The organism is Streptomyces dioscori (assembly GCF_003024195.1).
In the GTDB taxonomy this organism is placed as follows: domain Bacteria; phylum Actinomycetota; class Actinomycetes; order Streptomycetales; family Streptomycetaceae; genus Streptomyces; species Streptomyces dioscori.
The window spans coordinates 1-57,671 of record NZ_KZ679059.1 but is presented as its reverse complement, the minus strand read 5'-3'; the positions used below and the strand labels follow the sequence as shown (position 1 = coordinate 57,671).

Here is a 57,671-nt window from a genome sequence, read left to right as displayed (position 1 = left end):
GGCGCCGAGCTGCGGCGGATCGGCCCGCAGGTGACGGGACAGCACAATCCCTCCCAGGTCGCGATCCTCCACGAGTGGCACGCCTGGTGGGCGGGCGAGCAGGACGGACGGCTCTCCCGCGAGGTCGGGTACCAGCAGGTCGTACGGGCCTGGCATCGCGCCCTGTGGGAGGCCCACATCACCACGGACTTCGCCCACCCCGAGCACGACCTGTCCGCGTACCGCCTCGTCGTCGTGCCGCAGCTCTACCTCCTCACCGACACGGCGATCGACAACCTCGTCGCGTACGTACGAGGAGGCGGCACCCTCGTCTGCGGCTTCCTGACCGGGATCGCGGACGAGGACGACCGGGTGCGGCCCGGCGGCATGGACGGGCGGCTGCGGGAGCTGTTCGGCATCCGCACCCTGCACGAGTGGTGGCCGCTCGGCCCCGGCGAGTACGCCGAGTGCGACGGCTTCCGGGGCACGCTGTGGTCCGAGGAGATCGACGCCGGGACCGAGGAGACCGAGGACGTCGTCGCGCTCTCCCGCTACAAGGGCGGCGAACTCGACGGACTGCCCGCCGTGCTGCGCAGGGGCCGCGCCTGGTACGTCTCCACGCTGCCCGAACCCGCCGCGCTGCGCGAGCTGCTGGAGGGCGTGGCCGCCGGCGCGGGGGTACGGCCGGTGCTCGACGGACTGCCCACACAGGTGGAGGCCGTACGGCGGGGCGATCTGCTCTTCGTCCTCAACCACGGGCGTGAGCCGGTCACGGTGGAGGTGCCGGGGGAGTACCGGGACCTGCTCGGTGAGCGACGGGTCACGGACACCCTCGCACTGGGCCGGTACGGAGTGGCGGTGCTGTCCCCATGACCACCGGTACGCAGGACCCGTCGTCCCCCTCGCCGCACGGCACCTGGGAGCCGACCCCGGCCGCCCGCTGGGAGGACGCCTTCCTGAGCGGCAACGGCCGCCACGGCACCCTTGTGTTCGGTGATCCGAACGACGACCGGGTGATCGTCACCCATCACACCCTTGTCCGGCCCAACGGCGGCGAACACGCCCGGCCTCCGGAACTCGCGGCCGAACTGCCCCCGTTGCAGGACCGGTTGCTCGCGGGAGACCTGACGGCGGCCGAGGAGTTCACGGACGGCCGCCCCCTGCAGTGGGTGCAGCCCTTCCACCCCGCCTTCCAGGTACGGCTGCGCAGGCCGTCCGACGACGGGGAGCGCGACTACCGCCGCTCGCTCGACTTCACCACGGGTGTCGCCGAATCGTCCTGCGCGGACTGGCGCAGCCGCGTCTTCGTCTCGCGGGCCGACGACGTGATCGTCCAGTACGTGACCGCCCCCGGGCCCGCCCTGGACATCACGCTGGACCACCGGCTCCCCGGTGCCCCCGACGGACTGGGCGTCAGCGACGGAGCGGTCCTCACCCCCGAGGGCGCCGTGCTCACCCTGAGCGCCCGCTATCCCGGCAGGGACCGCGCGTACACCGGCGTGACGCTCGCCGTGGTCACCGGCGGCCGTACGACGCTGACGGCGCCCGGTTTGCGCGTGTCGGGCGCCGAGTCGGTCCTGCTGCTGACCCGCGTGCAGCGGCACACCGGGGACCTGGACACGGTGGCGCGGACACAGGAGCTGCGCGCGCTGCTCCCGGACGGCGGCGAACCGGACGGCGGCGAACCGTACGACGTGCTCCTGAAGCGCCATCTGCGCCTCCACCGCACCGCGTACTCCCGCGTCTCGCTCGCCCTCGAAGCCGACGACAGCGAACGCGCCCTCCCCGGCTCCGAGTTGCTCAAGCGGCCAGGGAGCCCCGCCCTCCTCGAACGGCTCTTCGCGGCCGGCCGCCACCACCTGCTGTCCGCGAGCGGGATGCTCCCGCCGAGGCTCACCGGGCTGTGGACCGGCGACTGGGACACGGCCTGGTCCGGCGCCTTCACCACGGACGCCAACCTCAACCTGCAGACCGCCTCGGCCGTCGCGGGCGCCCTCCCCGAGGTCGTCGAAGCCCATGCCGCCCTCGTCCACGGGCAGGTGCCGCACTGGCGGGACAACGCCCGAGCCGTCTTCGGCGCCCGAGGCGTGGTCGCCCCGCCCCACACGGACGGCGAGTCCGGGCACACGTACCACTTCAGCCGTGAGTACCCCCTGCACCTGTGGACGGCGGGCGCCGACTGGCTGCTCAAGCCCCTCGTCGACCACGACGAGGCCCGTGGGGCGCGCGACCCGCGACTCGCGGCCGTTCTCGCCGAAGTCGCCCTGTTCTACGAGGACTTCCTCACCCGCACCGACGAGCACGGGCAGCTCGTCGTCGTCCCCTCCTACTCGCCCGAGAACCGTCCGGCGAACCCGGACGCGAGCTGGGGTGCGGTCAACGCCGCCATGGACCTCTCCGCGGCCCGCCACGCCCTGCTGACGGCCGCCGCGTACCACCCGGGCCCCGACGCCGACCGCTGGCGGGCCCTCGCCGGGCGGCTGCCCCCGCACCGCGTCAACGACGACGGGGCGCTGGCCGAGTGGGCGTGGCCCGGCCTCGACGACACCTACGACCACCGGCATCTCAGCCATCTGTACGGTGTGTGGCCGCTCGACGAGATCAATCCCTACGACACCCCGGAGCTCGCGGCAGCCGCGTACCGGGCGCTCGAACTACGCGGTGCCGAGAACGACTCCGCGCACGGCCATCTGCACCACGCCCTCGTCGCGGCCCGGCTGCGGGACGGTGAGCGGGTCGCGCACGCGCTCGGCCAGGTGCTGGCGGGCGACTTCTTCCACGCCTCCCTCATGAGCGCGCACTACCCGCACCGGGACGTCTACAACGCGGACGCCGCTCACACCCTGCCCGCGCTGATCATCGAGACGCTGATCCAGTCGACCCCCGACCGGCTGGTCCTGCTGCCCGCACTGCCCGCCGCCTTCCCGGCGGGCGGACTCCGGGGCGTACGGACACGGTTCGGTGCCGTGATCGACCTCGACTGGGGTCCGCGGGAGGTCCGGGCGGTGGTCCGGCCCACCCGCACCCACTCCGTCGACCTGAGAACTCCTTCCGGCGCGCGCCGGCTCTCCCTGCGCGCCGGGGAGGACCGCGTCCTCACCCTGGGGCCGCGGCAGACGCACAGCGAAGCCATCCCCCACATCCCCCCACCCATGGAAGGGACACCATGGCACCACGCACGCTGAACACGAGGACGAACAGGGCGAGCAGGACCGGGAACCGGATCGCCAAGGCGCTGCTGGCGCCCGCGCTCGCTCTCGGAGTGACCGTCGGGCTCGCCTCCGCCCCCGCCTCCGCCGCGATCTGGAACTCCTGCGACCAGTGGGGCAACACCAGCCTCAACGGCTACACGCTCTACAACAACATCTGGGGCTCCGGCGCGGGCAGCCAGTGCATCTGGGCCAACTCCGGCACCAACTGGGGAGTCTGGGCCAACCACCCCAACACCGGCGGCATCAAGTCGTACCCCAACTCCAAGAAGGTGATCAACAAGACGATCACCTCGCTCGGCTCGCTCTCCAGCAGCTACAACGTCACGGTCCCGTCGGCCGGCGCGTACAACACCTCGTACGACATCTGGGACACCGACTACGACTACGAGATCATGCTCTGGGTCAACTACAACGGGGCCGTCGGTCCGCTCGGCACCTCGCAGGGCAATGTCACCCTCGGCGGTCACACCTGGTCCGTCTACAAGGGCAGCAACGGCGCCAACGAGGTCTTCTCGTTCCTGCGCACCTCCGACTCGAACTCGGGCAGCGTCAGCATCCTGCCGATCCTCAAGTGGATCAAGGACACCAAGGGCTGGATGGGCAACGAGACCATCGGTGACGTCCAGTTCGGCTTCGAGGTCACGTCCTCGTCCGGCGGCCTGGACTTCGTCACCAACAACCTGACGGTCAGCAGCAGCTGACCGTCAGGTGCGGCGCGCGGCTACTCGGCGACGGGCAGCCGCGCGCCGTCGCGCAGGAACAGCGGGATGCGGTCCAGCGGGGCGTCGACGGTCACGGCCGCGCCGCCCCGGTACTCCTGGCCGGTCCACGCGTCCGTCCAGCGCGCGCCCGCCGGAAGATACGCCGTACGGACCGTCGCGCCCGCCGTGAGCACCGGCGCGACCAGCAGATCCCGGCCGAAGAGGTACGAGTCGTCCACGGACCAGGCAGCCTGGTCGTCCGGGAACTCCAGGAACAGCGGCCGCATCACCGGCAGCCCCTCCTCATGGGCCTCCCGCATGACATCGAGCACGTACGGCTTCAGACGCTCGCGCAGATGGAGGTACTTCTCCAGGATCGGCCGGGCCTGTTCGCCGTACGACCACACCTCGTTCGGGCCGCCGGTCATCTCCGGGCCGAGCGGGGTGCCCGGGTCACGGAAGCCGTGCAGCCGCATCAGCGGGGACAGCGCGCCGAACTGGAACCAGCGGATCATCACCTCGCGGTACGCCGGGTCGTCCGGGTCGCCGCCGTGGAAGCCGCCGATGTCGGTGTTCCACCAGGGGATGCCGGACAGCGAGGTGTTGAGGCCCGCCGCTATCTGGCGGCGCAGCGTCGCGAAGTCCGTGCCGATGTCACCGGACCACAGAGCGGCCCCGTAGCGCTGACTGCCCGCCCACGCCGAACGGTTGAGGGTGACGATCTCGCTCTCGCCGGCCGCCAGCATGCCCTCGTGGAAGGCGCGGGAGTTCTCGCGCGGATACATGTTGCCCACTTCGAGGCCGGGGCCCGCCCAGTAGCGCAGGTTCTCCTGGAAGCCGGGCTTCAGCTCGGGCTCGCAGGCGTCCAGCCAGAAGGACGTGATCCCGTACGGGGTCAGATAGTTGTCCCTGATCTTCGACCAGAGGAACTCGCGCGCCTCGGGGTTCGTCGCGTCGTAGAAGGCGACCTGGACCGTGGAGGCGACCTCCTTGTCCGGCCAGTCGGCGTGCGCCATCGGCCCGTACTGCGTGCCGACGAACCAGCCTCGCTGCTCCATGAGCCGGTGGTTCTCGGAGAGCGGTGAGACGGACGGCCACACGGACACGACGAGCTTGATGCCCAGCTCCGCCAGCTCCCGCTGCATCCCCGCCGGGTCGGGCCACTCGGCCGGGTCGAACTTCCAGTCGCCCAGGTGTGTCCAGTGGAAGAAGTCGCAGACGATGACGTCGATGGGCAGCCCGCGGCGCTTGTACTCCCGCGCTACGCTCAGGAGTTCGTCCTGGGTGCGGTAGCGCAGCTTGCACTGCCAGAAGCCCGCCGCCCACTCGGGCAGCATCGGCGTACGGCCTGTCACCGCGCTGTACCGGCGCTGCGCGTCGGCCGGATTCCCCGCCGTGATCCAGTAGTCGATCTGCCGGGCCGAGTCCGCCACCCAGCGCGTGCCGTTGCCCGCCAGCTCGACCCGGCCGATCGCCGGGCTGTTCCACAGCAGGGTGTAACCGCGGCTGGAGGTGAGGACCGGGATGGTCACCTCGGCGTTGCGCTGGACCAGGTCGAGGACGGCACCCTTCTGGTCGAGCAGCCCGTGCTGGTGCTGCCCCAGGCCGTACAGCTTCTCGCCCTCGTACGCGGCGAAGCGCTGCTCCAGGCGGTGGTAGCCGTTGCCCACGGGGGTGTAGAGCCGCGGTCCGGGCCACCAGAAGTGGGCGCGCTCCTCGGTGAGGAGTTCGGCCCCGTCGCCGGTCCGCACGAAGCGGATCAGTCCCTCCGCGTCGACCTCGACCGTCAGCGCGCCGACGGTCAGCAGGCCCCGGCCGCCCTCGATCTTGACGGTGGCCCCGGTGGGGGGCGCCTCGTCGAGCACGGCGGCGGGCAGGCCCTCCAGGACGGGACCGCCGAGCCTGGCCCGGACCCGTACGGCGTCGGGGCCCCACGGCTCGATGCGTACGGTCTCCTGCCGGCCGCTCCACTCCAGCGCGCCGTCGCGTTCACGGAACGTGCCGACGGTGGGGGAGGACTGGGCGAGACTCGCGGACCCCGAACCGGACTGTCCCGGCTGCCCGGACCGTTCCGGCCGGTTCTCGACATGCTGATTCATGCGGAGTGCTCCTGAAGGGAGGAGTGACGACAAGACCCGGTTACGCGGCTCCGGAGGACCAGGTCGGGGGGAGTTGAGCGGGAGCGAGAACGGGAGCGGGTGCGGGTGCGGGAACGGATGTGTGGCGGAGGTGGGGCGGGTCAGGAGGTGGCCGGGGCCGGGCCCGTACTCGCCCGGACCGTCAACTCGGGCGCGATGAGCACGACTTCGTCCTTGCCGCGCCCTTCCAGCTTGGCGATCAGACGCTCCACCGCGTTACGGCCCATCTCCTGGGCGGGGATGGCGACCGAGGTCAGCCGCACCGAGGCCTGGACGGCGACCTGGTCCGGGCAGATCGCGATCACCGAGACGTCCTCCGGCACGGCCCGGCCCTGCCGGCGCAGCAGCGCGAGCAGCGGCTCGACCGCCGACTCGTTCTGCACGACGAACCCCGTGGTGCCGGGGCGTTCGTCGAAGACCCTGGCCAAGGTCAGGGACATGGCGTCGAAGCCGCCCTCGCACGGGCGGTGCAGCACGCGCAGACCCAGCTCGCGCGAGCGGGACCTGAGCCCGTCGAGCGTGCGCTCGGCGAACCCCGTGTGCCGTTCGTACACCGCGGGCGCCTCACCGATGACAGCGATGTCACGGTGTCCGAGCATCGCGAGATGTTCGGCGCACAGCGCGCCCGTCGCACCGAAGTCGAGGTCCACGCAGGTCAGACCACTGGTGTCGGCGGGCAGCCCGATCAGGACGGACGGCTGCTCGGTGTCACGCAGCAGCGGCAGCCGCTCGTCGTCCAGCTCGACGTCCATCAGGATCATCGCGTCGGCGAGCCCGCTGCCGGTGATCCGGCGCACGGCGTCGGGGCCCTCCTCGCCGGTGAGCAGCAGCACGTCGTACCCGTGGGAGCGGGCCGAGGTCGTCACCGCGATGGCGATCTCCATCATCACGGGTACGTACATGTCCGTGCGGAGCGGGATCATCAGCGCGATGATGTTGGACCGGCTGCTTGCCAGCGCCCGGGCTCCCGCGTTGGGGTGGTAGCCGAGCACCTGGATGCTCTCCTCGACCCGCTGCCGGGTGCCCGCGGAGATGGACCGCTTGCCGCTGAGGACATAGCTCACCGTGCTCGCCGAGACTCCGGCGTGCTGGGCGACCTCGGCGAGGGTGACCATCCAGGTCTCCGGTTCTGTGTGAAGCGCTTCGACGGGGCGCTGCGCTGACAGGGGCGAGTGAAGGTGGCTTGACAGTAGCTTGATGGTGGGTGGGTGTCCATAGGTTGTCGAAGCGCTTCGACTCCGTCGGGGGTGGCGGGTGCCCACCGGGGTGGGGGCTCGGGTTTGTCGGCGGGTGCGGCCCGGTGGGGGCTTGTCGCGCAGTTCCCCGCGCCCCTGGAGGGCGGCCCTGCGGGCCTGCCCTCCAGGCCTCCGTATGCGCCCAATGATGCGCCAGGACTGGTGACGTGGGGCGTTATCGGGTACATACGAGCGAGTAGCACCGGTGAGTAACGTAACCGGACCAAGATCCCTATTCGCGGCGAGGTGAGCCTCTTGTCCGCAACACCCCACCAGCCCGCTGTCTCCGAACGTGAGGCCCGTCAGGTCGCCGAGGCCGCGCGGGAGCAGGACTGGCGCAAACCCAGCTTCGCCAAGGAGCTGTTCCTCGGCCGCTTCCGGCTCGACCTGATCCACCCCCACCCGATGCCGCCCGGTGAGGACGCCCGGCGCGGTGAGGAGTTCCTCGCCAAGCTGCACGACTTCTGCGAGACGAAGATCGACTCCGCGCTCATCGAGCGGGAGGCCCGTATCCCCGACGAGGTGATCAACGGGCTCAAGGAGCTCGGCGCCCTCGGGATGAAGATCGACACGAAGTACGGCGGGCTCGGTCTGACGCAGGTCTACTACAACAAGGCCCTCGCGCTGATCGGTTCGGCGAACCCGGCGCTCGGCGCCCTGTTCTCCGCGCATCAGTCGATCGGCGTACCGCAGCCGCTGAAGCTCTTCGGCACCCAGGAGCAGAAGGACGCCTTCCTGCCGCGCCTGGCCCGTACCGACATCTCCGCCTTCCTGCTCACCGAACCGGACGTGGGGTCCGACCCGGCGCGGCTGGCCACCAGTGCCGTGCCGGACGGGGAGGACTACGTCCTCGACGGGGTCAAGCTCTGGACGACCAACGGCGTGGTCGCGGACCTGCTCGTCGTCATGGCGCGCGTGCCGAAGTCCGAGGGCCACAAGGGCGGCATCACCGCCTTCGTCGTGGAGGCCGCCGCCGAGGGCGTCACCGTCGAGAACCGCAACGCGTTCATGGGGCTGCGCGGCCTGGAGAACGGCGTCACGCGCTTCCACCAGGTCCGGGTGCCCGCCGCGAACCGCATCGGCGCCGAGGGGGCCGGGCTCAAGATCGCCCTGACCACCCTCAACACCGGACGGCTCTCACTGCCCGCGATGTGCGTCGGCGCCGGCAAGTGGTGTCTGAAGATCGCCCGCGAGTGGTCGTCCGTACGGGAGCAGTGGGGCAAGCCGGTCGCCCACCACGAGGCGGTGGGCGCGAAGATCTCCTTCATCGCGGCGACCACGTTCGCCCTGGAGGCCGTCCTCGACCTGTCGTCCCAGATGGCCGACGAGGACCGCAACGACATCCGCATCGAGGCCGCCCTCGCCAAGCTGTTCGGCTCCGAGATGGCCTGGCTGATGGCCGACGAACTGGTCCAGATCCGCGGCGGCCGGGGCTTCGAGACCGCCGACTCGCTGGCCGCCCGCGGCGAACGGGCCGTCCCCGCCGAACAGGTGCTGCGCGACCTGCGCATCAACCGCATCTTCGAGGGCTCGACGGAGATCATGCACCTCCTGATCGCCCGCGAGGCCGTCGACGCCCACCTCTCCGTCGCCGGTGACCTCATCGACCCCGACAAGTCCCTGGCCGACAAGGCGAAGGCGGGCGCGAACGCCGGGGTCTTCTACGCCAAGTGGTTCCCGAAGCTGGTCGCGGGCGCCGGTCAGCTCCCGCGCGCGTACGGGGACTTCCACCCGGCCGGGCACGTCGACCTCTCCGGCCACCTGCGGTACGTGGAACGCTCGGCCCGCAAGCTCGCCCGCTCCACCTTCTACGCCATGTCGCGCTGGCAGGGCCGGATGGAGACCAAACAGGGGTTCCTCGGCCGGATCGTCGACATCGGCGCCGAACTGTTCGCGATGAGCGCCGTCTGCGTCCGCGCCGAACTCCTGCGCACCACCGAGGCGCACGGCCGCGAGGCGTACCAGCTCGCGGACGCCTTCTGCGGTCAGTCCCGCATTCGCGTCGAAGAACTCTTCGGCCGCCTGTGGTCCAACACCGACGACGTCGACCGCAAGGTCGTCAAGGGCGTCCTCGGCGGCGCCTACACCTGGCTGGAGAACGGAATCGTCGACCTCTCGGGCGACGGCCCCTGGATCGCCGACGCGACCCCCGGAACATCAGCAAAAGAAAACGTCCACCGCCCCATCCGCTGACCTTTCCCCCAGGAATGCACTGCTGCCCCCGCCGCCATTCTGCTGCTTGCCGCACAGAATTTCTGCGTCAACAATGAGCGGACCGGCGAGCGGGGGCAGCGCCCCTGAGGGGGCGCGGGGAACGGCGCAGTCTTTTCGCTTTTCAGGGGCGCGGGGCTGTGACATATGCGGCTCCGCCGCGTGGGCACGACCAGCCCCCACCGGCCGGCACCCGAAGAACGGGATCAGGTACATCCGTGTCAGGGGGTAATGCCAGTGCCGGTACTGGGTCTCGACAACATCACCGGCAGGATAATGCGCGCCGGCGAAGGCAGAATCCTCCGCAGACTCCAGCGCACCGCTGAACAGATCGGCTCCCTCGAAGCGGAATTCGAGCAGCTCACCGACGAAGAACTCCAATCCCTCACCCCCGAGTTCAAGGAACGGTACGAGGCCGGGGAAAGCCTCGACGACCTCCTGCCGGAGGCATTCGCCGCGATGCGGGAGGCCGCCCGCCGCACTCTCGGGATGCGCCACTTCGACGTACAGCTGATGGGCGGCGCGGCCCTCCACCTCGGCAACATCGCCGAGATGCAGACCGGCGAGGGCAAGACCCTGGTCGCCACCCTGCCCGTCTACCTGAACGCCCTGACCGGCAAGGGCGTCCACCTCGTCACCGTCAACGACTACCTCGCCCAGCGCGACGCCGACTGGATGGGCCGCGCCTACCGCTTCCTCGGGCTGACCGTCGGTGTCATCAAGACCCAGTCGACCCCGGCCGAGCGCCGCGCCCAGTACGCCTGCGACATCACCTACGGCACCAACACCGAGTTCGGCTTCGACTACCTGCGCGACAACATGGCCTGGTCGAGGGACGAACTCGTGCAGCGCGGCCACCACTTCGCCATCGTCGACGAGGCCGACTCGATCCTCATCGACGAGGCCAGGACCCCGCTGATCATCTCCGGCCCGGCCGACCAGCCCACGCACTGGTACGAGGCGTTCGCCAGGATGGTCACCCGGATGCGCGGAGTCGCCGTCCAGGACGAGAACTTCACCACCCCGTCCGACAAGGACCGCCTCGCCGGGCTGCGCGCCACGCACGACTACGAGTACGACCCGAAGAAACGCACGGTGGCGATCCTCGACCGCGGAGTGGAGTTCCTCCAGGACCAGCTCGGCATCGACAGCCTCTACGAGTCCGACCACACCTCCCTCATCGGCCATCTGAACAACGCGCTCAAGGCGAAGGAACACTTCAAGCGCGACAAGGACTACGTCGTCACGAACGGCGAGGTCCTCATCGTCGACGAGCACACCGGCCGCATCCTCGCCGGACGCCGGTACAACGAGGGCCTCCATCAGGCCATCGAGGCGAAGGAAGCGGTGACGGTCAAGGACGAGAACCAGACCCTCGCCACGATCACCCTGCAGAACTTCTTCCGGCTCTACGACAAGCTCGGCGGAATGACCGGCACCGCCATGACCGAGGCCGCCGAGTTCCACCAGATCTACAAACTGCACGTGGTGCCGATCCCCACCAACCGGCCGATGGCCCGCGCCGACGACCCCGACCAGATCTACCGGACCGTCGACGCCAAGTACACGGCGATCCTCGACGACATCGCCGACAAGCACGACAAGGGCCAGCCGGTCCTCGTCGGCACCACCTCCGTCGAGAAGTCCGAGACCCTCGCCGCCCGGCTGCGGCAGCGCGGCATACGGCACGAGGTGCTCAACGCGAAGAACCACCAGCGCGAGGCACAGATCGTGGCCCAGGCGGGCCGCAGGGGCGCGGTCACCGTGGCCACCAACATGGCGGGCCGCGGCACCGACATCATGCTCGGCGGCAACCCGGAGGCCATGGCGCTCGCGGAACTGGACCGGCGCGGCCTCAGTGCCGAGGAGAGCCCGGACGAGTACCGGGAGGAACACCGCAGGACCCTGGAGCGGATCAAGGAGTCGGTCGCCGCCGAGCACGACGAGGTGAAGGACCTCGGCGGGCTGTACGTGCTGGGCACCGAGCGCCACGAGTCGCGCCGCATCGACAACCAGCTGCGCGGCCGCTCCGGCCGCCAGGGCGACCCCGGCGCCTCCCGGTTCTACCTCTCCCTGGAGGACGACCTGATGCGGCTGTTCCGCGCCCAGGTCGTCGACCGCGTGATGGCCATGGCGAACGTCCCCGACGACGTCCCCATCGAGAACAAGATGGTCACGCGCGCCATCGCCTCCGCCCAGTCCCAGCTGGAGCAGCAGCACTTCGAGTCCCGCAAGGACGTCCTCAAGTTCGACGAGGTCCTCAACCGCCAGCGCACCCTCATCTACGCCGAACGCCGGCGCGTACTGGCCGGGGAGGACCTGCGGGAACAGATCCTCCACTTCATGGACGACACCATCCGCGCGTACGTCGCCGTGGAGACCGCCGACGGCTTCCCCGAGGAGTGGGACCTGGACCGGCTCTGGGTCGCCTTCGAACAGCTGTACCCGGTCGGGGTCACCGTGGACGACCTGGAGGAGGCCGCGGGCGACCGCTCCGACCTCACCGCGGACTCGATCGCCGACGCCGTCATCGAAGACGTCCACGCCCGCTACGAGGAGCGCGAGACCGAACTGGGCGCCGACGCCCTGCGCGATCTGGAACGCCTCGTGGTGCTGTCGGTCCTGGACCGCAAATGGCGCGAGCACCTGTACGAGATGGACTACCTGCGGGACGGGATCGGACTGCGGTGGACGCTCGGCCGGGAACCGATCATCGAGTACGAGCGTGAGGGCTACGACATGTTCGTCGCGATGAACGACGCGATCAAGGAGGAGTCCGTCGGGTACGTCTTCAATCTGGACGCGTCCGGTGAATCCGCCGGTCAGGAGAGCCTGGAGGCCGGCCGGCGGACCGATGGCCTGCATTTCAGTGCGCCCACGCTGGATACCGCGGAGGGGGTCGTCGAAGGGGACTTCTCACCGGAGCCTCCGGTGGAGGACGCGGCGGCCGGTGCGAGGCCTCGTCCGCGGCGTGCGGGGAAGTCGCGGAACCGGCGGAAGCGCAAGAGGTAGGGGATCCGCGGGATCGTCGGCGGGTGCGGCCCGGTGGGGGCTCGTCGCGCGGTTCCCCGCGCCCCTTACGGGGCTCCGCTGTCCCCGGTCGCCCGGCGTTGCGGCAACAATGGGGGGATGAGCGACAGTCCAGCCCCCCTCGCCGATCCGCATCTCGTCTTCGATCCTGTGGACGGGAGCCGGGACGTCGTGATCCTCGGCTCCACCGGCTCGATCGGTACGCAGGCCATCGACCTCGTGCTGCGCAACCCCGACCGGTTCCGGGTGACCGGGCTCTCCGCGGCGGGCGGGAGGGTGGAGCTGCTGGCGGAGCAGGCGCACCGGCTCCGCGTCACGACCGTCGCCGTGGCCCGCGAGGACGCCGTACCGGCCCTGCGTGAGGCACTTTCCGCGCGGTACGGGCCCGGGGAGCCCCTGCCGGAACTGCTCGCCGGAGCGGACGCGGCCACCCAGCTCGCCGCCTCCCCGGCGCACACCGTCCTGAACGGCATCACCGGCTCGATCGGCCTCGCCCCCACCCTCGCCGCCCTGGAGGCGGGCCGCACCCTCGCGCTCGCCAACAAGGAGTCGCTCATCGTCGGCGGCCCCCTGGTGAAGGCGCTGGCCGCGCCGGGCCAGATCATCCCCGTCGACTCCGAGCACGCGGCCCTGTTCCAAGCGCTCGCCTCGGGGACCAGGGCCGACGTACGCAAGCTCGTCGTCACCGCCTCCGGCGGCCCCTTCAGAGGACGTACGAAGGCCGAGCTGGCCGATGTCGCCCCCGAGGACGCCCTCGCGCACCCCACCTGGGCCATGGGCCCGGTCATCACCGTCAACTCCGCGACCCTCGTCAACAAGGGCCTCGAAGTGATCGAGGCGCACCTCCTCTACGACATTCCCTTCGACCGCATTGAGGTGGTCGTGCATCCGCAGTCGTATGTCCACTCGATGGTTGAGTTCACGGACGGCTCCACGATGGCCCAGGCGACGCCCCCCGACATGCGCGGGCCGATCGCCATCGGTCTGGGCTGGCCGCAGCGCGTCCCCGACGCGGCGCCCGCCTTCGACTGGTCGAAGGCGTCGAGCTGGGAGTTCTTCCCGCTCGACAACGACGCGTTTCCGTCGGTGGGGCTCGCCCGGCACGTCGGGGAGCTCGCGGGCACGGCCCCCGCGGTGTTCAATGCGGCCAACGAAGAATGCGTGGACGCGTTCCTGAACGGCACGCTGCCGTTCAACGGGATCATGGAGACCGTCACGGAGGTCGTCGCCGAGCACGGCACGCCCCGCGCGGGAACCCCGCTCACCGTGGCGGACGTCCTCGAAGCGGAGACCTGGGCCCGCGCCCGGGCCCGCGAACTGACAGCACAGACAGCGGCTCGGACGACAGCCAAGACAACGGCGGAGGCTCGTGCATGACGACCCTGATGATGATCCTCGGCATAGTCGTCTTCGCGGTCGGCCTGCTCTTCTCGATCGCCTGGCACGAGCTGGGGCATCTCTCCACGGCCAAGCTGTTCGGCATCCGCGTGCCGCAGTACATGGTCGGCTTCGGCCCGACGATCTTCTCGCGCAAGAAGGGCGACACGGAGTACGGGGTCAAGGCGATTCCGCTCGGCGGCTACATCCGCATGATCGGGATGTTCCCGCCCGGCCCCGACGGCCGTATCGAGGCCCGCTCGACCTCCCCGTGGCGCGGCATGATCGAGGACGCCAGGGCGCAGTCCTTCGAGGAACTGCAGCCGGGTGACGAGAGCCGGCTCTTCTACACGCGCAAGCCGTGGAAGCGCGTGATCGTGATGTTCGCCGGCCCCTTCATGAACCTGATCCTGGCCGTCGCGATCTTCCTCGGCGTGATGATGACCTTCGGCGTCCAGACCCAGACCACCACGGTGGGCAAGGTCTCCGACTGCGTCATCGAGCAGAGCGAGTCCCGCTCCGAGTGCCAGAAGAGCGACACGGCGGCGCCCGCCAAGGCCGCCGGGCTCAAGGGCGGTGACAAGATCCTCGCGTTCAACGGCGAGAAGGTCACCGACTGGTCCGCCCTCCAGGCCGACATCCGCGCCAACCCCGGCAAGGACGTCACCCTGACCGTCGAGCGCGACGGCAGGCAGCTCGACCTCTCCGCCCACCTCATCCGCAACCAGGTCAGCAAGACCGACGGCCAGGGCGGCTACGTCGAGGGCAAGTACGTGTACGCCGGGTTCCTCGGCTTCACACCCGCCTCCGGCATCGTCCAGCAGTCCTTCGGACAGTCCGTGGACCGCATGGGCGACATGATGCAGAACGGCGTCGAGTCCCTGCTCAACCTGCCGTCCAAGGTGCCCGCACTGTGGGACGCGGCCTTCGGCGACGGCCCGCGCGAGCCCGACTCCCCGATGGGCGTGGTCGGCGCGGCACGCGTCGGCGGCGAGGTCTTCACGCTGGACATCCCGCCGGAGAACCAGATCGCGATGATGCTGTTCCTCGTCGCGGGCTTCAACCTCTCCCTGTTCCTGTTCAACATGCTCCCGCTGCTGCCGCTCGACGGCGGGCACATCGCGGGCGCCCTGTGGGAGTCGCTGCGGCGCAACGGCGCGAAGGTGCTGCGCCGCCCGGACCCCGGCCCCTTCGACGTGGCGAAGCTGATGCCGGTCGCGTACGTGGTGGCCGGAATCTTCATCTGTTTCACGATCCTGGTCCTGATCGCGGACGTGGTCAACCCGGTCAGAATCTCGTAGCCACACGGAGTTTGCGGCGGCCGGACACCATGGGTGTCCGGCCGTCCTCCATCGGGTGGTCCTGTTCGGGGAATGTGCTTCCGGGTTCGAGGGTGCCGTAATCTCGATGACTGGAGCCCGTCAGCTTTCGGGACCGACCGAATCCTTACCTTGGGGTTGCACAGCAGATGACCGCGATTTCACTCGGCATGCCGGACGTTCCGACGAGGCTCGCCGAGCGCCGCAAGAGCCGGAAGATCCAGGTCGGAACCGTGGCGGTGGGTGGCGACGCACCCGTCTCGGTCCAGTCGATGACGACCACGCGTACGTCGGACATCGGAGCCACGCTTCAGCAGATCGCCGAGCTGACCGCGTCCGGCTGCCAGATCGTGCGGGTGGCGTGCCCCACGCAGGACGACGCCGACGCGCTCGCCACCATCGCCAAGAAGTCGCAGATCCCGGTCATCGCCGACATCCACTTCCAGCCGAAGTACGTGTTCGCCGCGATCGACGCCGGCTGCGCGGCGGTGCGCGTGAACCCCGGGAACATCAAGCAGTTCGACGACCAGGTCAAGGAGATCGCGCGGGCCGCCAAGGACCACGGCACCCCGATCCGCATCGGCGTGAACGCCGGCTCCCTCGACCGGCGGCTGCTCCAGAAGTACGGCAAGGCCACCCCCGAGGCGCTCGTCGAGTCCGCGCTCTGGGAGGCGTCCCTCTTCGAGGAGCACGACTTCCGGGACATCAAGATCTCGGTCAAGCACAACGACCCGGTGGTCATGGTCAACGCCTACCGCCAGCTCGCCGCCGCCTGCGACTACCCCCTCCACCTCGGCGTCACCGAGGCAGGCCCCGCCTTCCAGGGCACGATCAAGTCGGCGGTCGCCTTCGGGGCGCTGCTCAGCGAGGGCATCGGCGACACCATCCGCGTCTCCCTCTCGGCCCCGCCGGTCGAGGAGATCAAGGTCGGCATGCAGATCCTGGAGTCGCTGAACCTCAAGCAGCGCCGCCTGGAGATCGTCTCCTGCCCGTCCTGCGGGCGCGCGCAGGTCGACGTCTACAAGCTCGCCGAGGAGGTCACCGCAGGCCTGGAAGGCATGGAGGTGCCCCTCCGTGTCGCGGTCATGGGCTGCGTCGTGAACGGGCCCGGCGAGGCCCGCGAGGCCGACCTCGGCGTCGCCTCCGGCAACGGCAAGGGCCAGATCTTCGTCAAGGGCGAGGTCATCAAGACGGTCCCGGAGTCGAAGATCGTGGAGACGCTGATCGAAGAGGCGATGAAGATCGCCGAGCAGATGGAGGCCGACGGCATCCCCTCCGGGGAGCCTTCTGTGGCGATCGCCGGCTGAAACCGCCCTTTTTGCGCCCCCGCCGCCCCTACCCTTCCCGTCACTGTGTCCTCAAACGCCGGACGGGCTGAAAGACATCCGCCGGTCCGGGGACATCTCAGCCCGTCCGGCGTTTGAGGACCGGGGGTTCGGGGGCAGCGCCCCCGAGTCGTGGACGGGAACGGGTAGGGGCGGCGGGGGCGAGAAAAACCCCACCCACCCCATCGGTCGGCACGCCACATATTCGCCAGGTACAGTGCGGAGATCAGCAGACCTGATGGTGAAGGCCCCGCACGTGTTGACGCAGACGACCACCAGAGTCCTCGAACCGAGTGACCTGGACGCCGCGCTCGCCGTCCTCGACCGCGAGCCGGTGGCGAACGCCTTCGTGACCTCCCGTGTACAGGTCGCCGGCCTGGACCCCTGGCGCCTGGGCGGCGAGATGTGGGGCTGGTACGAGGACGGCATGCTCACGTCCCTCTGCTACGCGGGCGCCAACCTCGTCCCGATCTGCGCCACCCCCCGCGCCGTACGCGCCTTCGCGGACCGCGCCCGCAGGGCAGGCCGTCGCTGCTCCTCCATCGTCGGCCCCTCCGACGCCACGGCCCAGCTCTGGCGCCTCCTCGAACCGAACTGGGGCCCCGCCCGTGAGGTCAGGCCGCACCAGCCCCTGATGGTCGCCGACCGGCTCCCCGCCGACATCCCCCCGGACCCGTACGTCCGTCGCATCCGCAAGGACGAGATGGAGACGATCATGCCGGCGTGCGTGGCGATGTTCACGGAGGAGGTCGGCGTCTCCCCGCTCGCGGGCGACGGAGGCCTGCTCTACCAGGCGCGGGTCGCCGAACTCGTCGGCTCGGGGCGCTCGTTCGCCCGCGTCGACCGCGACGGCCGGGTCGTCTTCAAAGCGGAGATCGGCGCCGCGACCAACCAGGCCTGCCAGATCCAGGGCGTCTGGGTCGCCCCCGAGTACCGCGGCCAGGGATACGCGGCCCCCGGCATGGCGGCGGTCCTGCGCTACGCCCTCGCGGACGTGGCCCCCCTGGTGAGCCTCTACGTCAACGACTACAACACAGCGGCCCGAGCCACCTACCGCAGAACCGGCTTCCAGGAAATAGGCGCATTCATGAGCGTCCTGTTCTGAGCCCCTGGAGGGGCGCAGCCCCTTTCAGGGGCGCGAGGAACGGCGCGACCAGCCACATCCAGCCCGCACCCGACAAGACGACAGCCAGGGGCGGGCCCATACAGTGGAGACCCCCAGGTAGTCTCCGCACATGCTGCGCTTCCCCGGTCAGCCCGGTCAGCCCGGTCAGGGCCCCCTCACGCCCGACGACATCGTCATCGGCCCCCTGGACCTGGCCACCCGTGTCGACGAGGCGCTGAACGTCCAGGCCGTGGCCTTCGGGCTCGGCGCGGACGAGATCGCCGTACGACGCCAGATCGTGCTCCGCCACCTCACCTTCCCCGGCGCTCGCGCGCTCGGCGCGACCACCGTCGGCGGACGGCTCGCCGGGTTCGTCTACGGCATGCCCAACGACCGCGCGCACTGGTGGTCCACCGTCGTCGAGCCCTATCTGCGCGGGCGGGACCACGACGGCTGGCTGGACGACTCCTTCGTGATCACCGAACTGCACGTCCACCCGGACTTCCAGAACCGCGGGGTGGGCCGCGCCCTGATCACCACGATCACGGACAGTGCCGCCGAACCGCGCTCGATCCTCTCCGCGATCGACAAGGAGAGCCCGGCCCGCGGCCTGTACCGCTCGCTCGGTTACGAGGACCTGGTCGTCCGGGTCCTGTTCCCCAGCGCCCCGAAGCCGTACGTGGTGATGGGCGCCCCGCTGCCCCTCAGACGCCGCTGACGGACCCCGGGCCGGACCTCGCGCCGGAGCTTGGGCCGGGCCCTCACCGGACCCCCGTCCGCCACGGCTGCCGCCGAAACGGATTTCCGGCGACGGCAGGCACCCGGCTAACCTCCAAGCACCACCCTTACGCAGCAGGAGTCGAGAACCATGGCCCAGGTCCAGCGCATGTCCCGTTTGATGGTCAAGACACTGCGCGACGATCCGGCCGACGCCGAGGTGCTCAGCCACAAGCTCCTGGTGCGCGCCGGCTACGTCCGCAGGACCGCCGCCGGTCTGTGGTCCTGGCTGCCGCTCGGCAAGAAGGTGCTGGCCAACGTCGAACGGGTCGTCCGCGAGGAGATGGACGCCATCGGCGCCCAGGAGGTCACTCTCCCCGCCCTGCTGCCGAAGGAGCCCTACGAGGCGACCGGCCGCTGGGAGGAGTACGGCCCCGAGCTGTTCCGTCTCAACGACCGCAAGGGCGGCGACTACCTCCTCGGCCCGACCCACGAGGAGATCTTCACCCTCCTGGTCAAGGACCAGTGCACGTCCTACAAGGACCTGCCCGTCATCCTCTACCAGATCCAGAACAAGTACCGCGACGAGGCCCGCCCCCGCGCCGGCATCCTGCGCGGCCGCGAGTTCCTGATGAAGGACTCGTACTCCTTCGACACGGAGGACGAGGGCCTCGCCGAGTCGTACGCCCTGCACCGCGCCGCGTACCAGAAGATCTTCGCGCGTCTCGGTCTCGACTACCGCATCTGCGCCGCCACCGCGGGCGCCATGGGCGGCTCCAAGTCCGAGGAGTTCCTCGCCCCGGCCGCGGCCGGCGAGGACACCTTCGCCGACTGTCCGAACTGCGACTACGCCGCCAACACCGAGGCGGTCACGTACGCGCTGAAGCCGGTCGACGCGGCCGGGGTCCCCGCCCTGGAGGAGATCCCCACCCCCGAGACCCCGACCATCGAGACGCTCGCCGCGTACCTGGCGGTCCCCGCCTCCGCCACGCTGAAGAACCTCCTGGTCAAGGTGGCCGGCGAGATCGTGGCGGTCGGCGTTCCCGGTGACCGCGAGGTCGACCTGGACAAGGTGGAGGCGCACTTCGCCCCCGCCCCCGTCGAACTGGTCACGGCCGAGGACTTCACGGGCCGCGACGACCTCGTACGCGGCTATGTCGGCCCGCAGGGCCTGGAGAAGGTCCGCTACCTCGCCGACCCGCGCGTCGCCCCCGGCACCGCCTGGATCACCGGCGCCAACCAGGACGGCGTGCACGCGAAGAACGTCGTCGCGGGCCGTGACTTCGAGGTCGACGAGTACGTGGATGTGGTCGTCGTGCGCGAGGGCGACCCCTGCCCCGCCTGCGGCACCGGCCTCAAGCTGGACCGCGCCATCGAGATCGGCCACATCTTCCAGCTCGGCCGCAAGTACGCCGACGCCCTCCAGCTCGACGTGCTCGGCAAGCAGGGCAAGCCCGTCCGCGTCACCATGGGCTCGTACGGCATCGGTGTCTCGCGCGCGGTCGCGGCGCTCGCCGAGCAGCACGCCGACGAGCAGGGCCTGGTCTGGCCCGCCGAGATCGCCCCGGCCGACGTCCACGTCGTCGCGGCGGGCAAGGCCCTCCAGACCGAGCTGGCGCTGGACGTCTCGGAGAAGCTGAACGCGGTGGGTCTGCGCGTGCTCGTGGACGACCGCGCGGGTGTCTCGCCCGGTGTGAAGTTCACCGACGCCGAACTCATCGGCGTACCGAAGATCCTGGTGGCCGGCCGGCGTTCCGCCGAGGGCGTCCTGGAGCTGAAGGACCGCCGCACCGGCGAGCGCGAGGAACTGACCGTGGACGAGGCGATCGCCCGCCTCACGGCATAGCACGCGGAGTCCCGCGCCCCGCCCCTCAAGGGGCGCGGGGAACTGCGCGCTCAGCCCACGACAACGCGCGCACGACAGCCGACGACCACCCCACGTGGCACCACCCGGCCGCTCACAGCCACGCCGCGAACTCCAGCAGCAGCTCGGCGTCCCGCGGCCGGCCCACCCGCCGGGCCCGTACGCCCGACTCCACGGCCCGGAACAGGGTCCAGCCGCGCAGCCGTTCCTGGTCCAGGTCCAGGGACTCCGCGAGCCGCTTGATCCGCCGGCGGGTGGTGGAGCCGCCGGACGGCGAGGCGATCAGGTCCTCGACCCGGTCGCGGACCAGCCGGGCCAGGTCGAAGGCGCACTCGCCGACCACGGGGTCGGGGCCGACGGCCAGCCAGGGACTGCGTTCACCGGCCAGGACCTTGCTCTGGCGGAAGGTGCCGTGCAGCAGATGCGCCCGCGACGGCGACGCCAGCAGTTCCGCACGCACCGAGAGGGCCGCGTCGACCAGCGGCACAGCCTCCGCGTCGGCGCCCGCCCGCATCGCCTCCGCCTGCCGTCCGGTCCGCTCGGCCACCGTCTCGAACACATGGTCCGAAGGCGGCTCGACCCACAGCCGGCGCAGCGTCCCGGCCGCCTCCAGCATCGACTTGGCCTCCGGCAGCGACCGCACCGACACATCGGGATGCAGCCGTTCGAGCAGCAGTACGCCCTCGGTACCGGCCGGCTCCAGGAGGCGCACCGCGCCCAGGCCGTCCCAGTGCGCCAGCGCGGCCCGCTCGCTCTCCGGGCGGGCCCGGTCCGGCGCCAGCTTCAGTACGGCGGGGGTGCCGTCCGCCAGCCGGACCAGGATCACCAGGCTGCCGCGCCCGCCGGGAACCTGCACACGCTCCACGGTCGACCCGCGTAGCGCGACCGCCCGCTCGGCCGCCTCGGGCAGCTTCGCCAGCCAGTCGTCACCACCCGGTGCCGCCTCGCCGAGCGCCTTGACCAGACGCCGCGGCGGTTCGAAAGCCATGCGCGCGTAGTTCCCTTCCGTGTACGGCCCCCCTGTACGCGTCTCCGTGCGCGTTACGAGGTCGGTGTCGCCGACGCGGTGGCGGTGGCCGACCGCTCGGCGAGACCAGGGAAGGCTACGCTCTCGCCGCGCCAGCGCACCGCCCGCACCGCTGCGTCCCGCAAGGCCTGTGCCGCGGCCTGCCGCCGGTCGCCCTTGGCTGCCCGGACGAGGTCGGAGTACACCCCGGCCACGCGGTCCTCCAGCTCGGCGGCGAGCCGCAGGGCGGACTCCGCGTCCGGGACGGTGAAGGGCAGCTTGTAGGCCGCCGCCGCCGGTCCCGGCCTGCCGCCCAGGTCGCGCACCGTGCGGGCCAGCTCGTCACGGCGGGCGCGGTGCGCGTCGTAGGCGGCCCGCGCCTCGGTCCGCCGTGCCTCGTCGATACGGGCGCCCACGACCCCGTAGCCGTACACGGCGGCGTGCTCGGCGGCGAGCGCGGCCTGCGCGGCCGTCAGCTCCGCCGACGCCTTCGCGGCCGCCCTCGCTCGGGCCCCGCTCGCTCCAGTCCTGCCGGAACCGCTCACTTCTTGTCCTCCGTCAGCAGGAACGCGTGCCCCGCGCCGGCCGCCGCCACCGAGGCGAGCAGCCGGGCCAGCTCTCCCGGCACGTCCGGCAGGGCCTTCATCCGCCGGTTCGCCAACGCCCGCTCGGCCGCCGCGAGTTCGCCGCGGGCTCCCTTCTCGGTCGCCGGCACCTCGGGGGAGGCGGAGGCGGCAGGAGAAGGGGTGCTCGAAGCGCTCGCGGAAGCACCGGCGGAAGGTTTCGCCCGCTTGCCGCCGCCGAACGCCTCGGCGTGTCGCACGACCTCCGCGAGCAGCGGTGACAGCCGGGCGTCCAGCGCGGGATGCGCGGCGAGCACGGCCTCGTACCGCCGCGCGAGCTGTTCGCTGTCGCGGGCCGCACGCGCGCGTGCCCGCGCGGCGGCGGACGAACTCCCGCTGGTGGTCCCGGAGGCGGAGTCGGAGCCGGAGCAGCCGGCGAGCAGCGCGGAACCGGCGGCGGCTCCGGCGGCCCCGGCGAGCAGGCTCCTTCGGCGCGGCCCCGAGGGGGTGCGCGACGGCAGGGTGAACGGCACGGCAGACGTCCTCGTCAGGGCTCGTACGAACGAAGTGGGCGGCAGACCCTTGATCACGGTACCCGCGTACCGCCCCGGGGCCCACCAGCGGCGCCGCCCTGTCGCCGGGCGGGACACGGTGGACGGCAACACCCCTTGGGACCGGATACCCTTTGACCTGACACGCGACCTACCCACAACAGCACACGCGGCCGAGGAGTCACCCGGATGAGCACCACCCAGAGCGAGAGGCTGCGAGAGCTCCTGGAACCGCTCGTCAGCTCGCAGGGACTCGACCTCGAAGAGATCGAAGTGGACTCGGTGGGCCGTAAGCGTGTGCTGCGTGTCGTCGTCGACTCCGACGAAGGAGCCGACCTCGACGCCATCGCCGATGTGAGCCGCGCGCTCTCGGCGAAGCTCGACGAGACCGACGCCATGGGCCAGGGCGAGTACACCCTTGAGGTGGGAACCCCCGGCGCCGAGCGCGAGCTGAAGGAACACCGCCACTACGTACGTGCCACCGGGCGACTCGTGAAGTTCCAGCTGGGCGACAGTGACGAGCTGATCGCGCGGATCATCACGGTCGACGACGAGGGTGTGGACGTGGAGGTGCCCGGCGTGAAGGGGCGCAAGCCCACCGCCAGGCGGCTCGCCTTCGAGGACATCGCCAAGGCGCGCGTCCAGGTCGAGTTCAACCGCAAGGACAAGAAGGACGAGAAGGACATGGAAGAGGAGGAGGCGTAGCCGTGGACATCGACATGAGTGCCCTGCGGGGCCTGGTGCGGGAGAAGGAGATCTCCTTCGACCTGCTGGTCGAAGCGATCGAGTCGGCCCTCCTCATCGCCTACCACCGCACCGAGGGAAGCCGCCGTCACGCGCGCGTGAAGCTCGACCGGGAGACCGGCCATGTGACCGTGTGGGCGAAGGAGGACCCCGCCGACCTGGAGGAGGGGCAGGAGGCACGCGAGTTCGACGACACCCCGTCGGACTTCGGCCGGATCGCCGCCACCACCGCCAAGCAGGTCATCCTGCAGCGTCTGCGGGACGCGGAGGACGACGCGACGCTCGGCGAGTACGCGGGCCGGGAGGGCGACATCGTCACCGGTGTCGTCCAGCAGGGCCGCGACCCGAAGAACGTGCTCGTCGACATCGGCAAGCTGGAGGCCATCCTGCCGGTGCAGGAGCAGGTCCCCGGTGAGTCGTACCAGCACGGCATGCGGCTGCGGTCGTACGTCGTCCGGGTGGCGAAGGGTGTCCGCGGTCCGTCCGTGACGCTCTCCCGCACGCACCCGAACCTGGTCAAGAAGCTCTTCGCGCTGGAGGTGCCGGAGATCGCCGACGGGTCCGTCGAGATCGCCGCCATCGCCCGCGAGGCCGGCCACCGCACGAAGATCGCCGTCCGGTCCACCCGGTCGGGGCTCAACGCCAAGGGCGCCTGCATCGGCCCGATGGGCGGCCGGGTGCGCAACGTGATGGCCGAGCTGAACGGCGAGAAGATCGACATCGTCGACTGGTCGGACGACCCCGCGGACATGGTGGGCAACGCGCTCTCCCCGGCCCGGGTCTCCAAGGTCGAGGTCGTCGATCTCGCGGCCCGGTCCGCCCGGGTGACGGTCCCCGACTACCAGCTGTCGCTGGCGATCGGCAAGGAGGGCCAGAACGCCCGCCTCGCCGCCCGGCTGACCGGCTGGCGCATCGACATCCGCCCGGACACCGAGCAGACCGGTGAGGACGGCGGCGACGGGTCCGGCGAGCGGCGCGAGTACCGGCGTGACGACCGCCGTGACGAGCGCCGTGACGACCGGCGCGAGGGCCGGTCCGGGGAGTGACCCGGGAATAGACCCGAGCCGCGAGTGGTTTGGATCACGGCGGTTTCACGACAGTTTTATGCGCGGCAACTGTTCGATACTTGCCCCAAAGGGGTGAGGTCGGTGCAGGGAGGTAGACTTAAGCGTGTCTGACCGGACGCATGCCCGCGCATGCCCTGAACGCACCTGTGTGGGGTGTCGGGAGCGAGCGGTCAAGACCGATCTGCTGCGTGCTGTGGTGGTCGAGGGTGAATGTGTCCCCGATCCTCGCGGTACGCTGCCCGGCCGGGGTGCGTATGTACACCCCGCCCTGGTCTGTCTCGACCTGGCGGTCCGCCGCCGGGCGTTCCCACGGGCGCTGCGTGCCCCGGGTCAGCTCGACACAAAGGCGTTGCGCCTGTACGTCGAGCGGCAGACAGTTGCCGAGCAGGCAACACCGTAAGACGTGTCGCACGGATCCCCGTGCGGCCCTGGTACCCCGCGAGTTGGAAGTAGGTCGAGATTGCGATGAGCACTCGATGAGCACGCGATGAGTACGCCCATGAAGTAGCGACGGTCCGGACGCAACCCGGACCTAAAAGGAGCGAAGTGGCTAAGGTCCGGGTATACGAACTCGCCAAGGAGTTCGGGGTGGAGAGCAAGGTCGTCATGGCCAAGCTCCAAGAACTCGGTGAATTCGTCCGTTCGGCGTCCTCGACGATCGAGGCGCCCGTAGTACGCAAACTGACCGACGCCCTCCAGCAGGGCAACGGCGGCGGCAAGCCCGCCCCGCGCAAGGCCGCGCCCGCCAGGCCCGGCGCGCCTTCACCGGCGCAGGCCGCCCGTCCGGGTCCGGCCGCCCCGCGCCCGCCGGCCCCGAAGCCGGCCGCCGCGGAGAAGCCCGCGGACACCACGGCCCCGGCGGCTCCCGCCGCCCCGGCCTCCGGTACGCGTCCGACGCCGGGCCCCAAGCCCGCGCCGAAGCCCGTCCCGGCGTCCCCGGCTCCGGCCGCCCCCGAGTTCACCGCGCCGCCCGCGGCTCCGGTGACCCCCGCCCCGGCCGCGAACCCGCGTCCGAGCAGCGGTGCACGTCCCGGCGCCCCGAAGCCCGGTGTCCGTCCGGCAGGCCCCGCACAGGGCGGCCAGGGCGGTCCCGGTCAGGGCCGTGGCGAGCGTCCCGAGCGCAGCGACCGCGGTGACCGTCAGGGTGCCCCGCGTCCCGGCGGCCAGGGCACGCGTCCCGGTGGTCGTCCCGCGGGACCGCGTCCCGGCAACAACCCGTTCACGTCCGGTGGCTCCACCGGCATGGCACGTCCGCAGACGCCCCGTCCGGGCGGCGCACGTCCCGGCCCCGGCGGACCCGGTGGTTCCGGTGCTCCGGGCGGCGCTCCGCGTCCCCAGGGCGCGGGCCAGGACCGCGGTCCCCGTCCGCAGGGCGGCCCCGGCGGCGCCCCGCGTCCCGGCGGCGGTCCCGGTGGTGCCCGTCCCACTCCGGGCGGCATGCCCCGTCCGCAGGGTGGTCCCGGTGGCGCTCCGCGTCCCGGTGGCGGTCCCGGCGGAAACCGTCCCAACCCCGGCATGATGCCGCAGCGTCCGGCTGCCGGCCCGCGTCCCGGCGGCGGTGGCCCCGGTGGCCGCGGTCCCGGCGGCGGAGGTCGTCCCGGCGGCGGTGCCGGTGGCGGTCGTCCCGGTGGCGGCGGCTTCGCAGGCCGTCCCGGTGGTCCCGGTGGCGGCGGCGGTGGCTTCGCGGGTCGTCCCGGTGGTCCCGGTGGCGGTGGCGGCGGTTTCGCCGGCCGTCCGGGTGGTCCCGGTGGCGGCGGCGGTGGCCGTCCCGGCTTCGGCGGTCGTCCCGGTGGTCCCGGTGGCCGTGGAGGCACACAGGGCGCCTTCGGCCGTCCCGGTGGTCCCGCGCGTCGCGGTCGCAAGTCGAAGCGGCAGAGGCGCCAGGAGTACGAGGCCATGCAGGCCCCGTCGGTCGGCGGCGTCATGCTGCCTCGCGGCAACGGACAGTCCGTCCGCCTGTCGCGCGGTGCCTCGCTCACCGACTTCGCCGAGAAGATCGGCGCCAACCCGGCGTCGCTCGTCGGCGTGATGATGAACCTCGGCGAGATGGTCACTGCCACGCAGTCCGTCTCCGACGAGACGCTGAAGCTCCTCGCGGACGAGATGAACTTCGTCCTTGAGATCGTCAGCCCCGAGGAGGAGGACCGCGAGCTTCTGGAGTCCTTCGACATCGAGTTCGGCGAGGACGAGGGTGGCGAGGAGTTCCTCGTCGCGCGTCCGCCGGTCGTGACCGTCATGGGTCACGTCGACCACGGTAAGACCCGCCTTCTCGACACCATCCGCAAGACGAACGTCGTCGCGGGCGAGGCCGGTGGCATCACCCAGCACATCGGTGCCTACCAGGTCGCGACCCTCGTCAACGAGGAAGAGCGGCGCATCACCTTCATCGACACCCCGGGTCACGAGGCGTTCACCGCCATGCGTGCACGTGGTGCGAAGTCGACCGACATCGCGATCCTCGTGGTGGCGGCCAACGACGGTGTGATGCCCCAGACGATCGAGGCGCTGAACCACGCCAAGGCGGCCGGTGTGCCGATCGTGGTCGCGGTCAACAAGATCGACGTCGAGGGTGCCGACCCGACCAAGGTGCGCGGTCAGCTCACCGAGTTCGGTCTGGTGGCCGAGGAGTACGGCGGCGACACCATGTTCGTCGACATCTCCGCCAAGCAGGGCCTCAACATCGAGAGCCTGCTGGAGGCCGTGGTCCTCACCGCGGACGCCTCGCTCGACCTGCGGGCCAACCCGGAGCAGGACGCGCAGGGTATTGCGATCGAGTCCCACCTCGACCGCGGCCGTGGTGCCGTGGCGACCGTCCTGGTCCAGCGAGGCACCCTGCGGGTCGGCGACACCATGGTGGTCGGCGACGCATACGGCCGTGTCCGCGCGATGCTCGACGACAAGGGCGAGAACGTGGAAGAGGCGGGTCCCTCGACCCCGGTCCTCGTCCTCGGTCTCACCAACGTCCCGGGCGCCGGCGACAACTTCCTCGTCGTCGACGAGGACCGCACGGCACGCCAGATCGCCGAGAAGCGCGCGGCGCGCGAGCGCAACGCCAACTTCGCCCGGCGCGGAGTCCGGTTCTCCCTGGAGAACCTGGACGAGGCCCTCAAGGCCGGTCTGGTGCAGGAACTCAACCTCATCATCAAGGGCGACGCGTCCGGTTCGGTGGAGGCTCTTGAGTCCTCGCTGCTCCAGCTCGACGTCGGTGAAGAGGTCGACATCCGTGTCCTGCACCGCGGTGTGGGTGCGGTCACCGAGTCGGACATCGACCTGGCGACCGGATCCGACGCCATCGTCATCGGCTTCAACGTCCGCGCTGCGGGCCGCGCGGCGCAGATGGCGGAGCGCGAGGGCGTCGACGTCCGCTACTACTCGGTGATCTACCAGGCCATCGAGGAGATCGAAGCGGCCCTCAAGGGCATGCTCAAGCCGGAGTACGAAGAGGTCGAGCTCGGTACGGCGGAGATCCGCGAGGTCTTCCGCTCGTCCAAGCTGGGCAACATCGCCGGTGTGCTTGTTCGCTCCGGCGAGGTCAAGCGCAACACGAAGGCGCGGTTGCTGCGCGATGGCAAGGTCATCGCGGAGAGCCTCAACATCTCCGGTCTGCGTCGCTTCAAGGACGATGTCACCGAGATCCGCGAAGGGTTCGAGGGCGGTATCAACCTCGGCAACTTCAACGACATCAAGATCGACGACGTCATCGCGACGTACGAGATGCGCGAGAAGCCGCGCGCGTAGCGCCTGCGGCTTGGCTTGACCGTGTGGGGTTGGCTCACAGGAACTAGTTCCTGCGGGCCGACCCCCACGGGGTTTTCCGCCCCCGCCGCCCCTACCCTTCCCGTCACTGCATGGGGGCTGCGCCCCCTCGCCCCCCGTATCGCGCTTCGCGCTCGTCCTCAAACGCCGGACGGGCTGGAAATCCAGCCCGTCCGGCGTTTGAGGACCGGGGGTTCGGGGGCAGCGCCCCCGAGTCAGTGACGGGAAGGGTAGGGGCGGCGGGGGCGAAAACCCCGTCGAGCGCCACCGGAGGTTCGGGGTACCGTTCGAAGTGCCCCGGCAGGAGCCTGGCCGGGCCACCTACCCCGACCCGGCGGGACATCCGGAACACACATGTACGTGGGGACTCTGTCCTTCGATCTCCTCCTCGGCGACGTACGGTCGCTGAAGGAGAAACGCTCCGTCGTCCGCCCGATCGTGGCCGAACTCATCCGCAAGCACGCGGTGAGCGCGGCGGAGGTGGAGCACATGGACCTCCACCGCAGGGCCGTCATCGGACTCGCGGTGGTCTCCGGGGACACCGGTCACCTGACCGACGTACTCGACCGGTGCGAGCGCCTGGTCGCGGCACGCCCCGAGGTGGAGCTGCTGTCGGTGCGACGGCGGCTGCACGGGGAAGACGACGAATGAGCGTGCGGCGACAAGGATCGCCCGTACACGGATCAGCAGATAAGAGGGAGACGGACCAGTGGCCGACAACGCGCGGGCGAAGAGGCTGGCGGACCTCATCCGAGAGGTCGTTGCCAAGAAGCTGCAGCGTGGGATCAAGGACCCGCGGCTCGGTACGCATGTGACCATCACGGACACCCGGGTCACCGGGGACCTCCGTGAGGCGACCGTCTTCTACACGGTGTACGGGGACGACGAGCAGCGCGCGGAAGCCGCCGCGGGTCTGGAGAGCGCCAAGGGCGTGCTCCGCTCGGCGGTCGGCCAGGCGGCGGGCGTGAAGTTCACCCCGACGCTGACCTTCGTCGCGGACGCCCTGCCGGACACCGCGAAGACCATCGAGGACCTCCTCGACAAGGCGCGGGCCAAGGACGCCGAGGTGCGCGAGGTCTCGGCCGGTGCCACCTTCGCCGGTGACGCCGACCCGTACAAGAAGCCGGAAGACGACGACGAGCCCGGCGACGAGGACGACGACGAGTCGGCCGACGACGAGAAAGACGGCGACGCCGCCAAATGACGCAGAAGCAGCAGACGCCCGACGGCCTTGTCATCGTGGACAAGCCGTCGGGCTTCACTTCGCACGACGTGGTCGCCAAGATGCGCGGGATCGCCAAGACCCGCCGTGTCGGCCACGCCGGCACCCTCGACCCCATGGCGACGGGTGTGCTCGTCCTCGGCGTCGAGAGGGCGACCAAGCTCCTCGGGCACCTCGCGCTGACCGAGAAGGAGTACCTCGGCACCATCCGGCTCGGGCAGAACACCTTGACCGACGACGCCGAGGGCGACCTCACCTCGTCGGCCGACGCCTCCGGGGTGACGCGGGACGCCATCGACGCCGGGATCGCCGAGCTGAGCGGCGACATCATGCAGGTGCCGTCCAAGGTCAGCGCCATCAAGATCAACGGCGTGCGTTCGTACAAGCGGGCGCGGGAGGGTGAGGACTTCGAGATCCCGGCCCGCCCGGTGCGCATCTCGTCCTTCGCCGTGTACGACGTCCGGGGCGCCGTGGCCGAGGACGGCACCCCCGTCCTGGACCTGATCGTCTCGGTGGTGTGCTCGTCCGGTACGTACATCCGTGCGCTCGCCCGTGACCTGGGCGCGGACCTGGGTGTCGGCGGTCATCTGACGGCGCTGCGGCGCACACGCGTGGGCCCGTACAAGCTCGACACCGCGCGGACGCTCGACCAGCTCCAGGAGGAGCTGACCGTGATGCCGGTGGCGCAGGCCGCCGCGACCGCGTTCCCCCGCTGGGACGTGGACACCAAGCGCGCGCAGCTGCTGACGAACGGCGTGCGGCTGGAGATGCCCGAGGAGTACACCGGGGCCGGGGCCGTCGGGGTGTTCGATCCCGAGGGACGGTTCCTGGCGCTGGTGGAGGAGCAGAAGGGCAAGGCCAAGAGCCTCGCGGTCTTCGTCTGACCGTTCAGGTCCTCGTCTGACCGTCCGGGGCTTTGTCTGGCTGCTCGGGTCTTCGCCTTGTCCGTGGTGGTCTTTTTCCTTCTTCGTCGTGGAGCGGCGTTCACGGGGTCGCCTGTGGGCGCCGCTCCACTGTCCCCCCTCGATTCCCCCACCCAAGGGTGTATCCATCCACCCCCTTCCCATCACCCGTCCGGCCGGGCGCTCGGAGTGAACCGGGGGAGCGGAAGGGGGCTTGTTCGGCTCGGGATCTGTCGCGGCCGATCATCGCGCGCCTACCGTCGGAAATCGAAGCGTCGAAAGCACGGTACGGCGCGCGCGGCGGGGAGGTTCGAGCATGACCCGGGAGACCTCGGTGACGGCTGAGGCGGATGGCGGAATCCACCGGGACGTCGCCCGCACAGCGCCCGGCGGGACCGGGCAGCCCGCTGTCCGGTCCGGTGCGGCGGCGGACCGGTCCCTGGTGCGGATCCTGGACCTCGCCGGACGGCCGCGCGGTACCGGCTTCGTCGCGGACCACCACGGCACGGTCGTCACCAGTCACGAGGCGGTGGACGGCCTTTCCCGCCTCGTCCTGTACGCACCCGCCGGAGACCGCACCTGCCTGGTCCCGGCCGACGCGGTCACCGCTCTGCCGTCCCTCGGCCTCGCCCTCGTCCACTGCGACGGACTGGGCGGCCTCACCCCCCTCCCGATCACCGTCCGGGACTCCGTGGAGAGGGGCACGTACGTCCGTATCGCCGCGGGCGGCTGGCGGGAGGCCCGCGTACTGGGCTCCTCCGCCGTGACGTACACGGCGACCGACCGCTTCCATCTCCTCGGATCCGCGCTGGAACTGGCGATCGGTACGGCGGGCAGCGACGCGTTGCGGCTCGGTGGCGGGGCGGCCGGCGGACCGGTGGTCGACGCGGCCACCGGTGCGGTGGTCGCCGTCCTGGGCACGGCGCTCCACTCCGACCGACGGGTCGGCGGCTTCGCCGTACCGCTGTCCACGGGCGGCACGCCTGCCGCCGGCCCGCTCGCCGCACTGCTGGCCCGTAACGCCGCGACGGTGCCCGCCTACGGGGACGACCTCAATCCGGCGGGCGTCCTGGAACTGACGGCCACCGTCGAGTCCCCGGCGGGACCCGGCCCGACCCCGTCCGTCGAACGGGCTGCTGTGGTGCGGGAGTTCACCGCGTTCACCGAAGGTCCCCGGTATCCGGCTCACGGCTCGTACGACCCCCACCACGGGAACGGCTCGTACGGTGTTCTCGCGCTGGTCGGTGCTCCGGGCAGCGGGCGTACGACGGAGCTGGCGGGGCTGGCCGCCCGGCGCAACCAGGGCGTGGAACCGGCTCCGACCCTGTGGCTGCGCGGCGCCGATCTGCGGGCCACGGACGTGTCGGTGGCCGACGCGGCCCGGCGGACGCTGGAGCGGGCGGGGCGGATCGTGACCTCGCCGTTCGGCTCCCGGCCCGAGCCCGCGGACAAGACGGACAAGGACGGTGGCGGGGACGGTGGCGGTGGCGGTGGCGGTGGCGATGAGCATGGCGGCGGGCGGGGCGCGCTCGGCGACATCAGGCCCGAGCGGCTCGCCCGGCTCGCCGGGGACGCCGGGCGGCCCCTGCTGCTCCTGCTCGACAGCCCCGAGGAGATGCCGCCCGGCCTCGCCCACCGCCTGCCGGAGTGGGCCGCCGGTACCGCCGACTGGCTGCGGGAGCACGGAGTGCGTCTCGTGGTGGCCTGCCGGGACGAGTACTGGGAGTGGGCGGGGACCCATTTCCCGCCCGAGCTGCTGTACGGGCCCCGCTGGAGCGGCGGCGAGGCATCCGCGGAACTGCCCGCCTGCGTACGCCTCGGTGACCTGGAGGAGGACGAGGCACGCGAGGCCCGCGCGCGGTACGGGATCCCCGAGGGTGCCCTGGACGGGGCCGACGCACAACATCCGCTGACGCTGCGGCTGCTGTCGGAGGTGCGGGCCGCGCTGTCCGGCGCGCCGCCCGGGAAGGCGAAGCGGGACGAGGTCTTCGCCGCGTACCTCGATCTGATGTGTCTGCGGGTGGCCGTGCGGCTCGCGGCGGCCAACGGGCTGCGCGGGACGGCGGTGCGGCGCCTCGCGGCCCGCGTCGCCGGACAGGTGCACGTGGCGGCACGGCGCTGCCTGGGGCCGGGGGAGGGCGAGCTGGACCGGGCGGCGTTCGAGACCCTGTTCCCGTGGGGGCCCGTGCCCGACCGGCGGCTCGGCGGCTGCACCGGCTGGGCCTCCGCCGTGCTCACCGAGGGCCTGCTCGTACCGGCCGGGGACGGCTACCGCTTCGCGCACGAGGAGTTCGCCGACTGGATCCAGGGCATGCACCTCGACCTGGACGCGGTGTTCGGGGCCCTGGCGCCCCGCCGCGGCTCCGGGAGCGGCCCGAGTGGGTCCGGGGCCGGCCTGAGCCGCTCCGATCGCGATCCGAGCGGCTCGGGGGGCGATCCGAGCGGGTCCGAGGCATTCGACCTCCCTCGCCACCGCCTCGCGCCCGTGCTCCAGGCCCTCCTTCTCGTGCCGCGTCAACAGGGCGACGATCACCTCACCCTCCGCCTGCGCGAACTGCTCCGCATGCTCGACGACGTGCTGGACGAGACGTCCGAAGACGTGGGCGTCACCCCGTACGCCGGCGCCTGGTGGGCGACCCGCCTGCTGCGAGGCGTACTGCTCCGGGTGCCCGACGCGACCCCGTATCTCGGAGTGCTGCGGCACCTCGCCGAGCACGTGGTCAGGTGGCGGGCCGAAGGGCGGGCCGTGCCCGAGGAGTTCGGGCCCGGCTTCTGGCGAGCGCTGCCCCTGCCGCGGGCGCACCGCTTCGATCTGCTGCGGCGGCTCGTCGTGGCGGACGGGGCGCCGCCCGCCACCGAACCGCGCTACCTGGACGCCGTGTCCGAGCTTCTCGTCGCCGACCCGGCCGCCGTGCAGCCGCACCTCACCCACTGGTTCGACGACGACCGTCCGCTCCCCGCGACCCCCGACGCCACCGTGGCGACCGCCGCGCAGGTCCTGCTGCACACCCACCGGCACCGCGCCCCGGACGACCTGACCGAGGCGCTGGTCGACAGCGGGCACGCGCGCGCGGACGAACTGCTGGACGTGCTCGCCGAGGAGGAGCCGTCCGCGCTCTGCCGCGCGGTCGACCGCTGGGTGCACGACGTGCGCCCGGCCCGGCGGGCAGCGGCGGCGGCCTACGCGCTGCGGACCGCCGCGCACGTACGCACCGAGGGCGACCGTGAGCTGCTGCGCCGGACCGCGCTCGCGCTGCTGGCCCGCCCCGGCGACTGCACGCTGCACGGCGACGCACTGGCCCTGCTGGTCCGCGATCCGCACACCAGGGCCCGCCATCTGCCGCAGGCCCTCGCCCGCTTCCGGGCCCGCGACCCACGGCTGCCCGCGAGCGCGCTGGTCGCCGCGCTGGCCACGCACCCTGATCCGGTGCTCGCCGCGTTCCACGACCGGTTGCGCGAACCGGACGACGGTACGGCCCTGCGCACACTCGCCGAGGTCACGACACCGGCGCTCGCCCGTCGCGTCGCCGCCCTCGTACGCGAGGTCGTGGAACGGCGTCCGGAGACGGCGGCGCAGGTTGCGGCGTTCGTCGACCGACGGCTGGAGCAGGGCCCCGACGCCGGCGCGGTGCTGTATCCCCTCGTCGCGGGCTTGCTCGACGGGGGCAGGCCGCCGCTGCGGGCCGCGCTCGCCGAGGTGTTCGCGGCGCCCGGCACACCCGCGTCCCGCCCCCTGCGGCGCGAGTTCCTCGACCTCCTGCTGACGCGCGAACACGATCCGGTGGTGCTGGACGCGCTGGTACGGGCCGCAGCGGAGGCAACGACACAGAGAACGGCGCAGGGAACTGCACAGGGAACGGCGCAGGGAACGGCGCAGGGAACGGCACAGGGCGACGAGGAACACACCCGCGCGCTCCTCCACACCGTGGGCGTCCTGCTCGTCCGCACCCCGGAAGGCGCCACCCGCTACGACCGAGCCCTCGTCGATCTCGGCCGCCGGATCCCCGGCTTCGCCGCGCTCGTGAGCCGCTGGCTGGCCGCCGCGCCCGACGAGTGGTCCACGGTGGTCGGACCGAGCACGGGCCGCATGATCGAGAACCTCGCGGGGGTACGGGTGCCGGTGTGACCCCTCGCCGCCTCCCCGTCGGCGCCACTGTCACGTGCCACCGGTCACAGGGCCCATGCCGATGCGGGTCCAGGGGACACGGCATGGCACCCTTAGAGCTGCGTATGAGGCAGACACGGACACAGGTTCGACGAGGAGCGGTCACAGTGCAGCGCTGGCGTGGCTTGGAGGACATCCCCCAGGACTGGGGGCGCAGCATCGTCACCATCGGCTCGTACGACGGAGTCCACCGCGGACACCAGCTGATCATCAGCCATGCCGTCGAGCGGGCGCGTGAACTGGGCGTTCCGTCCGTCGTGGTCACGTTCGACCCGCATCCGAGCGAGGTCGTCCGGCCCGGCAGCCATCCGCCGCTGCTCGCGCCGCACCACCGCCGGGCCGAGCTGATGGCCGAACTGGGTGTGGACGCGCTGCTCATCCTGCCCTTCACGACCGAGTTCTCGAAGCTGTCGCCCGCCGAGTTCGTGGTGAAGGTCCTCGTCGACAAGCTCCACGCGAAGGCCGTCGTCGAGGGCCCCAACTTCCGCTTCGGCCACAAGGCCGCGGGCAATGTCGCCTTCCTCGCCGAGCAGGGCAGGACGTACGACTTCGAGGTCGACGTGGTGGATCTGTACGTGACCGGTGAGGCGGGGGGCGGCGAGCCGTTCTCGTCGACCCTCACACGGCGGCTGGTCGCCGAGGGCGAGGTCGAGGGGGCCCGCGAGATCCTCGGCCGGCCGCACCGCGTCGAGGGCATCGTCGTCCGGGGCGCCCAGCGCGGGCGTGAACTGGGCTTCCCCACGGCCAACGTGGAGACGCTCCCGCACACCGCGATCCCCGCGGACGGGGTGTACGCGGGGTGGCTGCACGCGCAGGGCGAGGCGATGCCGGCGGCGATCTCCGTCGGGACGAATCCGCAGTTCGACGGGACCGAGCGGACGGTCGAGGCGTACGCCATCGATCGTGTGGGGCTCGATCTGTACGGGTTGCATGTCGCTGTCGACTTCTTGGCGTTCGTGCGGGGGATGGCCAAGTTCGATTCCATCGAGGGGTTGCTGGAAGCGATCTCGGACGACGTGAAGCGGTCCCGGGAGCTTGTCGCGGAGTACGACGCGGGGGCCTGAGCCGGCCCGGGCCAACGGGTGGGTTGTTCTTCGGCTGATGGTGCGTCGTAGGTGGGCACGCAGTTCCCCGCGCCCCTGACGGGGCGCTGCCCCTAGCGGGACGCGGCCCAGTGGCAGGCCACCTGGGAAGCGCCGCTGCCGTTGAGCAGCGGTAGATCTGTCGTGCGGCACGCGGTTGCCACGCCCGCTCGGTCCGCCTCGCCGTTCGCCAGGATGTGGCAGCGGGCGTGGAAGCGGCAACCCGGGGGGATGCGGGACGGGTCCGGGGGCTCGCCGGTCAGGACGACCGGGTCGCCGGGGGCCTCGGGCAGGACGGACAACAGGGCCTGTGTGTACGGGTGCTGAGGGGAACTCAGGACATCCTCCACCGCCCCCGTCTCGATGATCCGGCCCAGATACATCACCGCGACCCGGTCCGCGATGTTCCACGCGAGTCCGAGGTCGTGGGTCACCACCAGGGCGGACAGGCCGAGTTCGGCGCGCAGACGCAGCAACAGGGCCAGGATCTCGCCGCGTACCGACGCGTCGAGGGACGCCACCGGCTCGTCCGCGACGATGAGTTCCGGCTCCAGGACGAGCGCGCCCGCGATGACGACCCGCTGGCGCTGGCCGCCGGAGAGCTCGTGCGGATAGCGCAGGAAGAACCGCTCGGGCGGTCGGAGCCCGGCCCGCGCGAGGGCCGTCGAGACCGCCTCGTGCTCGTCGCCCGCGTACGCGTGGATCCGCAGCCCCTCCGCCACCGCGTCGTACACGGTGTGCCGGGGGTTCAGCGAGCCGCTCGGATCCTGGAGAACCAGCTGGACCCGCTTGCGGTACGCCTTGAGGGCCCGCGAGGAGTAGTCGAGCGGGCGGCCTGCGAAGGTGACCCGGCCCGCTGTCGGCGGGACGAGGCCGAGGAGCGAGCGCGCCAGCGTCGTCTTGCCGCAGCCCGACTCGCCGACCAGCGCGACGATCTCACCGGGCCGGATGTCGAGATCCACCCCGTCGACGGCACGGGCCCGCGCGGCGTCCCCCCGCCGCGCGGGGAAGCTGACCTCCAGCCCTTCGGCACTCAGGAGGGGCGCGGCGGGGACCGAAGCCGCCGCGGCGACCGACTGGGGCGTCACCGTCATGGAGTGCTCCTCGCCTCTTCCGCCACGTCCGACCCCGCTGACCCCGCAGGCTCCGTGGACCCTGCGGGCTCTGTAGAGCCCGCAGGCCTTGCAGGCTGCGTAGAGCCCGCAGGCCCTGCAGGCTCCGCAGCCCCTGCAGGCCCCTCAGGCTCCGCAGAACCAGCAGAATCCGCCGGACCCGCCAGCCCCGCCGGACCCGCCAGCCCCGCCGACCCCGCCGTGCCCACGTGCACGCACGCCGCGCGGTGGTCCGGGGTGGCCGGGCGCAGGCGCTGGTCCTCCGTGGCGCACGAGGGCAGGGCCACCGCGCACCGCGGGTGGAACGCGCAGCCGGACGGCAGTGCGGCCGGATCGGGCGGGTCCCCGGGCAGCCCGCGTGGCGCGAACCGCGACCCGGCGTCCCCGATACGCGGGAAGGCGGCCGAGAGCGCCTGCCCGTACGGGTGCCGGGCGTCTTCGTACACCTGGTGGGCGGGCCCTTCCTCGACCACCCGGCCCGCGTACATCACCGCGAGCCGGTCGCAGGTGTCGGACAGGACCGCGAGGTCGTGGCTGATCATGACGAGGCCCAGTTCCTGTGCGGAGACGAGCTGCTGGATGAGGCGGAGGATCTGCGCCTGGATCATCACGTCGAGCGCGGTGGTCGGTTCGTCGGCGACGACCAGCCGGGGATCGCAGGCCAGCGCCATCGCGATCATCACGCGCTGCCGCTGCCCGCCGGACAGCTCGTGCGGGTACGCGGACGCCCGCGCCGCCGGGAGCCCCACCTGCTCCAGCAGCTCGCCGGTCCGCTTGCGCGCGCCCGCCGCCGTGGCCTTCCGGTGCAGCAGGATCGGCTCGGCGATCTGGTCCCCGACGCGGTGCACGGCGTTGAGCGAGTGCATCGCGCCCTGGAAGACGATCGAGGCCCCGGCCCAGCGGACCGCCCGTACCCGCCCCCACTTCATGGTCAGTACGTCCTCGCCGTCGAGGAGGATCTCCCCGCTCACCCGGGCTCCGGCCGGCAGCAGCCGCAGCAGGGCGAGCGCCAGCGTGGACTTCCCGCAGCCGGACTCGCCCGCGATGCCGACCTTCTGCCCGGCGTCCACGGTGAGGTTCACCCCGCGCACGGCGGCCACCCCTCCGGCGTACGTCACCTCCAGGTCCCGTACGTCCAGCAGGTGTTGCGCGGTCGGCGTGCTCAACGGGCCACCCCCAGCTTGGGATTGAGGACGGATTCGACGGCACGCCCGCACAGCGTGAAGGAGAGGGCCACGACGGCGATCGCGATGCCCGGCGGCACGAGGTACCACCACTTCCCGGCGCTCACCGCGCCCGCCTCGCGCGCGTCCTGGAGCAGACCGCCCCACGACACGACCGTCGGGTCGCCCAGGCCGAGGAAGGCCAGCGTGGCCTCGGCGAGGATCGACGAGGAGATGATCAGTGTCGTCTGCGCCAGCACCAGCGGCATGACATTGGGCAGTACGTGACGGGACATGACGTGCCGGTGGCCGCCGCCCAGGGCCTTCGCGCGTTCGATGTACGGCCGCGACTCGACGGCGAGGGTCTGCGCACGCACCAGCCGGGCCGTCGTCGGCCACGTCGTGACCCCGATCGCCAGGATGATCGTGCCGAGCGAACGGGACATCACGGTCGCGAGCGCGATCGCGAGCACCAGCGTCGGCATGACCAGGAACCAGTCCGTGATCCGCATCATCACCGTCGCGAACCAGCCGCGGAAGTGACCGGCGGTGATACCGATGAGCGCGCCGATCGCGACGGAGAGGACGGTCGCGAGCAGGCCCACGAGCAGTGACACCCGCGAACCCCACACCACCAGGCCGAACAGACTTCGCCCGAACTGGTCGGTGCCCAGCGGGAATTCGAGGCTCGGACTCTCCATGGGCCGACCGGGCGCGCCCGTCACGCTCTGCACGTCGGAGCCGACGGTCAGCGGTGCGGTCAGCGCGACCAGGGCGAAGAGCGCGAGCGCGGCCAGCCCGAAGAGACCGGAGCGGTGGGTGCGGTAGCGCTGCCAGAACCGGACGGCGGAGGCGCGGCGCCGCTGCCGGGCGAGGGCGCCGGGACCGGCCTTCGCGGGGGCCGGCGAGGCCGTCAGCGGCTCGTCCCTGGCCGGCACGGGTTCGTCCCGGGCCATCTCCGGTTCGTCCCGGGCCATCACCGGTTCGTCCGGGGCCGGCATCGGCTCGTCCGGGTCCGTCGTCGTCATCGGCCCACCCTCGGGTCGAGCAGTGGATAGATCAGGTCGGCGAGCGTGTTCATCACGATCACCGCGGCGGCGAAGACGAAGAACAGCCCCTGCACGAGCGGCAGATCGGGCACGCTCAGCGCCTGGTAGAAGAGCCCGCCGAGGCCGGGCCAGGAGAAGACCGTCTCGACGAGGATCACACCGGCGACGGTCCGGCCGAGGTTGATGAAGACCAGCGTCATCGTCGGCAGCAGCGCGTTCGGCACGGCGTGGCGGCGGCGGACGAGATCGTCCCGCAACCCCTTGGCCCGCGCGGTCGTCAGGTAGTCGCTGCCCATCTCGTCGAGCAGCGCCGAACGCGTGACCAGCAGGGTCTGCCCGTACTCGACCGCGACCAGCGTCACCACGGGCAGGATGAGGTGATGGGCGACGTCGAGGACGTAACCGAAGCCCTCCGCGTTGCCGGACTCCATGCCGCCCGTCGGGAAGAGGCCCGGGACCGGCCCGATCCCGACCGAGAAGACGATGATCAGCAGCAGGCCGAGCCAGAACGGCGGGATCGAGTAGAGGGTCAGCGCGAGGCCGGTGTTCAGGCGGTCGCCGAGGCCGCCGTTGCGCCAGGCGGCCCGGGTGCCGAGGAAAATGCCGATCGCCGTGTAGAGCACGAACGACGTTCCCGTGAGCAGCAGCGTGTTCGGCAGGGCCTCGCTGATCTTGTCCATGACCGGCGCCCGGAACTGGTACGAGGTGCCGAGATCCCCGGTGAGCGCCTTGCCGCAGTAGTCCGTGAACTGCTGCCACAACGGCAGGTCGAGCCCGAACTCCCGTCTGTACGAAGCCAGTTGCTCGGCCGACACCTGGCGTCCGCCCGTCATGAACTTCACCGGGTCGCCGGGGATCAGCCGGAAGAGGAAGAAGCTGGTGACGAGGACGGCGAGCAGGGAGACGGCCGCGCCGCCCAGCTTGCCGGCCACGTACCGCGGATACGCGGTGCCGCGTCCCCGTGGTCCGCGGACCGCCGACGGGCCGGCCTCGGCCGGACCACCGGTCTTCCCCACCAGCGAGGGTGTCGCTTCAGCGGTCATGAACGGCCTTCACTGTTGGGCCACTCCCAGTTGTCCCGGCTCGCCGAGGGCTATTCGCGGTCCTCGGCGGTCGCGCGTCGGCGCAGCGCGAAGAACGCTCCGAGACCCGCGAGGATCACGACACCCGCGACGATGCCGATGATGACGCCTGTCTGGCTGGAGTCGTCGGAGGACTCGCTGGCGGCTGCCGGAGTCGCCGACCACCAGCTCCAGTAGCCGTCCTGGCCGTAGATGTTGCCCGCGGCCTCGGGCATCTTCGTGATCGACGCGATCTGGTCCGTGCGGTAGGCCTCGACCGCGTTCGGGTACGCCATGACGTTCATGTACCCGGTGTCGTACAGCCGCGACTCCATCCGCTTGACGATTTCCGCCCTCTTGGTGGCGTCGTACTCGGCGAGCTGCTGGTCGTACAGCTCGTCGTACTTCTTGTCGCAGATGAAGTTGTCGGTCGCGCCGATGTCCTCGGGCGTCGCCGGGAGCGCCGCGCAGGTGTGGATGGACAGGACGAAGTCGGGGTCGGGGTTGACGGACCAGCCGTCGAAGGCGAGGTCGTACTCGCCCGCCAGCCAGGGGTCGCTCACGTTGTCCCGGCAGTCGAGCGAGACGCCGATGCCGAGCTTGCCCCACCACTCCTGCAGATACTTGCCGACCGCCTTGTCCGGCGGATCCGTGGCATGACACAGGACGCGGTAGGTGATCGGCTCGCCGTTCTTGCCGACGCGCTTGCCGTCACCGTTCTTCTTGTAGCCCGCCTCGTCGAGGAGCCGGGCGGCCTCGGCGGGGTCGTACGCGATCTGCTGGCCGTCCGCCGGCTTCCAGAAGTACGGGGAGAAGCGCGGCGGGATGTAGCCCTCGCCCTCCACCGCGTGGCCCTGGAAGACCTTGTCGATGACGGTCCTGCGGTCCACGGCCGTGAACAGTGCCTGCCGGACCTTCTGGTTCTTCAGCGACTCGTGCCCGTCGCCGAACTTCTTGCCGTTCTTGGCCTGCGCGCCGGGGTTGGTGGCGAGCGCGTAGAAACGGCGGCCCGGCGCGTCGTTGACGGTGACGTCCTGCTGGGTCTTCAGCGCCGCGGCCTGCGCGGGCGTCAGCCCGGAGACGAACGACACCTCGCCCTTCTGCAGCGCCGCGACCGCCGCGTCCCCGTCCTTGTAGTACTTGAAGACCAGCTCGTCGAACTTCGGAGCCCCGCGCCAGAACGACTTGTTGGGCTCCAGCCGTACGTAGCTGTCGGCCTTGTACGCCGTCAGGACGAAGGGGCCGTTGCCGACGATCGGGAACTTCTTGTCGTTGGTGAACTCGGAGAAGTCGTCGACCTTCTCCCAGACGTGCTTCGGGACGATCGGCACGTCCAGCGCGGCCATCGTGGCCTGCGGCTTCTTCAGTTCGATGACCAGTTTCGTGGGGCTCGGCGCGGTGACCGTCCTGAAGTTCGCGACGAAACTGCCGTTCGCGGTGGCCGCGCCCTCGTCGGTCATCATCGTGTTGAACGTCCACGCCGCGTCCTCGGCGGTGGCCTGCTTCCCGTCCGACCACTTCGAGTTGTCGCGGATCGTGTAGGTCCAGGTCAGCTTGTCGGCCGAGGGCTCCCACTTGGTGGCCAGACCCGGGATCGCGTGGTTGTCCTTCGGGTCGTAGTTGGTCAGGTACTCGTACATGAGCCGGTGGATGCTCGTACTGACCAGCCGCGCCGCGAGGAACGGGCTCAGCGAGTCGACGCTCTGAGCCACCGCGACGGTGAGAACTTGCTTGTCGTCCTTGGCTTCGGCCTGCTGGGGAGCCGGGCCGAGCGGGGTCATCTGACCGACGGTGAGGGTGAGGGCGCCGGCCCCGGCGACCGCGAGAAGCCGAAGGGCAGCGCCCCGGAAGGGGCGCGGGGAACTGCGCGACCAGCCACGACGCACCCGCGGACAACTCGTCAAACCCTCGGTGGAGCGCGTCGTGCCGTACTGGTCGTGTGTGTCCATGGCTCGCTGACCTCACGTCATCACTCGCACGGAGACGGGCTGTTGCCCTGCTGATCCGGTGACCGCGGCCGGGTCGATGTGCGTGTCTATCAGCGCCGGTCGGCATGCGTCAACGGCCCGTGAACCCCGTGTGGCCTGCGGAAATAACGAGTTGACCCGGATTTCACGGCCATTGGTCCAGACCGGTGAAGGGTGCCTGGTAGGAGGCTGGCGGTACGGAACGCGGCTGGTACGACGGCCTGTTGGCACCGGCCGCGCGAGAGGCGTCCCGGGGTACGCAAAGGGCCCGCGCCGTAGATGTACGGGGCGGGCCCTGAGGCTGGAGCGACGGCCGAGGATTAGACCGTACGGGTCAGCTGTCTGCGTTGGTCGTACACGCGGTTACTGCTGGGGCGGCGGAGGCGGAGGGGTCTGGGATTGCCCCTGCCCCTGGGAGTCCTGACCGCCGTGCTCAGCCTGCGAGGGCTGGGGCTGCGACTGCGGCTGGTAGGGCGCCCCCGGCTGGAACGGCTGCCCCGGAGCGGGCGCGGGCGCGTTCGGGTTGAAGGGCTGGCCCGGCTGCTGCCCGGGCTGGGGCTGCCAGCTCTGGGGAGCGGGGTAACCCGCCGGACCGGGCTGCTGCGGCGGTGCTCCCTGCGGAAGCGCGGCTCCATGCGGCGGGTAGGGCTGCCCGGGCTGCGGCTGCTGGTACGGCTGCGCCGGTTGCGCGGGCTGCCCCTGCTGAGGGAACGGCCCGGGATGCTGCCCCGGCCCCGGCTGACCCGGGTACTGCTGACCGGGTACGGGCTGTCCATGCGCGGGCTGCCCAGGCATCGGCGGTGCGGCCACCGGCGGCGGGTTGCCGTCCGACGTCCACAGGCCCTGCGACTGCTGGTGGCGCGCGATGTCCTCCGCGACCAGCGCCGACAGGTTGAAGTACGCCTCACGCACCTTCGGCCGCATCATGTCGAGGTTGACCTCGGCGCCCGCCGCCAGATGCTCGTCGAACGGTACGACGATGACACCCCGGCAGCGCGTCTCGAAGTGGCTGACGATGTCGTCCACCTTGATCATCTTGCCGGTCTCGCGCACCCCGGAGATGACGGTGAGGGACCGCGAGACCAGATCCGCGTACCCGTGCGCCGACAGCCAGTCCAGCGTCGTACTGGCGCTGCTGGCACCGTCCACGGACGGCGTCGAGATGATGATGAGCTGGTCGGCGAGGTCGAGCACACCGCGCATGGCGCTGTACAGCAGACCCGTACCGGAGTCCGTGAGGATGATCGGGTACTGCCTGCCGAGCACGTCGATCGCGCGCCGGTAGTCCTCGTCGTTGAACGTCGTCGAGACGGCCGGGTCGACGTCGTTGGCGATGATCTCAAGCCCCGACGGGGCCTGCGAGGTGAACCGCCTGATGTCCATGTACGAGTTGAGGTACGGGATCGCCTGGACGAGGTCACGGATGGTGGCCCCGGTCTCCCGGCGCACCCGGCGGCCGAGCGTACCGGCATCCGGGTTGGCGTCGATCGCGAGGATTTTGTCCTGCCGCTCGGTGGCCAGCGTGGCGCCGAGGGCGGTCGTCGTGGTCGTCTTGCCCACGCCGCCCTTGAGGCTGATGACGGCGATGCGGTAGCACGACAGCACCGGCGTCCGGATCAGGTCGAGCTTGCGCTGCCGCTCGACCTCCTCCTTCTTGCCACCGAGCTTGAAACGGGAAGACCCGGCGGTGGGCCGCCCGCTCTTCGCCTTCTGCTTCTTGTTGTTGAGCAGCCGGTCGGACGACAGCTCCACGGCCGCCGTGTAGCCGAGCGGCGCCCCCGGGTTGGTCCGCTCCCGCTGATCGTGCTGCACGGGCTGCGGCCAGGCGGTACCGGTACGGGGATCGACAGGGGCCTGCTGTTCCGGCTGAGCCGGGGCCGGGGCCTGAGCCGCTTGTGCCTGCGGCTGCGGCTGTGCCTGGGCCTGAGGCTGCTGGTAGGGCTGGCCCTGCTGCGGGAACGGCTGCGCGGCGGGCTGCTGGGGAGCCGGGGCCTGCGGGACCTGCGGAGCCTGCGCCTGCGGGAACCCGTAACCCCCTTGCTGGGCAGGCGAGTCGGCGACGCCCGGCTGCGGGAAGCCGTAACCGGGCTGGGGGCCGGGGGCGTTGGGCGTGTTCGGCGCGGGAGTGCCCGGCTGAGCCGGAGCGGCCGGCTGCGGGAACCCGTAACCGGGGGCCTGCGCGGGCGGGTTCGCAGCAGCCGGATCGGGCTGGACGGGCTGGACGGGCTGGGCCTGCGGGACCGGCTGGGCCTGAGCGGCGGCCCGGCGCGCACGCCGTGCCTCCTCCAAGGCGCTGACCAGGTCCTCCGCGGGCTGCACGGGCGGCGTCGGCTGCTGGAGACCGTAGCCGTCCTGAGGTGCGGGGGCGGTGGGGGCGGCAGGGGCGCCGGAGGGCTGGGGGGCGACGGGTCCGGGCTGCGGGAAGCCGTAGCCGCCCTGCGGCCCCGGAACAGGAGCTTGGGCCGGGGGCACGGCCGTACCCCCGGGCTGCTGCTGGGGCTGCTGGGGCTGGGGGAAGGCAGGGGCTGCCTGGGCGGCCGGGGGTGTACCGGGAGAACCGGGAACGCCGTCCTGCGCACCCGGAGCCGTACCCGGGGCGCTGAACTGCGGGAACCCGTAACCGCCGGGCTGACCCGGCGACGCCGGACCACCGGGGGCAGGCGTTCCGGCGGCAGCGGGCGTACCAGGGGCAGCGGGCGTACCGGGCGTACCGGGCGTGCCAGGCCAGGCGGGCGGGGAGGCCTGCGGCGCCTGAGGCTGGAAGGGCTGTCCCTGCGGCGGCGCGGACGGCTGCGCCGGAGCATCCGCCTGCGGCCGCCCGTCCTCACCCTCCGTCGACGTGGGCCACTGCCCGGCGGCGGCCGGCGCGGCAGGCTGGTACGACGGCGGCAGCGGAGGCAGTCCGCCCTGCGGGAGCGGCGGCGGAGTCCACGCGGGAGGCACGTCCCGTACGACGTCGGCCGCGTCCGGGGCCGGCTCCACGACGGCGTCCTGGGGCTCGGCGGCGAGAGGCTCGGCCTCACCCGTCACGGGAGCGGAGTCATCGAGGGAACCGGAGTCCTGTGCGAGGGCGTCAACCGGCCGAGGCTCGCCGTCACCCGTGGACGTCTGTGCGGCCGGAGTCGGGGCCGGGGCCGGGGCCGAAGCGGGAGCCGGAGCCGGAGCCGGGACCGGAGCTGAGGGTTCGTCCTCCTGCTCCTCATCCCTGTCCCTGCCCTTGTCCCCGTCCCTGTCCCTGTCCCCTTCCTTGTCCTTGTCCGCCGAAGGCGGCTCCTCGGCCCCGTCGTCCACCTGGTCGTCGTCCTCGGCCTCACTCCCGAACGCGACCTGGACGACCTCCCCGTCGGTGCTCTTCGGGACGTCAGCCACCTCGTCCCGGCCGGCGGCCTCGGGCTCGGCCTCGGGTGCGGGAGCTGCCTCGGCGTCGGGTACGCGCCCGCCTTCGGCCTGGGAACCGGCCGCGGTCCGCTCCGCGGCCTCCCGCTTCACGGCGCCGGGGGAGATGCGCAGGGTGGCGCCGCTCTCGATGTCGCCGCGGTCGGCGTCGCCGGGAGCCTGCGCCGCCGAGGGAGCGCCAACGGAAGGAGCGCCGACCGGCGGAACCGCCGCACCCGGCGGAGACCACGGCTGCCGACCCGGCCCCTGGGCCTGGGCCTGGCCTTGGCCTTGACTCTGGCCTTGGCCGTGTCCTTGCCCCTGTCCTTGCCCCTGACCTTGTCCCTGCGCTGCCGCCCCCTGCCCGTACCCCTGCCCATGCCCAGGCGCCTGGAAGTTCGGCAGGTTCGGCAGGTTCGGAACGCCGGCCGGCCCCCTGGCCGGAGCGACAGGAACGACAGGAGGCGCGACCGGCTTGCTGTAGGGAGTCCCGGAGGCGAATGCGGGCACGCCCGGAAGCCGAGGGCCGAACGAAGGCTCGACCGGAGCCTGCCGGGCCACCGGCGCCGTGTCGGCCGGGCCACCCGCGTCCCGCTCCGCCCTCGCGTCCGCCCCCTCTTCCGCAGCCCGGTTCGGCTCCTTCGACTCGTCCGGTGCGTCCCGTGCGTCCGGCTCGTCCGCCGAATCCGTCTCCGGCGCGGCCGGAGAAGCTCCGTCGGAACTGCCTGACGCGTTCTGCGTGTACCAGGCAGGAGGGGCGTAGTCGATGGTGAACTCGCCCGTCGTCTCGACGGCGGACTCCGCGTCGGACTGGTCATCGCCGGGTGTGGCCCAGCCCCCGCGGATCCCGTCCCGATCGCTGTTCACAATTCCTCCTGGTGTGGTCGAGCACCCTCATGCCGAGCTGGGGCGACCGTTCTCGTCGTCCGGGATCTTTCGATGCGCCCCGGATCCCCCTGTGAAGCGGCGGTCCCGTCCTCGGGTACTACTGCCGCGCCAACCCCAGGGTAATCACCACAACCACCCCCACGGCAGGCCCGTCCACCCCTCCGGTGCCACCCACTACGTCACAGCCTGCCCAGAAGTGGCCTATGAACTGCCTTGTACGGAAGGCAAAGTGGACAAAGAGCGCTAAAGCGAGAAGGACCGGCGGCACCGATGCCGCCGGTCCTTCTTCCCTGCCGCGCACGCCCGCCGCTGCTGACGCCGGCCACCGTGCGGCACTCCGTCACCGTGCGGCACCCCGCCGACGCGCGGCCCTGCACTGCCATGCGGCACCTCGCCGACGTGCGGCCCTGCACTGCCGTGCGGGCGGCCCAGCGCCATAGCGCGGTCCAGCGCCGCTGTGTGGTTCCGCCGTCCTACTCGGCCGCGGCCGAGCCGTCCCGCGGAGCCGGCTCCAGGTCGAACTCACCGTCGCGAGCGCCGAGCACGAAGGCGCGCCACTCGGCCTCCGTGTACCGCAGGACCGTGTCCGGGTCGAGCGACGACCGCATGGCCACCGCGCCCTCGGGGAGATACGCGATCTCGACCCGCTCCTCGTGCTCCTCGGTACCCGGCGCGCTCTGCCATTCGACCCCCGAGATGTCGAGGGCGTAGAGCTCGTCCTTCTCCCGCTCCTTGCGCGCCTTGACGTCCTTGTCCTCTGCCTCGGCCATGGCCAAGCGACCCCTTCCAGACGAACGAACCCGACCTGTCGCGTCACCCTACTGGGACCGCCCCTGGCCTCCCCGGCCTCAGGGAACCCCGGTCGGAACGGCTCCCACCCCCTGGTACGCTGTGTTACGGCCGTATGTGTACGCACCCCCGGACAGTCCCTTCAGGGCTCCGGAGGACGCGCTCAACGGATCCCGCCTTCCGAGTCATGGAAGCTCCCCTGAGAAGTGGACCAGGGGCACTCGGTGGGCATCGACACAGACTACGAGGAGTACGCGTGCCGCTCGACGCCGCTACGAAGAAGCAGCTCATCACGGAGTTCGGTCAGAAGGAGGGCGACACCGGCTCTCCCGAGGTCCAGGTCGCGATGCTCTCGCGCCGTATCTCGGACCTGACCGAGCACCTCAAGACCCACAAGCACGACCACCACTCCCGCCGTGGTCTGCTGATCCTGGTCGGTCAGCGCCGTCGCCTGCTGCAGTACCTGGCCAAGAAGGACATCCAGCGCTTCCGTGCGCTGGTCGACCGCCTGGGCATCCGCCGCGGTGCGGCCGGCGGCGCCAAGTAGGACATCGTGAAGGGAGCGGTTCCCACGCAAGAAGGGGACCGCTCCCTTTGCTGTACGTGCGGAGTGTCACCACACCTTTGTAGTGTGGTAGCACAACGCAATACGCGGGACACAGCGTGGCACCGTCACAGCGCACAGCGCCGCACGGCCGCCACGCCGCACGACACGTACGGGACACACCACACGTACGACAGGCACCACACGTAGGACACGTAGAACACGTAGGACACGAGGAAAAGCGCACCTCGCCGCCGCCGGTCCTCGGTAGTGGCCTCCGGGAGAATGCGAACCCGGGAGCTTCGATCGAAGACCGGCCCGCACAAGAAGGCGCGCTTCTCCGCAGAAGCGTCCCCCTGCCACACGGGCAGGTGAGGACGAAAGACGAAAAGTATCGGAGAAAACGCTAGTGGAGAACGAGACCCACTACGCCGAGGCCGTTATCGACAACGGAACCTTCGGCACCCGCACCATCCGCTTCGAGACGGGCCGCCTGGCCAAGCAGGCCGCCGGCTCCGCCGTGGCGTACCTGGACGACGACACCATGGTGCTGTCGGCCACCACCGCTTCCAAGAAGCCCAAGGACAACCTCGACTTCTTCCCCCTCACGGTGGACGTCGAGGAGCGGATGTACGCGGCCGGCAAGATCCCCGGCAGCTTCTTCCGCCGCGAAGGCCGGCCCTCCGAGGACGCGATCCTCACCTGCCGCCTCATCGATCGCCCGCTGCGCCCGTCCTTCAAGAAGGGCCTGCGCAACGAGATCCAGGTCGTCGCCACGATCATGGCGCTCAACCCCGACCACCTGTACGACGTCGTGGCGATCAACGCCGCCTCCGCGTCCACGCAGCTGGCCGGTCTGCCCTTCTCCGGCCCGATCGGCGGCGTCCGCGTCGCGCTGATCAACGGCCAGTGGGTCGCGTTCCCGACGCACACCGAGCTTGAGGACGCCGTCTTCGACATGGTCGTCGCCGGTCGCGTCCTGGAGGACGGCGACGTCGCGATCATGATGGTCGAGGCCGAGGCCACCGAGAAGACCATCACGCTGGTCGCGGGCGGCGCCGAGGCGCCCACCGAGGAGGTCGTCGCCGCCGGTCTGGACGCCGCGAAGCCCTTCATCAAGGTGCTCTGCAAGGCCCAGGCCGACCTCGCCGCGAAGGCCGCCAAGCCGACCGGCGAGTTCCCGGTCTTCCTCGACCACCAGGACGACGTCCTGGAGGCCCTGACCGCCGCGGTCAGGAGCGAGCTGTCCCAGGCGCTCACCATCGCCGGCAAGCAGGACCGCGAGGCCGAGCTGGACCGCGTCAAGGAGATCGCCGCCGAGAAGCTGCTCCCGCAGTTCGAGGGGCGCGAGAAGGAGATCTCCGCCGCGTACCGCTCGCTCACCAAGGCCCTGGTCCGTGAGCGCGTCATCAAGGACAAGGTCCGCATCGACGGCCGCGGCGTCACGGACATCCGTACGCTCGCCGCCGAGGTCGAGGCCATCCCGCGCGTGCACGGCTCCGCCCTGTTCGAGCGTGGCGAGACCCAGATCCTGGGCGTCACCACCCTGAACATGCTCCGGATGGAGCAGCAGCTGGACACCCTTTCCCCGGTGACCCGCAAGCGGTACATGCACAACTACAACTTCCCGCCGTACTCGGTCGGCGAGACCGGCCGCGTCGGCTCCCCGAAGCGCCGCGAGATCGGCCACGGAGCGCTCGCCGAGCGCGCCATCGTGCCGGTCCTGCCGACGCGCGAGGAGTTCCCCTACGCGATCCGTCAGGTGTCCGAGGCCCTCGGCTCCAACGGCTCGACGTCCATGGGCTCGGTCTGCGCCTCCACCATGTCGCTGCTGAACGCCGGTGTGCCCCTCAAGGCCCCCGTCGCCGGTATCGCCATGGGCCTGATCTCCCAGGAGATCAACGGCGAGACGCACTACGTCGCCCTCACCGACATCCTCGGTGCGGAGGACGCCTTCGGCGACATGGACTTCAAGGTCGCCGGCACCAAGGAGTTCGTGACCGCCCTCCAGCTGGACACCAAGCTGGACGGCATCCCGGCCTCCGTCCTGGCCGCGGCCCTCAAGCAGGCCCGTGACGCCCGCCTCCACATCCTCGACGTGATGATGGAAGCGATCGACACGCCGGACGAGATGTCCCCGAACGCCCCGCGGATCATCACGGTCAAGATCCCCGTGGACAAGATCGGTGAGGTCATCGGCCCGAAGGGCAAGATGATCAACCAGATCCAGGAGGACACCGGCGCCGACATCACGATCGAGGACGACGGCACCATCTACATCGGTGCCCAGCAGGGCTCGCAGGCCGAGGCCGCGCGCGCCACGATCAACTCGATCGCCAACCCGACCATGCCGGAGGTCGGCGAGCGCTACCTGGGCACCGTCGTGAAGACGACGACCTTCGGTGCGTTCGTGTCGCTGCTCCCGGGCAAGGACGGACTGCTGCACATCTCGCAGATCCGTAAGCTCGCCGGCGGCAAGCGCGTGGAGAACGTCGAGGACGTCGTCGGCGTGGGCTCCAAGGTCCAGGTCGAGATCGCCGAGATCGACTCCCGCGGCAAGCTCTCCCTCATCCCCGTGATCGAGGGCGAAGGCGACGACGAGAAGAAGGACGACACCGACAAGTGACGTCGAGCAGCTCCACGGCGACGGCCCGCACCTCCTCGGAGGCGCGGGCCGTCGCCCGTACCCAAACCCTGATCAAGGGCGAGAACGGCATCGGTACGGTCCGCAAGACCACCCTCCCCGGGGGCCTGCGCATCGTCACCGAGACCCTGCCCTCCGTGCGCTCCGCCACCTTCGGCATCTGGGCGCACGTCGGCTCGCGCGACGAGACGCCGGCTCTGAACGGCGCCACGCACTATCTCGAACACCTCCTCTTCAAGGGCACGGGCAGGCGCAGCGCCCTGGACATCTCCTCCGCGATCGACGCGGTCGGCGGCGAGATGAACGCGTTCACGGCGAAGGAGTACACGTGCTACTACGCACGCGTGCTCGACACCGATCTGCCGCTCGCCATCGACGTGGTCTGCGACATGCTCACCGGCTCGCTGATCCGCGAGGACGACGTGAACGTGGAGCGCGGCGCGATCCTCGAAGAGATCGCGATGACCGAGGACGACCCGGGCGACTGCGTGCACGACCTGTTCGCGCACACCATGCTCGGCGACACCCCGCTCGGCCGCCCGGTCCTCGGCACGGTCGACACGGTCAACGCCCTCACCGCGGACCGCATCCGGCGCTTCTACAAGAAGCACTACGACCCGACCCACCTCGTGGTCGCCGCCGCAGGCAACGTCGACCACAACAAGGTCGTACGCCAGGTCCGTGCCGCCTTCGAGAAGGCGGGCGCCCTCAAGCAGCAGGCCGCCACCCCGATCGCCCCGCGCGACGGCTCCCGGACCATCCGCACCGCCGGACGCGTCGAGCTCCTCGGCCGCAAGACCGAGCAGGCCCACGTCGTCCTCGGCATGCCGGGCCTGGCCCGCACCGACGAGCGCCGCTGGGCGCTCGGCGTCCTGAACACCGCACTGGGCGGCGGGATGTCCTCCCGCCTCTTCCAGGAGGTCCGGGAGAAGCGCGGACTGGCGTACAGCGTGTACTCGTACACCTCGGGCTTCGCCGACTGCGGCCTCTTCGGCGTGTACGCGGGCTGCCGTCCGAGCCAGGTCCACGACGTGCTGAAGATCTGCCGCGACGAACTCGACCAGGTCGCCGAGCACGGCCTGTCCGACGACGAGATCGGCCGGGCCATCGGCCAGCTCCGCGGCTCCACGGTCCTCGGCCTGGAGGACACGGGCGCGCTGATGAACCGTATCGGCAAGAGCGAGCTGTGCTGGGGCGAGCAGATGTCCGTCGACGACATGCTGACTCGGATCGCGTCGGTCACCCCGGACGACGTCCGGGAGGTCGCCGCCGAGATCCTGGGACAGCGGCCCTCGCTGTCGGTCATCGGCCCGCTGAAGGACAAGCAGGCGTCGCGTCTGCACGAAGCCGTCGCGTAGAGCGGCACACGTCCTCGACCGGGGCAGGTCCCCGACTAAGGAATCACGAACATGAGCAAGCTGCGCGTGGCGGTCCTGGGCGCCAAGGGGCGTATCGGATCAGAGGCGGTCCGGGCCGTCGAGGCCGCCGAGGACCTGGAGCTGGTGGCCGCCCTCGGGCGCGGGGACTCCCTGGAGGCCCTGACCGACGCGGGCGCCCAGGTCGTCGTCGAACTCACCACCCCCGACTCGGTGATGGACAACCTCGGCTTCTGTGTCCGCCACGGTATCCACGCCGTGGTCGGTACGACGGGCTGGACCGACGAGCGCCTCGCACAGCTGACCACCTCGCTGGAAGCCGCACCGGGGACGGGCGTGCTCATCGCCCCGAACTTCTCCATCGGCGCGGTCCTCACCATGAAGTTCGCGGAGGTGGCCGCGCCGTACTTCGAGTCCGTCGAGATCATCGAACTGCACCACCCGAAGAAGGTGGACGCCCCCAGCGGCACCGCCTCCCGCACCGCCCAGCTCATCGCCGCCGCCCGGCAGAAGGCGGGCAGCGCCCCGCAGCCCGACGCCACGGCGACGGGCCTGGACGGCGCCCGCGGCGCGGACGTCGACGGCGTACCGGTGCACTCGGTCAGGCTGCGCGGCCTGCTGGCCCACCAGGAAGTACTGCTCGGCGGGGAGGGCGAGACCCTCACGATCCGCCACGACTCCCTCCACCACAGCAGCTTCATGCCGGGCATCCTGCTCGGCGTACGCCGTGTCGTGGACACCCCGGGCCTCACCTTCGGCCTGGAACACTTCCTGGATCTGAAGTAACCGCCATGGCCGCGAAAATCACGTACGCCGTCACGGCCGCTGTCCTGGTCGTCTACTTCGTCCTGGTCGGCAGCCGTGGGGTGATGCTCATCCAGCACGGCACCCTGCTCACCGTCACCTTCGGTGTCGCCGTCCTGATCCTGCCGGTGATCGGCGTCTGGTTCCTCTGGAAGAACACCCAGTTCGTGCAGCGGGCCAACCGGCTCGCCACCGAACTGGACGCCGAGGGCGGGCTGCCCGTCGACGAACTGGCGCGCACCCCGGCCGGCCGTATCGACCGCGACTCGGCCGACGAGGTCTTCGCCCGCCGCAAGGCCGAGACGGAAGACTCCCCCGACGACTGGCGCAGCTGGTTCCGACTGGCGATCGCCTACCACGACGCCCGCGACACCCCGCGGGCCCGCAAGGCGATGCAGCACGCGATCGCCCTCCACGACGGCAAGCCCGTACGCGCCTGAACGAGGTGACGACGGAGGGGCCGGCCCGCATGAGCGGACCGGCCCCTCCGTCGTCAGACTGTTTACGCGTGCTGCCGGTATTCGTCCGCCCAGACCTCGACACCGTCCGCGGCCCGGTCGAAGGCTTCGGGGCGCCCCAGGAAGTCCGCGTTGTGCGTGGTCAGCAGGGGCGTCGTCTCATTGCCGGAGTGGCCGCCACGGACGAGGACGAGCGCCTGCCCCTGTACGGTCCGCGGGAGCCCGAGCCAGCGCACCGGCTGCTGCACGGTCCGCACGACCATGACATGCGCCCACGGTGTCGTGGTCGTCTGCAGGAAACGCACCCGGCGCAGTCCGGTGGCGCTCACCCACGCGCCCATCCGCAGCAGACGCAGGGCACCCGCGATGACCACCACGGCGAGGCCCAGGCACACAGCGCCCCCGGATCCGTTACCGGCCACGGCGATGATGACCGCCGCGAACAGCACGTACGAGGCGAGCAGCAACAGAAGCGCGGCCGCGCCGACCCGCCAGGGGCCGGGCCGGTAGGGACGCCGCCACTGGTCGCGGTCGTCGAACGGCAGCGCGAGATCCTCGCCGGCCTCGTCGAAAGCGCGATCGGCGGTCAGAAAGGGCAGGGGCACGACTGATCCTCACTCAATCCACGCATGGACTATGCCCGGTGAGGCTACCCAGCCCGATCTCCGCCCACCACCCGCGGGGGTCCATGAGGGTGCTGACCGGCCACGGGGCCCGTGGGAAAGGGTCAGCGGCGCGAGGACGCGTCGGACTGCTGCGTGTGCGCGGGGGAGACGTCCGCCGAGAGGGCGGGCAGCCCGATGAGCAGGGAACCCGCGAGGCCCGCGACCACGGTCAGGCCTATGAGCCATCGGCCGACCAGCTCCGAGGCGGAGGCACGCAGGCGTGGTGGGGGAGCGACATTGCTGCGGAACTGGTCGGCTTCGGCGATGAAGGCGAACGGAACTGGCTCGCGCCGACGGAACATGGGGTGCGCTTCTCCTCTGACGACTCGAATCCTCCGGGGTTCGTTCTGCGGAGGATTCGAACGAATCGTTGTCATCCATACAGACGAGCGAGTGCCCCAAAAGGTGCCATCTTTCACCGGATTCGCAGAAGTTCGCCGACCTATGTCGCGGCACGGCACCGAACGTCCCGTTGTCAGTGCCTGGCCGTAGAGTGGGCGCCGCCCGAGCCAGTACTGGGAAGGACCCTCCACGCCGTGACCGACACCCCCGCCGACGACCTCAAGCCCAGCTTCCGCAGCGATGTCACCGTCGAGCTGGTCAAGCACACCGCTTCCGACTCCGACGTGCTGTTCGCCGCCCGCGTCTCGACCCTCGGGGAGCAGTCCCTGGGCGAGCTGCAGAAGGACCCGGAGCGTTCGAAGGGCCTGATCAACTACCTGATGCGGGACCGGCACGGCAGCCCCTTCGAGCACAACTCGATGACCTTCCTCATCAGCGCCCCGATCTTCGTCTTCCGCGAGTTCATGCGGCACCGCGTGGGCTGGTCGTACAACGAGGAGTCGGGCCGCTACAGGGAGCTGGAGCCGGTCTTCTACGTCCCGGGCGCGTCCCGCAAGCTGGTCCAGGAGGGCCGCCCCGGCAAGTACGTCTTCGTGGACGGCACCGAGGCCCAGCAGGAGCTCACGGGCCGCGTCATGGAGGACTCGTACCGCCAGGCGTACGAGGCGTACCAGGAGATGCTCGCCGCCGGTGTGGCCCGCGAGGTCGCCCGCGCGGTCCTCCCGGTGGGCCTGTTCTCCTCGATGTACGCGACGTGCAACGCCCGCTCGCTGATGCACTTCCTCGGCCTGCGCACCCAGCACGAGCAGGCCAGGGTCCCGTCCTTCCCGCAGCGGGAGATCGAGATGGTCGGCGAGAAGATGGAGGCGGAGTGGGCCCGGCTCATGCCCCTCACGTACGCGGCCTTCAACACGAACGGGCGCGTGGCCCCGTAACGCACCCGGATCGCCCCGTCGGACACGCCATCGGGCACATCTGTACGGGCGGCCAGGCGAAGTGTCCGTATTGCGGCATTTCGAGAAGTTCATCTAGCCTGATCAAACGGACCCGGCACTGCTTGAACCCCCGAGCAGGCAGTGCCGGGTTCCACTTTTGTCCTGACTTGTCGCATCCCCCGAGGGCAGACCGCACGGTGAGCAGCGAGTAGCGTGTTACCCATGGCTCCGACCTCCACTCCGCAGACCCCCTTCGGGCGGGTCCTCACTGCCATGGTCACGCCCTTCGCGGCGGACGGCGCACTCGATCTCGACGGCGCGCAGCGGCTCGCCACCCACCTGGTGGACGCAGGCAACGACGGCCTGATCGTCAACGGCACCACGGGCGAGTCCCCGACCACCAGCAACGCGGAGAAAGCGGATCTCGTACGAGCCGTACTGGAGGCCGTCGGCGACCGCGCCCACGTCGTCGCGGGCGTCGGCACGAACGACACCCGCCACAGCATCGAGCTGGCCCGCGACGCCGAGAAGGCCGGCGCCCACGGCCTGCTCACCGTGACGCCCTACTACAACAAGCCCCCGCAAGAGGGCCTGTACCAGAACTTCACCGCGATCGCCGACGCCACCGGCCTGCCGGTCATGCTCTACGACATCCCCGGCCGCAGCGGTGTCCCGATCAACACCGAGACCCTGGTGCGCCTCGCCGAGCACCCGCGTATCGTCGCCAACAAGGACGCCAAGGGTGATCTCGGCCGCGCCAGCTGGGCCATCGCCAGCTGCGACCTCGCCTGGTACTCGGGCGACGACATGCTGAACCTGCCGCTGCTCTCCGTGGGCGCGGTCGGCTTCGTCTCCGTGGTCGGCCACATGGTCACGCCCGAGCTGCGGGCCATGATCGACGCGTACACGAGCGGTGACGTCCAGAAGGCGACCGAGATCCACCAGAAGCTGCTCCCCGTCTTCACCGGGATGTTCCGGACCCAGGGCGTCATGACCAGCAAGGCCGCGCTCGCCCTGCAGGGCCTGCCCGCCGGACCGCTGCGCCTGCCCATGGTCGGCCTGTCGCCCGAGGAGACCGCGCAACTCAAGATCGATCTTGCCGCCGGCGGGGTACAGCTCTAACCACAGACTTCACAACTGAATACGTACGACCAAGCAGGCCCAGCGCCTGCTCCACCAGACAACTGCTACTGCACGAACGTCATGCGCGCCACGTGCCCTGCCAGGTACGTGGCGCGTGTGGTGAGGAGAGTCTTTTGAGTCATCCGCATCCGGAACTCCGTCTGCCGCCGAAGCTTCCCCAAGGGGGCCTCCGCGTCACCCCGCTCGGTGGCCTCGGTGAAATCGGCCGAAACATGACGGTCTTCGAGTACGACGGCCGCCTTCTGATCGTCGACTGCGGCGTGCTCTTCCCCGAGGAGGAGCAGCCCGGGATCGACCTGATCCTTCCGGACTTCAGTTCGATCAGGGACCGCCTCGACGACATCGAGGGCATCGTCCTCACGCACGGCCACGAGGACCACATCGGCGGCGTCCCCTTTCTCCTCCGCGAGAAGCCGGACATCCCGCTCATCGGCTCCAAGCTGACCCTCGCCCTCATCGAGGCGAAGCTCCAGGAGCACCGCATCCGCCCGTACACGCTTGAGGTCGCCGAAGGCCACAAGGAGCGCATCGGCCCCTTCGAGTGCGAGTTCGTGGCGGTCAACCACTCCATCCCGGACGCCCTCGCGGTCGCCATCCGCACCCCTGCGGGCATGGTCGTCCACACCGGCGACTTCAAGATGGACCAGCTCCCGCTGGACGGCCGTCTCACGGACCTGCACGCGTTCGCGCGGCTGAGCGAGGAGGGCATCGACCTCCTTCTCTCGGACTCCACGAACGCCGAGGTCCCGGGCTTCGTCCCGCCCGAGCGCGACATCTCGAACGTGCTGCGCCAGGTTTTCGCGGGTGCCAGCAAGCGCATCATCGTGGCCAGCTTCGCCAGCCATGTGCACCGCATCCAGCAGATCCTCGACGCCGCCCACGAGTACGGCCGCCGGGTCGCCTTCGTCGGCCGCTCGATGGTCCGCAACATGGGCATCGCGCGCGACCTCGGCTATCTGAAGGTCCCGCCGGGTCTCGTGGTCGACGTCAAGACGCTGGACGACCTCCCGGAACACGAGATCGTCCTCGTCTGCACCGGCTCCCAGGGCGAGCCGATGGCGGCCCTGTCGCGGATGGCCAACAGGGACCACCAGATCCGTATCGTCCAGGGCGACACGGTGATCCTGGCGTCGTCCCTCATCCCGGGCAACGAGAACGCGGTCTACCGCGTCATCAACGGCCTGACCCGCTGGGGCGCCAACGTCGTCCACAAGGGCAACGCCAAGGTGCACGTCTCCGGCCACGCCTCGGCCGGCGAGCTCCTGTACTTCTACAACATCTGCAAGCCACGCAACCTCATGCCGGTCCACGGCGAGTGGCGCCACCTGCGCGCCAACGCCGAGCTGGGCGCCCTCACCGGCGTCCCGCACGACCGGATCGTGATCGCCGAGGACGGCGTGGTCGTCGACCTCATCGAGGGCAAGGCGAGAATCTCCGGAAAGGTCCAGGCGGGTTACGTGTACGTCGACGGCCTCTCGGTCGGCGATGTCGGCGAGCCCACGCTGAAGGACCGCAAGATCCTCGGTGACGAGGGGATCATCTCGGTCTTCGTGGTGCTGGACACCAGCACGGGCAAGATCACCGGAGGGCCGCACATCCAGGCCCGCGGCTCGGGCATCGAGGACTCCGCCTTCAGCGCCGTCCTCCCGAAGGTCGTCGAGGTCCTGGAGAGGTCGGCCCAGGACGGCGTTGTCGAAGCCCACCAGATGCAGCAGCTCATCCGCCGCACGCTGGGCAAGTGGGTCTCGGACACCTACCGCCGCCGGCCGATGATCCTGCCGGTCGTCGTCGAGGTCTGAGTCACCTCGTAGCACGTACACCCGGAGCGGGGCACCTCGATTTGCATCGGGGCGCTCCGCTCCAGTACGTTTACGGCTCCGCCTGAACGGGAACCCGACACAACTTGGTGTCCGGACCTCCTCGCAGGGGGCGGGAATTCCGACTCAGAACTTCTGATAAAGTCGGGATCGCCGGAAAGGGAAACGCGAAAGCGAAAACCTGGAAAGCGCCGAGGAAATCGGAACCGGAAACGGTCTGATAGAGTCGGAAACGCAAGACAGCGAGACAAGCACAACAGTAGAACAG

At 70.8% G+C, this 57,671-nt stretch carries 42 protein-coding genes (1 of these 42 running past the window's edge); 28 read left to right on the top strand and 14 right to left on the bottom strand.

Annotated elements, in window-relative coordinates; translation table 11 throughout:
- The 3 genes in view from C6Y14_RS39525 to C6Y14_RS39515 are tightly spaced (each overlapping or abutting the next) and all read left to right on the top strand, a layout consistent with a single transcriptional unit that may run on beyond the window.
- On the top strand, positions 1 to 852 hold the end of the coding sequence (locus tag C6Y14_RS39525) for a beta-galactosidase (RefSeq protein ID WP_107021754.1). 1,152 nt of this gene lie to the left of the window's left edge; 852 of the gene's 2,004 nt are visible here — the last part of the coding sequence; its start codon lies beyond the left edge, outside the window; its stop codon occupies positions 850 to 852.
- A complete protein-coding gene (locus tag C6Y14_RS39520) occupies positions 849 to 3,164 on the top strand; it encodes a glycosyl hydrolase family 95 catalytic domain-containing protein (protein ID WP_107021753.1) in 2,316 nt (771 codons plus the stop codon). The genes C6Y14_RS39525 and C6Y14_RS39520 overlap by 4 nt, the downstream gene beginning before the upstream one ends.
- Positions 3,146 to 3,892 carry a glycoside hydrolase family 12 protein gene (locus C6Y14_RS39515; RefSeq protein ID WP_107021752.1) on the top strand — a complete coding sequence of 249 codons (747 nt, stop codon included), beginning with the start codon at positions 3,146 to 3,148 and terminating at the stop codon, positions 3,890 to 3,892. The genes C6Y14_RS39520 and C6Y14_RS39515 overlap by 19 nt, the downstream gene beginning before the upstream one ends.
- Positions 3,893 to 3,912: 20 nt before the next feature.
- On the opposite strand, the gene C6Y14_RS39510 is transcribed toward C6Y14_RS39515, so the two are convergent.
- The gene (locus tag C6Y14_RS39510; protein WP_107021751.1) at positions 3,913 to 5,991 is read right to left on the bottom strand and encodes a glycoside hydrolase family 31 protein; all 2,079 of its coding nucleotides are present in this window, start codon (positions 5,989 to 5,991) and stop codon (positions 3,913 to 3,915) included.
- Between the two features lie 140 nt (positions 5,992 to 6,131).
- Entirely contained in the window at positions 6,132 to 7,145 is a 1,014-nt protein-coding gene (locus tag C6Y14_RS39505) for a LacI family DNA-binding transcriptional regulator (RefSeq protein WP_107021750.1), read from the bottom strand.
- Between the two features lie 366 nt (positions 7,146 to 7,511).
- On the opposite strand from C6Y14_RS39505, the gene C6Y14_RS39500 reads away from it, so the two are divergent.
- The 8 genes from C6Y14_RS39500 (at position 7,512) to C6Y14_RS39465 (ending at position 20,195) form a co-directional block, all read left to right on the top strand.
- The gene (locus C6Y14_RS39500) at positions 7,512 to 9,458 is read left to right on the top strand and encodes an acyl-CoA dehydrogenase family protein (protein WP_199855023.1); all 1,947 of its coding nucleotides are present in this window, start codon (positions 7,512 to 7,514) and stop codon (positions 9,456 to 9,458) included.
- A gap of 249 nt (positions 9,459 to 9,707) precedes the next feature.
- On the top strand, positions 9,708 to 12,488 hold the full coding sequence (gene secA / locus C6Y14_RS39495) for a preprotein translocase subunit SecA (protein WP_199855022.1): 2,781 nt from the start codon (positions 9,708 to 9,710) through the stop codon (positions 12,486 to 12,488).
- Positions 12,489 to 12,605: 117 nt separating this feature from the next.
- Positions 12,606 to 13,883, top strand: a complete 1,278-nt coding sequence (dxr, locus tag C6Y14_RS39490) for a 1-deoxy-D-xylulose-5-phosphate reductoisomerase (RefSeq protein WP_107021748.1) — start codon at positions 12,606 to 12,608, stop codon at positions 13,881 to 13,883.
- Entirely contained in the window at positions 13,880 to 15,184 is a 1,305-nt protein-coding gene (locus C6Y14_RS39485) for a M50 family metallopeptidase (RefSeq protein ID WP_107021747.1), read from the top strand. The genes dxr and C6Y14_RS39485 overlap by 4 nt, the downstream gene beginning before the upstream one ends.
- A 167-nt stretch (positions 15,185 to 15,351) precedes the next feature.
- On the top strand, positions 15,352 to 16,509 hold the full coding sequence (gene ispG / locus C6Y14_RS39480) for a flavodoxin-dependent (E)-4-hydroxy-3-methylbut-2-enyl-diphosphate synthase (RefSeq protein ID WP_107021746.1): 1,158 nt from the start codon (positions 15,352 to 15,354) through the stop codon (positions 16,507 to 16,509).
- Positions 16,510 to 16,783: 274 nt separating this feature from the next.
- Positions 16,784 to 17,632 (top strand): GNAT family N-acetyltransferase, encoded by an 849-nt coding sequence (locus C6Y14_RS39475; RefSeq protein WP_107021823.1) that lies wholly within the window; start codon positions 16,784 to 16,786, stop codon positions 17,630 to 17,632.
- Positions 17,633 to 17,762: 130 nt separating this feature from the next.
- Positions 17,763 to 18,350 carry a GNAT family N-acetyltransferase gene (locus tag C6Y14_RS39470; RefSeq protein WP_107021745.1) on the top strand — a complete coding sequence of 196 codons (588 nt, stop codon included), beginning with the start codon at positions 17,763 to 17,765 and terminating at the stop codon, positions 18,348 to 18,350.
- A 150-nt stretch (positions 18,351 to 18,500) separates the two neighbouring features.
- On the top strand, positions 18,501 to 20,195 hold the full coding sequence (locus tag C6Y14_RS39465) for a proline--tRNA ligase (RefSeq protein ID WP_107021744.1): 1,695 nt from the start codon (positions 18,501 to 18,503) through the stop codon (positions 20,193 to 20,195).
- Positions 20,196 to 20,307: 112 nt separating this feature from the next.
- Here C6Y14_RS39465 and C6Y14_RS39460 read toward each other — a convergent pair whose 3' ends face one another.
- From C6Y14_RS39460 to C6Y14_RS39450, 3 genes are read right to left on the bottom strand one after another with little or no spacing between them, the layout of a single operon-like run.
- Positions 20,308 to 21,201 (bottom strand): aminoglycoside phosphotransferase family protein, encoded by an 894-nt coding sequence (locus tag C6Y14_RS39460; protein ID WP_107021743.1) that lies wholly within the window; start codon positions 21,199 to 21,201, stop codon positions 20,308 to 20,310.
- Between the two features lie 53 nt (positions 21,202 to 21,254).
- Entirely contained in the window at positions 21,255 to 21,764 is a 510-nt protein-coding gene (locus C6Y14_RS39455) for a ferritin-like domain-containing protein (protein ID WP_107021742.1), read from the bottom strand.
- The gene (locus C6Y14_RS39450; RefSeq protein WP_107021741.1) at positions 21,761 to 22,315 is read right to left on the bottom strand and encodes a hypothetical protein; all 555 of its coding nucleotides are present in this window, start codon (positions 22,313 to 22,315) and stop codon (positions 21,761 to 21,763) included. The genes C6Y14_RS39455 and C6Y14_RS39450 overlap by 4 nt, the downstream gene beginning before the upstream one ends.
- Positions 22,316 to 22,522: 207 nt before the next feature.
- Between C6Y14_RS39450 and rimP the strand changes: the two genes are divergently transcribed.
- From rimP to C6Y14_RS39405, 9 genes are all read left to right on the top strand, one after another.
- A complete protein-coding gene (gene rimP, locus C6Y14_RS39445) occupies positions 22,523 to 23,038 on the top strand; it encodes a ribosome maturation factor RimP (protein ID WP_107021740.1) in 516 nt (171 codons plus the stop codon).
- A gap of 2 nt (positions 23,039 to 23,040) precedes the next feature.
- On the top strand, positions 23,041 to 24,123 hold the full coding sequence (nusA, locus tag C6Y14_RS39440) for a transcription termination factor NusA (protein WP_107021739.1): 1,083 nt from the start codon (positions 23,041 to 23,043) through the stop codon (positions 24,121 to 24,123).
- 124 nt (positions 24,124 to 24,247) lie between these two features.
- A complete protein-coding gene (locus C6Y14_RS39435; RefSeq protein WP_107021738.1) occupies positions 24,248 to 24,544 on the top strand; it encodes a YlxR family protein in 297 nt (98 codons plus the stop codon).
- A 146-nt stretch (positions 24,545 to 24,690) separates the two neighbouring features.
- Positions 24,691 to 27,882 (top strand): translation initiation factor IF-2, encoded by a 3,192-nt coding sequence (gene infB / locus C6Y14_RS39430; RefSeq protein WP_107021737.1) that lies wholly within the window; start codon positions 24,691 to 24,693, stop codon positions 27,880 to 27,882.
- A 372-nt stretch (positions 27,883 to 28,254) separates the two neighbouring features.
- Positions 28,255 to 28,551 carry a DUF503 domain-containing protein gene (locus C6Y14_RS39425; protein ID WP_107021736.1) on the top strand — a complete coding sequence of 99 codons (297 nt, stop codon included), beginning with the start codon at positions 28,255 to 28,257 and terminating at the stop codon, positions 28,549 to 28,551.
- Positions 28,552 to 28,609: 58 nt separating this feature from the next.
- Positions 28,610 to 29,104, top strand: a complete 495-nt coding sequence (gene rbfA / locus C6Y14_RS39420; RefSeq protein WP_107021735.1) for a 30S ribosome-binding factor RbfA — start codon at positions 28,610 to 28,612, stop codon at positions 29,102 to 29,104.
- Complete coding sequence (truB, locus tag C6Y14_RS39415) at positions 29,101 to 30,006, top strand: tRNA pseudouridine(55) synthase TruB (protein ID WP_107021734.1); 906 nt, start codon at positions 29,101 to 29,103, stop codon at positions 30,004 to 30,006. Before rbfA ends, truB begins: the two co-directional genes overlap by 4 nt.
- 334 nt (positions 30,007 to 30,340) lie before the next feature.
- A complete protein-coding gene (locus C6Y14_RS39410) occupies positions 30,341 to 34,150 on the top strand; it encodes a serine protease (RefSeq protein ID WP_225891510.1) in 3,810 nt (1,269 codons plus the stop codon).
- Between the two features lie 146 nt (positions 34,151 to 34,296).
- Positions 34,297 to 35,253, top strand: a complete 957-nt coding sequence (locus C6Y14_RS39405; RefSeq protein ID WP_107021733.1) for a bifunctional riboflavin kinase/FAD synthetase — start codon at positions 34,297 to 34,299, stop codon at positions 35,251 to 35,253.
- 92 nt (positions 35,254 to 35,345) lie between these two features.
- Here C6Y14_RS39405 and C6Y14_RS39400 read toward each other — a convergent pair whose 3' ends face one another.
- From C6Y14_RS39400 to C6Y14_RS39370, 7 genes are all read right to left on the bottom strand, one after another.
- Positions 35,346 to 36,365 (bottom strand): ABC transporter ATP-binding protein, encoded by a 1,020-nt coding sequence (locus tag C6Y14_RS39400; protein ID WP_107021732.1) that lies wholly within the window; start codon positions 36,363 to 36,365, stop codon positions 35,346 to 35,348.
- Positions 36,362 to 37,549, bottom strand: a complete 1,188-nt coding sequence (locus C6Y14_RS39395; RefSeq protein ID WP_225891509.1) for an ABC transporter ATP-binding protein — start codon at positions 37,547 to 37,549, stop codon at positions 36,362 to 36,364. The genes C6Y14_RS39400 and C6Y14_RS39395 overlap by 4 nt, the downstream gene beginning before the upstream one ends.
- Entirely contained in the window at positions 37,546 to 38,502 is a 957-nt protein-coding gene (locus C6Y14_RS39390) for an ABC transporter permease (RefSeq protein ID WP_107021821.1), read from the bottom strand. Before C6Y14_RS39390 ends, C6Y14_RS39395 begins: the two co-directional genes overlap by 4 nt.
- Positions 38,503 to 38,570: 68 nt before the next feature.
- Positions 38,571 to 39,638: an ABC transporter permease gene (locus C6Y14_RS39385; protein WP_107021731.1), complete on the bottom strand. Its 1,068-nt coding sequence runs from the start codon at positions 39,636 to 39,638 to the stop codon at positions 38,571 to 38,573.
- 50 nt (positions 39,639 to 39,688) lie between these two features.
- Positions 39,689 to 41,605, bottom strand: a complete 1,917-nt coding sequence (locus tag C6Y14_RS39380) for an ABC transporter substrate-binding protein (RefSeq protein WP_107021730.1) — start codon at positions 41,603 to 41,605, stop codon at positions 39,689 to 39,691.
- Between the two features lie 381 nt (positions 41,606 to 41,986).
- The gene (locus C6Y14_RS39375; RefSeq protein WP_107021729.1) at positions 41,987 to 45,865 is read right to left on the bottom strand and encodes an SCO5717 family growth-regulating ATPase; all 3,879 of its coding nucleotides are present in this window, start codon (positions 45,863 to 45,865) and stop codon (positions 41,987 to 41,989) included.
- 494 nt (positions 45,866 to 46,359) lie between these two features.
- Positions 46,360 to 46,656, bottom strand: a complete 297-nt coding sequence (locus C6Y14_RS39370; protein ID WP_107021728.1) for a DUF397 domain-containing protein — start codon at positions 46,654 to 46,656, stop codon at positions 46,360 to 46,362.
- A 275-nt stretch (positions 46,657 to 46,931) separates the two neighbouring features.
- Here C6Y14_RS39370 and rpsO point away from each other — a divergent pair, with 275 nt between their 5' ends.
- The 5 genes from rpsO (at position 46,932) to C6Y14_RS39340 (ending at position 52,483) form a co-directional block, all read left to right on the top strand.
- A complete protein-coding gene (rpsO, locus tag C6Y14_RS39365; RefSeq protein ID WP_107021727.1) occupies positions 46,932 to 47,222 on the top strand; it encodes a 30S ribosomal protein S15 in 291 nt (96 codons plus the stop codon).
- Positions 47,223 to 47,628: 406 nt separating this feature from the next.
- A complete protein-coding gene (locus C6Y14_RS39355; protein ID WP_107021725.1) occupies positions 47,629 to 49,845 on the top strand; it encodes a polyribonucleotide nucleotidyltransferase in 2,217 nt (738 codons plus the stop codon).
- Entirely contained in the window at positions 49,842 to 51,221 is a 1,380-nt protein-coding gene (locus C6Y14_RS39350) for a M16 family metallopeptidase (protein ID WP_107021724.1), read from the top strand. The genes C6Y14_RS39355 and C6Y14_RS39350 overlap by 4 nt, the downstream gene beginning before the upstream one ends.
- 51 nt (positions 51,222 to 51,272) lie before the next feature.
- Positions 51,273 to 52,025 carry a 4-hydroxy-tetrahydrodipicolinate reductase gene (gene dapB / locus C6Y14_RS39345; RefSeq protein ID WP_107021723.1) on the top strand — a complete coding sequence of 251 codons (753 nt, stop codon included), beginning with the start codon at positions 51,273 to 51,275 and terminating at the stop codon, positions 52,023 to 52,025.
- Between the two features lie 5 nt (positions 52,026 to 52,030).
- Positions 52,031 to 52,483, top strand: a complete 453-nt coding sequence (locus C6Y14_RS39340; protein WP_107021722.1) for a tetratricopeptide repeat protein — start codon at positions 52,031 to 52,033, stop codon at positions 52,481 to 52,483.
- 62 nt (positions 52,484 to 52,545) lie between these two features.
- Here C6Y14_RS39340 and C6Y14_RS39335 read toward each other — a convergent pair whose 3' ends face one another.
- Together C6Y14_RS39335 and C6Y14_RS39330 are read right to left on the bottom strand one after the other, a co-directional pair.
- Positions 52,546 to 53,106, bottom strand: coding sequence for a hypothetical protein (locus C6Y14_RS39335; protein WP_107021721.1), 561 nt, complete (start codon positions 53,104 to 53,106; stop codon positions 52,546 to 52,548).
- Between the two features lie 122 nt (positions 53,107 to 53,228).
- Positions 53,229 to 53,468, bottom strand: a complete 240-nt coding sequence (locus C6Y14_RS39330) for a hypothetical protein (RefSeq protein WP_107021720.1) — start codon at positions 53,466 to 53,468, stop codon at positions 53,229 to 53,231.
- A 234-nt stretch (positions 53,469 to 53,702) separates the two neighbouring features.
- Here C6Y14_RS39330 and thyX point away from each other — a divergent pair, with 234 nt between their 5' ends.
- The 3 genes from thyX to C6Y14_RS39315 all read left to right on the top strand — a co-directional run bounded on the left by thyX (position 53,703) and on the right by C6Y14_RS39315 (position 57,385).
- Positions 53,703 to 54,443, top strand: a complete 741-nt coding sequence (gene thyX, locus C6Y14_RS39325) for an FAD-dependent thymidylate synthase (protein WP_107021719.1) — start codon at positions 53,703 to 53,705, stop codon at positions 54,441 to 54,443.
- A gap of 222 nt (positions 54,444 to 54,665) precedes the next feature.
- On the top strand, positions 54,666 to 55,565 hold the full coding sequence (gene dapA, locus C6Y14_RS39320; RefSeq protein ID WP_107021718.1) for a 4-hydroxy-tetrahydrodipicolinate synthase: 900 nt from the start codon (positions 54,666 to 54,668) through the stop codon (positions 55,563 to 55,565).
- A gap of 134 nt (positions 55,566 to 55,699) precedes the next feature.
- The gene (locus C6Y14_RS39315) at positions 55,700 to 57,385 is read left to right on the top strand and encodes a ribonuclease J (RefSeq protein WP_107021717.1); all 1,686 of its coding nucleotides are present in this window, start codon (positions 55,700 to 55,702) and stop codon (positions 57,383 to 57,385) included.
- Positions 57,386 to 57,671: the final 286 nt, after the last annotated feature.

Excerpts from the sequence above, each read along its gene's own strand:
- C6Y14_RS39520 (WP_107021753.1), top strand. The coding sequence starts at position 849 with ATGACCACCGGTACGCAGGACCCGTCGTCCCCCTCGCCGCACGGCACC.
- C6Y14_RS39515 (WP_107021752.1), top strand. The coding sequence starts at position 3,146 with ATGGCACCACGCACGCTGAACACGAGGACGAACAGGGCGAGCAGGACC.
- C6Y14_RS39510 (WP_107021751.1), bottom strand. The coding sequence starts at position 5,991 with ATGAATCAGCATGTCGAGAACCGGCCGGAACGGTCCGGGCAGCCGGGA.
- C6Y14_RS39505 (WP_107021750.1), bottom strand. The coding sequence starts at position 7,145 with ATGGTCACCCTCGCCGAGGTCGCCCAGCACGCCGGAGTCTCGGCGAGC.
- secA (WP_199855022.1), top strand. The coding sequence starts at position 9,708 with ATGCCAGTGCCGGTACTGGGTCTCGACAACATCACCGGCAGGATAATG.
- dxr (WP_107021748.1), top strand. The coding sequence starts at position 12,606 with ATGAGCGACAGTCCAGCCCCCCTCGCCGATCCGCATCTCGTCTTCGAT.
- C6Y14_RS39485 (WP_107021747.1), top strand. The coding sequence starts at position 13,880 with ATGACGACCCTGATGATGATCCTCGGCATAGTCGTCTTCGCGGTCGGC.
- ispG (WP_107021746.1), top strand. The coding sequence starts at position 15,352 with ATGACCGCGATTTCACTCGGCATGCCGGACGTTCCGACGAGGCTCGCC.
- C6Y14_RS39470 (WP_107021745.1), top strand. The coding sequence starts at position 17,763 with ATGCTGCGCTTCCCCGGTCAGCCCGGTCAGCCCGGTCAGGGCCCCCTC.
- C6Y14_RS39465 (WP_107021744.1), top strand. The coding sequence starts at position 18,501 with ATGGCCCAGGTCCAGCGCATGTCCCGTTTGATGGTCAAGACACTGCGC.
- C6Y14_RS39460 (WP_107021743.1), bottom strand. The coding sequence starts at position 21,201 with ATGGCTTTCGAACCGCCGCGGCGTCTGGTCAAGGCGCTCGGCGAGGCG.
- rimP (WP_107021740.1), top strand. The coding sequence starts at position 22,523 with ATGAGCACCACCCAGAGCGAGAGGCTGCGAGAGCTCCTGGAACCGCTC.
- C6Y14_RS39425 (WP_107021736.1), top strand. The coding sequence starts at position 28,255 with ATGTACGTGGGGACTCTGTCCTTCGATCTCCTCCTCGGCGACGTACGG.
- truB (WP_107021734.1), top strand. The coding sequence starts at position 29,101 with ATGACGCAGAAGCAGCAGACGCCCGACGGCCTTGTCATCGTGGACAAG.
- C6Y14_RS39410 (WP_225891510.1), top strand. The coding sequence starts at position 30,341 with ATGACCCGGGAGACCTCGGTGACGGCTGAGGCGGATGGCGGAATCCAC.
- C6Y14_RS39400 (WP_107021732.1), bottom strand. The coding sequence starts at position 36,365 with ATGACGGTGACGCCCCAGTCGGTCGCCGCGGCGGCTTCGGTCCCCGCC.
- C6Y14_RS39390 (WP_107021821.1), bottom strand. The coding sequence starts at position 38,502 with ATGGCCCGGGACGAACCCGTGCCGGCCAGGGACGAGCCGCTGACGGCC.
- C6Y14_RS39385 (WP_107021731.1), bottom strand. The coding sequence starts at position 39,638 with ATGACCGCTGAAGCGACACCCTCGCTGGTGGGGAAGACCGGTGGTCCG.
- C6Y14_RS39380 (WP_107021730.1), bottom strand. The coding sequence starts at position 41,605 with ATGGACACACACGACCAGTACGGCACGACGCGCTCCACCGAGGGTTTG.
- C6Y14_RS39370 (WP_107021728.1), bottom strand. The coding sequence starts at position 46,656 with ATGGCCGAGGCAGAGGACAAGGACGTCAAGGCGCGCAAGGAGCGGGAG.
- dapB (WP_107021723.1), top strand. The coding sequence starts at position 51,273 with ATGAGCAAGCTGCGCGTGGCGGTCCTGGGCGCCAAGGGGCGTATCGGA.
- C6Y14_RS39340 (WP_107021722.1), top strand. The coding sequence starts at position 52,031 with ATGGCCGCGAAAATCACGTACGCCGTCACGGCCGCTGTCCTGGTCGTC.
- C6Y14_RS39330 (WP_107021720.1), bottom strand. The coding sequence starts at position 53,468 with ATGTTCCGTCGGCGCGAGCCAGTTCCGTTCGCCTTCATCGCCGAAGCC.
- dapA (WP_107021718.1), top strand. The coding sequence starts at position 54,666 with ATGGCTCCGACCTCCACTCCGCAGACCCCCTTCGGGCGGGTCCTCACT.